The organism is Candidatus Ancaeobacter aquaticus (genome assembly GCA_030765405.1).
Classification (GTDB): Bacteria; Auribacterota; Ancaeobacteria; order Ancaeobacterales; family Ancaeobacteraceae; genus Ancaeobacter; species Ancaeobacter aquaticus.
Genome location: JAVCCP010000081.1, coordinates 1 through 52,907 on the forward strand (window position 1 = coordinate 1; position 52,907 = coordinate 52,907).

A 52,907-nucleotide genomic window follows, 5' to 3' on the forward strand; every position below is an offset into this window, starting at 1 on the left:
ATAATTCGTTGCCTTACTATGCGCTGAGTTCTGTACCGACCTGCTGGTTAGGCTTTAGTCGGGCTGGTTTTCCAGCTTGCTTACATTAGCTTTCTTGGCGCACGGGACACCATACTAAATTATTTGAGGACCTAAGATTAAAAATAATAGATAATTTAGTATGGTGTCCCTGAATTACGTTCGAAATCTTCCTGTAAGGTCTTGACAATAGCCGGATTATAGTATATAATACAAAGTATTATGAAATATTGTCTAATACTTCTTGTAAGTGTCCTTGCGTTTACATTAACAGGTGTGTCGTTAAATTCCTTATCACCTAAAAAACCTGTTCCTGTACGACTCCACCCATTCGTGAAAAATGCGTTAAAAACGAAAGGATACCTCGCTAAGGATTCATTTTTTAAAGGGCTGAAGGAGACTATAGAAGATCGTGACAAGATTTCTCTCAGTGATGATGATGTGTTTAATATCATTATGATTATTAAAAAATTAAATAATACTGCAGGTGTCCATAGTTCTCAAATAAAAGATGTTGTTCTTGAACTGAATCAATATCTCGAAAAATTTGATTCGAATAAATCTATGGTAGGTAAGATACAGTTAGAAGAATTATTACTTCCTGTCATAGATGAAGCCGGAAAAAAACACTATGTGCCGATTGTATTTGTTTATTTAGGTAATAAAAGTGCGCTTGTATTTTACTTGATTCCTGATAAAGAAAGTGAAGCATTGGTTGAAACTGGAACAGCCGATATTGATTTAGATCGCGTCATTCCTGTGGATGATTTCGGGGTAAACAATATAAAAGTGGTGTTATTAACATCAAGAGATAGGCTCATTGCACAGGCTCTCAAGGAGGGAATCATTGAGCAAACAGTTAATAACCCTAGCCGAAAGCTCGTCACTTCACAAACTTTACAAAAGGCATATGACGTATTGTCTTCAAAAGAACCGTATTATTGGAAAAAGGAAATATTTAAACTACTCAATTTACCGATACCTAAATACCTTTCAGAAAAAGACGGCTGGAAAACATTCTTACACGATGTGTTAATAAAGAGTAATAGTCTCATTACGAATAAAAAATACACCCAGTTCGGTTTGGATGCAATGAAGATTAAAATATATACGGTTCGTGTTCCGTCTGAGCATGATGGTTTTGTGTATGAGGATGGGGCAACAAGATTAGTTTATCCACATCTGTCCCTGAAGAAAAGCAAACATGGGTATTCTCAAGGTGAGTTGGAATTGTATCTTCCGGAATTTATCGTGGATAAAAAAAAGGATAAGGGAATATTCTATCAATATAATATGGGCAATGTGCCAACCGAGGTATTGTTAGCGCAGATGATTGATAGAGCATTGGCTGTTGAGATATTTGGTCTTCCGGATTATTGGATGGCAGTTGAGACTATTCGCCTTAATTTTAACGACTTTGTTGCAATAAGTGAAGTAATGCTCTACAAAATATGTTGTGCTAAAGAAGTAAACGATAATAAATTTATCAAAAGATTTAATGATGAATATGCATCAGTAAAGACACCAAACGCTCGCATGAAATATATGATTGAACTTATGAACGATGAAGTTAATTTTTTATGGGATAAGAAGCTCATGTTTCCCACTACAAGTGTTTCAAAAAGATCCTGGGATAAAGTGTTGACCAAAAAAGAATGTATAGAGCTTAGCAGTATACCTTTAATGAAAGATATCAAAAAGTTAATGAGTACGCAGAACAAGGATGAAAATCAAATTACTGATACTGCTTCGCAAATTATGCTTGAGATATTCGATAGAATAGAAAATGAATTTATAGATAAAAAACTGTTAAGTGAGATTCGTATGTACGCACGAAAATCGTTTATTGCTGTAAAAAAGAAAAAATACAGTACTGCAGTATATTTCTGGGGTAAATTAAGAAACAGAGAGTCGTGGCTTAAGTCGGGAAATAATATGGAGGTGGAAATAAGAGATAAAGTTCGCAACAGTAAGAATTTCATGCTGTTAGACCTTCTCGGTAATTTTCTTGACTATCATTACGCGCAATACATCGAAATACATGGTGTTGCCTCATTAGAATCTATTGTAGGAAAAAATTACATGGTTGACGGTCAAATACGATTGATACGAAACGATAAAGAATTTAAGAAAGTATATAGTGATTTAAAGCCGTGGGAGATTATAGTGTTGCAATACATACCAGTGCTTTACGAAGAGATAGCGAATGTTGGGGGGATAATAACCGGTAATGTTGGTGCTATACAGTCTCATGAAGCAACGCTTGCACGTGAGATGGGGATTCCTGCCGCATCAATATACCATGCCCCGAAATTATTGGAACGACTAGACCGTAAGTGGGTAACATTTACCGTTTTTGGCGACACTGCTTCCATTGAACCATTTATAGACGAAAGAAGGATTGAAGCGGCGATGAATGTCCCGCCAAGCGATACTGAAAGAAAAATTGAAATACCGTGCGTTTATGTTAGTTCACTCGTTAACTATGTTAATGGCCTTGAGCAAATAGATTCTTTTGAAGAAGTAGGTAATAAGGCGTACAAACTGGCAGTCTTAAAAAGAAAACTGGATCTGCCAAAAGTGAGTGTTCCTGATGCAGATGCTGTCCTATTTTCAGCTTATCACAGATTTCTTAAGGAAAATCCTGAGCTCAAAAAATATATAGAGGATACTGTAGTAGGGATTGAAACAAAAAACGAAGATGAAATGATGCGGAAACTTCAGAAAATACGCCAAAAAATAATAGACACACCTTTGCCGGAGCAATTACGTGAGGAAATAACCAAAGGGTTGAAAGAAGGGGTGTTTAAGGATAAACAACCGGTTGCTGTCCGTTCGTCCACAAATGCTGAGGATTTACCGAATATGAGCGGTGCAGGATTGTATGAATCGTACCTAAATATTAAGACTCTTGACGAAATAATTGTGCATATAAAAAAGGTATGGGCGTCATTATGGAAACGGGAATCGTTTATGTGGAGAAAAGTTTTTGGCATTAATCATTTTGAGGTATATCCTGCTGTAATAATTCAAAAGATGGTTCCTGCGGATTTGTCGTTTGTTATATATACCGCAAATGTGCGGGGGAAAAAAGGGAAAAAGACTAATCAAGTGGTTATTGAGATGGTTGCCGGTATGGGTGAATCACTTGTTGGTGATGGGAGTCAGTACGTTGGGCATCCCGCACAATTCATATATGACAAAAAAAAGGATGCGTGTGTTTCAATAAAGCTTGGGGATCGAACAATAAAAGCGGTACCGGATAAAAAAGGAGGGCTTAAGACTGTTCACGACGATACATTAAATAAAGATCGGTTAGAAAAGCTTGTCGGTTCTTCTCTCAGTGAGTTTGTCAGTAGGATCGGGAGAATAGCTGTTGAAGATGAACTGATATTTGAAAAACCACAGGATATTGAGGCTGTCTATACTAATAAAGATGGTATTGATCAATTTGTCATAGTGCAATCTCGTGATATTGTCGGTTTTGATTATTATCCGGTACGTGACGATATTCTTATTAAAAAATACGGTGAAATGGTGGATAATATAGGGAAAGAAATGTTGCCCTACTTAGATAAAATGCATTCAACGGAAGAGTTTGCTGTGATCGAGGAAGTATTTCGTTATCCATTCCTTACGATGGAGGAAAGTGAATTTCGCTATCGCGTACCAATATTGAAGTATATATTTCGCTATAAAAATATTGGGCCAAAGATCTTATCGCGCTTGTTATGGTATCCCATGGGTGGTCATAAAGATTATTGTGGCTGGCTGAAAGAGTTTTCTCCTCGTATGCTAGCAAAACTATTTACGTTGATGGTTGTTGATCTAAATAACGAAGAAATTAAAAAGATATTTAAGCTTAATGCTTATATGATTACACGATCTATTGCTAATATGGGTGTAGAAAAGAGTAAAAAAATATTAAAGGACATTCGGGCAGAAAAGCTTGCAATGATTGTAAATGAAATAAATCATTACTATGAAAACTTTGATAGAATTGTAATAAAAGAGAACAAGGTACAAGAAGTAGAGATGAGGGACGTTATTATCGCTATGATCAATGTTATGGGACACAATCAAAAGGCGCGGTTTCTGTCGTCATTAGAACCAGGTTCTAAAAACTGGCTTTTTCAGGGAGATGAAAAGATACTGATAGAGGGTAGTTCTATAGAGCATCCTGAGTTATCAATACTGATTTTAAGTGATAACCCAGAAGAGTGCTGGAATATTCTTGATGTTATCGAGGAAAAGAATATACACATGTGTGTGCCCGTTGATAAAAGGATAGAAGAGAATATTAGCAGTACTTCGGTAAAGAGGGCTGTGAAACGCATAGACCCTTTTATTATAGTCCTTGACGTTAGTGGATGGAAAGCTGATGATCCAGGTTCAGGTAAACCGGTAATCGATTTTCTTTATTGGTTAAAGAGAGCTAAATTACGTTCTCAAGTAATTCTTATTGCTCGTAAGGGAATTCAAATACCTTCTTCTTTTTATGATGATTATGGAGTAACAGAAGTTATTGAAAAGGATGACATATTTTTAGAAAAAGTGCCTGCCGCAATTACGAGTATTATTAATGAAATCAAGCAATCGGAATTTTATGCAAAGGTCTATCCCCGTTCGTTGCAATTAGAAATAGATGATCATGATATGCGTAGAGAAAAGTTTGATGATCGATCATGATATTTCGCAAGTTTATTCTCAAAAGGGTAGTTAAAGACACATGAAATATCAACATAGCATATATGTTGCTTGAGCTGTGATGCTGTTTAAAAATGCCAGAGGTCGGAATCGAACCGACACGTCCTTGCGAACGGAGGATTTTGAGTCCTCTGCGTCTACCAATTTCACCACTCTGGCATATATCTACGTAATGAGTATATGAAATTATCAAAATGTATGGTCTATTGCAAGATAATTGTACTCTAATACCTGTGTAATAATAATTAATTATATTTTCTTCTAAAGTTTTTGAGTGATTGAGGAGGGGATAGTATCTGAGACATAATAATGCCTTGGGTAATAGGATCCTCGCCCTTTAGGATAGTGTCAAGAGTAGATTCAGCTTCCGGGGAAATAGAATCTATGTGTGATAGTGCGGGTGTAGGTTTCTCGTGAATATCTTTTTTTTGATATGTTTCGGTAATCTGTGAGGAATCAATCCATTCTGGTTGTGGTCGGGGAGTCGGAAAACCAAATCGTAACTCATTACGTTCTTTTTGAATCCTTTCGGTATTAATATCATCTACTTCAATGGGTTTAGGTGTAGCGGTGGATCGAACGTTAAGTTTACCCTGAGATTTAAGGTTTTTTATTGTTCTTATAATTGAAGTGACAAAGCTAAATATTGCAAATAATATAAATAAATAGATTAGTGGTTCAAAAGACATATATACCTATAAAAAAATAAAGTTATTATCTACGTATTAATTTTGATGAGGTTTGCCCTTATCTTTTTCTTTATCTTTGTTTGCTATTGTTTCTCTCATTGATGTGTCTGCCATAACGTTTTTTAAATTGTAATAGTCCATTATGCCAAGATTCCCTTCATGGAATGCGTGCGCGATTGATTTAGGGATTTCAGCTTCAGCTTCAATAACTTTTGCACGCATCTCCTGAACGCGAGCTTTCATCTCCTGCTCTGTCGCAACTGCCGCAGCTCTACGTGTTTCAGCGATTGCTTGTGCGACACGTTTATCCGCTTCAGCTTGATCTGTTTGTAATTTAGCTCCTATGTTAGCTCCAATATCAACATCAGCAATATCTATTGAAAGGATTTCAAATGCTGTTCCGGAATCGAGTCCTTTTTCAAGCACCATTTTAGAGATTTTATCAGGGTTCTCTAGAACCTCTTTGTGAGTGACTGCAGATCCGATAGTAGTAACGATCCCTTCCCCAACACGGGCAATGATAGTTTCTTCGGTTGCCCCGCCAACAAGCCGGTCAATATTTGTGCGTACTGTTACCCGTGCTTTTGCTCTCACCTGAATACCATTTTTAGCAATGCCGTCTATTGTATCCCTGCCTTTTGTAGGGTCAGGGCAGTCAATTACTTTGGGGTTCACGCTCATATGTACGGCAGACAAAACGTCTCGTCCAGCAAGATCAATTGCCGCTGCTTGTTTAAAAGCAAGTTTAATATTTGCTTTATCGGCTGAAATTAATGCACGTACTACATTTGTAACACTTCCTCCAGCAAGAAAATGTGCTTCAAGATCATTTGTTGTTATCTCTATACCTGCTTTTGTAGCCATGATTGATCCATCAATAATGATAGTAGGGGGTATGTTTCTCAATTTCATTCCGATAAGATTTGGGATGCTTACATGAGCACCGGATGCGAGTGCCCTAATCCAGAGTTTGATAAAATAAAAGAAAACAAATATAAAAATGATTGATACGGCAAGAATAAGTCCCATGAATACTTGCATGTAAAATCCTCCTTGTGTTAGATTTTCTTTACAATAACCTTGTTATTTTTAATCGAAATAACCATGATTTTTGATCCGCGTTCAATATATTCAGCGTCACTTACAACATCAATACGTTCACCTTGAATTTCAGCTATTCCTGATGGCCTTAAAAAACTAATGGCTAATCCCTCTTGATGTAAGAGAGGGGATAAATCTTTTTGTCGCGGGGAATAATTAGATTCTGATGTTTGCAAGGTAAGCGAACGGCCCAGTTTAGTTTTTGGGAACAATTTGCTCGCAATAAATATTGCAAGACTCGTAATAACGATCGTTCCTCCGAGATAATATGTTCCTACTTCTGTTCCAAGTGACATGTAACACATTATGATAGAGACTATTATACATATTGTTCCGATGATTCCACATATCATACCTGGTAAAAAAATCTCAGCGCACAAAAATATCAAACCAACAATTAGTAAAATAAGAATAATATTCATGTGTATAATTATACCTTTTTTACAATTATTTTGTTACCACTTATTTCAATAATCTTTATAGGTGATCCTTTATCGACATGATCGCCGTCAGTTATAACTTCATAGTTCTTATCATTAAATAGACCTTTGCCCGTCGGTCGTAATGTAGTGTGAGCTTTACCGATGTCTCCACAGCTCAGTGGAAGCGGCGGTTCAGACGAACGGTAACCAGAAATAGAATTTTCGCTGTTGGTTAAAATGATTCCATGCCCGAATACTGTTTTGGGTAAAATGTACCTAAAGATAATAATCGAGAGAAATATCCCGAAAAAAAGTGATGACCCGATGATAGTAACTGCCTGCCATATATGATCATGAGGAATAGGTAGATTTGGTATTGGTCGTTTTATCAGTGCGAGAAAAATGCCTGTTATAATGAGAGTGAATCCTCCTATACCAGCAATGCCAAAGCCAGGTATAATGAATATTTCAAGTATGATGAGGGTAAGCCCGATAGCAAACAAAATAATATCGATCCAGTTTGCCATTCCTACAAGGTAGTGCGCAAAAAAGAAACAGAGAATACATGCGATCCCAAAAATCCCAGGAATACCAAAACCAGGGGATTTGATTTCAACAATGATTCCCATTATTCCAAGAGTAAGAAGTATCGAACTCAGAATGGGGTGAGTGAGCATGCGTACAAGATTTTCCGCCCAGTTTGCTTTCATCGTTATGTGTGTATAGTTTTTCATCTCTAAACGTTTAAGAATGTCAGAAACCGAAGAACTTTTAAAACGTGCAAGTTTCCAAGTAACAGATTCGTTGGCAGTAAGCGTTAGTAATTTACCTTTATCTGAAAGACCTTCTATTACAATATCTTGATCAACAAATGCTTCTGCGATACGAGGTGGGTGTCCATTCATTTCCGCGGTTGATTTAAATTCTGTACGTAAAAAAGACACTACTTTTTCATCAACAGTACCTGGAGACTGGCTAAATCCCATCTTAATTGGTTTTGCAGCACCAATAGTTCCACCAGGCGCAATTATTATTGTTTTGGTGGCTAGTGCAATAAGTGCACCGGCAGATATTGCTCTCTTATTGATAAAGGCGATAGTCTTTAACTGCGAATCAATGATTGAATCACGTATTTTAATAGCCGCATCAACCCGACCGCCTAAAGTATCAATTTTTAAGATAATTGTTTCACAGTTGGCTTTTTTTGCTTCATGTATTGATCTATCAACAAAGCCCGCAAGACCGAGATCAATCGTTCCTTTTATTGGAATTTCATAGAGTGTTTTAGTATCGTCAGACTGAGATGTCTGACAAAGAGCTAGAATCATTAAAAAGGATAGTATAAATAAAGAATACTTTTTCATAAGTTTAATCCAGTATATCTTGGTTCTTTAATAAAGTAAATAGTGAGACTCGAAAATTACAAGCTGAAAGATTAGTAAGTTTCGTTAGTACCTTTAGGTTACATCCTTAATATTTAATCTTTTCTACAGGGCCTAATTGTTATAGTATATAAATAGTTTTTAACCATTATGAGGGTTTATTATGCTATCAATAGATGGAATTATTACAAAGCTTAGTCTGAAACCTCACCGTACAGAAGGTGGGTATTTCGCTGAAATATATCGATCAAGTGAATGTATTGGAGAGGGAGATCTGCCCCAGAGATATTCAGGAAAAAGAACATTTTCAACTGCGATATATTATCTCATAACAAAAGAATCATTTTCTAAGATGCATAGATTGCAATCGGATGAAGTCTTTCATTTCTATATGGGTGATCCGGTAGAGATGTTGCAGATAAAACCTGATGGGGTCGGAGAAATTGTGATTATTGGTAAGGACTTAATGAATAATGAAAAACCTCAAGTTGTTGTAGCGCGTAATATGTGGCAAGGTGCACGCCTTTGTGAAGGCGGAAAGTATGCGTTGTTAGGAACAACAGTTGCCCCTAGTTTTGAATTTATTGATTATGAAGATGGTGACAGAGATACTCTCATTAAGCTATGTCCTGCATATGAAGAAAATATTAAACGTCTTACGCCTTAGTACGAATAACGGAGAAATCGAATGGATGTCTATAATATCATAAGTTTTAGCGGGATATTTGTGCTTATTGGTTTCGCATGGCTTTTGTCAGCACACAAAAAAAATATGAATTGGCGTGTTGTATTTTGGGGGATAATTATTCAGCTTTGTTTTGCGGTATTTATCTTTATGGTCCCAGCCGGAACAAAGATGTTTTTCTTTTTAAATGAGATGGTAATAAAATTACTTAATTCCGCTTCGGCTGGTTCACGGTTTCTTTTTGGCCGTTTGGCTTTACCTCCTGGAACAACAGCTGAAACCGGAGAAACATCCCTTGGATTTTTTCTTGCCTTTCAGGCATTCCCAACAATTATCTTTTTTTCAGCGTTGATGTCAATATTGTACTTCTTTAACATTATGCCGCGGATAATAAGAGGTTTCTCATATATTTTTACGAAGCTTATGAAAGTATCAGGTGCTGAGTCGTTATGTGTTGCAAGTAATATTTTTGTTGGTATTGAGTCAGCGCTTACTGTGCGCCCATATCTTAATGAAATGACAAAATCTGAGCTGTGCACATTATTAACTGCAGGAATGACAACGGTTTCATCAAATGTTATGGCAGTGTATGTGTTTAGTTTACATGATTATTTTCCGTCTATTGCGGGACATCTCATATCCGCATCGCTCCTATCTGCTCCTGCAGCACTCATTATGTCTAAGGTTCTATTACCTGAAACGGGCACACCTGTGACTCTTGGTATGACTGTTGCTCCGCATTATGAGAAGGAGAGTAATGTTTTTGAAGCAATTATTAATGGTGCAGGAGCGGGAGTAAAGCTTATCGTTGGTATTGTTGCATTACTTTTAGCTATTTTGGGATTAGTTGCCATGCTTGATTTGATCCTTGGTTTTGTGGGGACACAAGTAAATGCTGTTTTTGGGACAGCAATAAAGTTAAGTTTAAAGAATATATTAGGGATGGTGTTTTATCCTTTTACCATTATATTAGGTGTTCCTGCACATGATGCGGGTATAATATCCAAGATAATCGGAGAGCGATCAATCCTGACAGAAGTTACTGCCTATCAGGATCTGGCCATGGCAATAAAAGGGAACTTATTGCAAAGTCCTCGTTCGGCGGTAATATGCACCTATGCATTGTGCGGTTTTGCGCATGTTGCCTCAATGGCGATATTTATAGGCGGTGTTGCGGCAATCGCTCCCAGTAAAACAAAAGAGTTGTCACAAGTCGGTTTTCGCGCGCTTGTCGCTGCAACCTTGGCATGTCTAATGACCGCATGTATAGCAGGTACATTTTTCACACAGGGGTCAATTCTTTTAGGAAAGTAAAAAAACTGCTATAAGCTGTAAGTTGTAAGCTTTAAGAAACGAGATACGATTCACGAGATACGAAAAAATGGAGGTGAGGGGACTTGAACCCCATCCCCGTCGGCTCGTAATCTCGCCTCTTCAAAGGGGGTTCCACCCCCTATGACGGTCGCTTTGCTCCCTGTTACCCCCTAAAGCATAAGGAGTGCTAACGCCCCCCTTATAATCCCCCCCGGTCAGGGGTATCAGATACATAAAACGTAGAGAGGGCTTGTTTGTTAAGAGGATTTAAGAAAATGGAGGTGAGGGGACTTGAACCCCTGACCCACAGACTGCCAGTCTGTTGCTCTCCCAACTGAGCTACACCCCCAATATCAGCTATAAAGCTGTAAGTTGTAAGCTTTAAGCAAAACAAAAAAAGATACAAACTACAAGTTACGATTTTTGAATAGTGTAAATATAACATATTATGATCGTGCGTCAAAATAAAAAGAATGGCTAAAAAATGATCGGAAATAAATATTGAAATCAAATTATTTGCAGGTATAATAATATTTCCGGTTAATAAATAACAGTGATGTAGATAAAAAGGAGGGGTACATGAGTAAAATGATTGAAGCAACCAATGAAATTTTTGAACAAGAAGTGATGAAAAATGAAGGAGTAGTGTTAGTTGACTTTTCAGCCGAGTGGTGCGGTCCATGTAAAAAACTTTTGCCGACTCTTGAAGAAATCTCAGATGAAATGGCAGACAAAATTAAAGTTGTGCATGTTGATGTTGATAAGTGCAGTGATGTTGCCGGTAAATTTGGCATTCTCAGTGTTCCAACTTTGATTATCTTTAAAAATGGTGAAAGAGTTGATGAAAGCATAGGTCTTGTAGCGAAAGAAAGCCTTATAGAAAAGATTGATGCTCAGCTGTAATAAGTAATAAATTGAAGGAAAATCATGACTACAAGTAATGATAAATATGATGTCGTTATAGTCGGCGGTGGCCCAGGCGGCCTTTCTGCCGGAATATATGGTGCCCGTGGAAGGTATAAAACACTTCTTCTCGAAAAAGATGTTCCGGGAGGGCAGCTTCTGCTTACCAATGAAGTCGAGAATTATCCTGGCTTTGAAGAGATGGTTGCGGGTCCAGACCTGATGAAAGCGATGGAAAATCAGGCAGTGAAACAAGGTCTTGAAATTAGACGTGAAGAAGTGAAAGAAATTGTGTTTAATGAAGGCGCCAACATTATAAAAACAAATAAAGCTGAGTACTGTTCAAAAACCGTTATTGTTGCGACTGGTTCTATTCCTCGTAAACTAGGTGTTCCCGGAGAAGATGCCCTGAGAGGTAAAGGTGTATCGTATTGTGCTACCTGTGACGGTGCTTTCTTTAGAAATAAAGTTCTTGCTGTAGTAGGAGGCGGAGATTCTGCTGTTGAAGAGGCCCTTTATTTAACTCGTTTTGCAAGTAAAGTATATATTATTCATAGAAGGGATGAATTGAGGGCGGCAAAGACCTCACAGCAAAGAGTATTTAAAAACGAAAAAATCGAAATGGTTTGGGATTCAGTTGTTGAAGAAATTGTTGGAGATAAGCTTGTTTCGAATGCAATTGTAAAAAATGTCAGATCAGGCCAAACAAATTCACTTGATATTAATGGTGTTTTTATTTATGTGGGTACTATTCCTGTAACAGATTTTCTGAAATCGTATGACATTTTCGATAAAGATGGACATATTGTAACCGATATATTTATGGAAACAAAATATAAAGGTGTGTTTGGTGTCGGTGATGTACGAGCAGATTCAGCGAGGCAGGTTGCTTCAGCTGTTGGGGATGGAGTCACGGCACTCCTAAAAGCAGCAAATAGATTGATTGAGTTATAATGAAAATTAAGAAACCGCTGGTATTGATTATACGTGATGGCTGGGGTGTTCGCGAAGCTTCTGAAGGAAATGCTACTCAAAGTGCCGATACACCTGTTCTAGACACATTACTTTCACAATATCCTTCCACAACATTAGATGCATCGGGTGGCCCCGTAGGCTTGCCTGATGGACAGATGGGCAACTCTGAAGTTGGCCATTTAAATATCGGTGCCGGAAGAAGAGTATATCAGGATTTTACCCGTGTTACCAAATCTATCCATGACGGTGATTTTTTTGACAATGAAGTTCTCATAAGTGCTTTTGGGCATGCAAAAAAGAACAATTCTTCGGTGCATCTTGCAGGCCTAATTTCTGATGGTGGTGTTCACAGTCACTTGGAGCATGTGTATGGGTTGCTCAGATTAGCTAACAAAATCGGAGTAAAAAATGTGTACGTACATGCTTTTCTCGACGGAAGAGATACGTCACCGACCGCCGGGATAAAATATATAGCCGAGCTTGAAAAGAAGATGGCGGAGTATACTGTTGGAAAAATTGCAACGATTACCGGGCGTTATTATGCTATGGATAGAGATAACCGTTGGGAACGTGTTGAAAGAGCTTACAGAGCGCTTGTATTTAGTGCGGGAGCGAAGAGTAATAGCGCAACGGAAGCTATTGCCGCCTCGTACGAAAAAGATGTCACTGACGAATTTGTAGAACCAATTATTCTGACCAATACCGAAGGGGCCCCTATTGCTTCCATCAACTCCGATGACTCAGTCATATTCTTTAATTTTAGGTCTGATAGAGCACGCGAAATTACAAGAACTTTCATCGATAGAGATTTTAATGAATTCCAGAGGAAAGAAAATCTTTTTCCTTATTATGTATGTTTAACAGAATATGATGCAGCGTTTAATGTGCCTGTAGCGTTTCCAACACTTTTTTTGAACAATATTTTTAGCGAAGTGATAAGTGCTGCCGGTTTAAAACAGCTTCGTATCGCTGAAACGGAAAAATATGCACATGTCACATTCTTTTTTAATGGCGGTATAGAAGAACCATTTCAGGGAGAAGATAGGTGTCTTATTCCATCTCCTAAAATTGCGACCTACGATTTAGAGCCTCAGATGAGCGCATATATAGTTACTGAAGAGCTTTTAAAGAGGATTGAATCACATACGTATGACGTTATCATTGTAAACTATGCAAATCCAGATATGGTTGGCCATACCGGGAAAATGGATGCAGTAACAAAAGCGCTTGAAGTTGTTGATGAATGTGTTGGAAGGGTAATTGAAGCTGTTAAAGCAAAGGGCGGAAGAGCTATTGTTACAGCTGATCATGGTAATTCTGATATGATGGTCGATCAAGTTACCGGGGAACCATTTACTGCACACACTACAAGTCCGGTGCATTTTATTCTCGTTGACGATGATATGAAAAGTGTCAAACTGCAACAAGGAAGTTTGGCTGATGTGGCTCCGACCATGCTTACACTACTCGATATTTCTATTCCGGAAGACATGACGGGTAAAAATTTGATTTCTTAATTGTTACCACTCTTTCCTATGATATAGCCATAAATTAGTAATAGAAAAAAATTGTAAAAGACGATATAATATTAGTTTAACTTTATTAGTAATCCAACTTTTGCGGATATGAAAAAACAAACATTTCTCGATAAATTTATAGAACGTTTCGACAAAATCGATAGAAACGAGCTTTTAACTGCGATGCGTGATCTTTCGCGGGAGAATACCTTTCTTGGTAACATTTTAAACAGTCTTAATGACGGCATTATAGTCCTGGATAAAGAGAGGTGTATACAATTCATTAATCCGACAGCAAGAGAGTTTGTTGGGGTAAATGAAAAAGATGCTACTGTTGGTAAGGTCATCGATAACTTTATCGTTGATGATGTTTTAAAGGAATTTATTATCCCTCAAGATGTATTGAGTTCACAAACTATTAATAGAGATCTTGAAATATCGTTTCCTCGTAAGCTTATATTGGGGATAAGCATTATCCCTCTTATGGATGAGAGTGAAGGCGTATCGGGAAGCGCAATCATAATACGGGATTTAACTGACAAGAGAAGGCTAGAAGGAAGGATGCTACAGTCTGAGAAATTGGGCGCTTTGTCAGTACTAGCGGCTGGACTTGCTCATGAAGTGGGGAATCCATTGAATTCATTGGATATCCATGTACAGCTTATCCAGCGTGAAGTAAGAAAATTAAGAATAGAAAGTAAAAAGAAGATAGTAGATTTAGTTAAGGTTGTTTCAGATGAAATACTCCGGCTCGATACTATTGTTCGTAATTATATTCATGCTATCCGACCATTAAAGCCGAATTATAAAGAAAACGATATTAATGAAATTATCTCTTCAACAGTTACGTTGCTTTCACCTGAGATGTTTCAATTGAATATAGTTGTAGAGCAGAATTTGTCCAAAAAGATACCCAAAACGATATCGGATAAAGGTCAGTTGAAACAGGCATTTGTAAATATTATAAAGAATGCCGTGCAAGCAATGCGTTCTGGCGGCATATTAAGAATATCTACCTATTTTGAGAGAGAAACTATTAGAATTACGGTTGAAGATAGGGGTTGCGGTATATCTCCAGAATATATATCACGTATTTTTGACCCGCATTTTACCACGAGAAGTGACGGTCTCGGATTAGGACTAATGATGACACACAGAATTATTAAAGAACATGGCGGGGATATAGAGGTAAAAAGTCAGATTGATTTTGGTACCGTAATTACGGTATTATTACCACTTAGAACAATTACGCCTAAAATGTTACCTGAAAAAGAATAGCGGTATAAGGAGAGTATCTCATAGTGAAGCCAAAGATATTGATCGTTGACGATGAATTAAATACACGTATTGGACTGCGTACAGCACTGGAAGGAAATGAGTATGAACTTTTTCTTGCTGATAAAGCTGATAATGCATTAAAGATTCTAGAGGAAAACGATATAGATGTAATGATAACTGATCTTTTCATGCCGGGGAAAAGTGGACTTGAGCTGTTAGAAGAAACAAAAAACATATCTCCGTCTACTCAGTGTATTATGATTACCGCATATGGATCGGTGGAAACCGCTGTTGATGCAATGAAATCAGGCGCATATGATTATCTTACCAAGCCGCTTAACATCGATAGAGTAGAGCTTTTGGTGAAAAGAGCATTATCTTCAAAACAGTTATCTGTAGAGAACATACAATTAAAAGAAATGCTGGACAAGAAATATGGATTACATGATATTATTGGTAGTTCAAAGGAAATGGCACAGGTCTTTGAATTAGTTAATCAGGTCGCAAATTCAAAAGCAACGGTATTAATTACGGGTGAAAGCGGGACAGGAAAAGAACTTATTGCAAAAGCCATTCATATGGCTAGCGATATACATAAAAAACCTTTTATCGCGGTACATTGTGCGGCTCTTGCAGAAGGGATACTTGAAAGTGAGCTTTTCGGACATGAAAAAGGATCTTTCACGGGTGCTATTGATCGTAAGATGGGACGGTTTGAACTCGCTGACGGAGGAACGTTGTTTCTTGATGAAGTAAGTGAAATGCGTCCTTCTACACAGGTAAAGCTATTGCGTGTTATACAGGAAAAAGAGATCGACCGAGTCGGTGGAACAAAAACAATAAAGGTTAATGTAAGAATCATTGCTGCAACAAATAAAGATTTGTTTACGCAGGTTAAAGAGGGAAAGTTTCGTGAAGATCTGTTCTATCGATTAAATGTTGTTCATATCAATATTCCGCCACTCAGGAAAAGAAAAGATGATATCCCTCTTTTAGTTGACCATTTCATAAAACAAAGCAGTCTTGAGAATAAAAAAGTGATTGAAGGTGTTAGTTCAGAAGTAATGAAACTTTTTGTGAAATATTCTTGGCCGGGAAATGTTAGAGAAATACAGAATTGTATTGAGACAATGGTTGTTTTATCCAGAAGTAATGTCCTTGAAGTTAAAGATATTCCGATTAATGTTGTAAATGCGATGGAGCAGGTATCAGTTACGCAATCAAGCGTTCCAATAAATCTTAATGAAGCAGAAAAAGAGCTTATCAAAAAAGCGCTTGTTCAATCACAGGGGAACAAGACTAAAGCTGCTGGACTTTTAGGTTTAAGTCGTAGAACCCTTCACCGAAAAATCAATGAGTTCGATTTAAAATAGAATTTGCGAACTCATATCATATCTATATTTTTCATGTATCATTTTAAGAGATTGTGTCAATCGAACAGTATGAGTTATTATGGCACTCTTTTTCATGGTAATCTTACTAAAAAAGTACAACTATAAGCTTTAAGCTGTAAGTTATAAGATAAATGACATATGCTTTAAGAAAGATAGCTGTAATTTTACCGCTTATAGCTTAAAGCTTACAGCATATAGCTTATATGGAAAGGTGGTGATTAATATGCAATTAGATAAATGTACAATTAAATTACAAGAGGCAATTGTAGCGGCACAAAATTGTGCTCAAAAATATAACAATCAAAATATTGAGCCGGAACATATTCTTTTATCTCTTATAGAACAGTCTGATGGTATTGCAAGACCGATCTTTGACGCTTTCGGTATTAATCCACAGGTGATTATAGGTAAGGCAGAAGCTGAAATTGAGCGTATACCAAAAGTATATGGGGTAAACACCGGACAGATATATTTTTCCAAAAAAACAGCTACTCTTTTTCAAAAAGCAGAAAAGGAAGCAGAGACATTAAAGGATGAATATATCAGTGTTGAGCATGTTTTGTTGGCTTTAACTGAATTAAATAGTGTTCCGTCAGGAGAAATTTTAAAAAGTCTTGGAGTAACACATGATTCATTATTGAAAGTACTTGAGAAAATACGTGGAGCTCAACGTGTGACAGATCAAAATCCTGAGGATAAATATCAAGCATTAACGAAATATGGTCGTGATCTTACCGATCTGGCTCGTAAGGAAAAGCTTGATCCAGTTATAGGAAGAGATCGTGAAATCAGACGTGTAATACAGGTCTTATCTCGAAGAACAAAAAATAATCCTGTTTTAATTGGTGATCCCGGAGTAGGAAAAACAGCGATTGTTGAAGGTATTGCGCAAAGAATCATCTCAGGAGATGTACCTGACAGTTTGAAAAACAAAAGGCTTATAGCCCTTGATATGGGATCTCTTCTCGCTGGCGCTAAATTTAGAGGTGAATTTGAAGATAGATTAAAAGCAGTATTAAAAGAAATTGAAAAAGCTGCAGGGACTGTCATACTTTTTATTGATGAACTGCATACCATAGTAGGCGCGGGGGCGGCGGAAGGTGCCGTTGACGCAGCGAATATTTTAAAGCCGCAGCTTGCTCGTGGTGAGTTGCGATGCATCGGAGCAACGACACTTGATGAATATCGCAAGTATATTGAAAAAGATGCGGCTCTGGAAAGACGGTTTCAGCAAGTGTTTATTGGTGAGCCGACACTTGAGGATACGATAGCAATTTTGCGCGGCCTGAAAGAAAAATATGAAGTGCACCACGGAGTGAAAATTACTGATTCTGCAATTGTTTCTGCGGCGACACTTTCGTCGCGTTATATAACGGAGCGTTTTTTGCCTGATAAGGCAATAGATCTGATAGATGAAGCAGCATCACGATTGAGAATTGAGATTGATAGTATGCCCGTTGAACTTGATGAAGTATGCAGGCGAATAATGCAGCTTGAGATTGAACGTGAAGCACTCAAAAAAGAAAAAGATGATGCGAGTAAAGAAAGAGTCAAATCTGTAACAAAAATGATTGCTGATTTAAAGGATAAAGAAAAATCAATGCGTGCGCATTGGGAAAACGAGAAAACGGTTATTGGCGATATTAGAAATATTAAAGAAGATATTGAAAAAGGTAAAGCTGATGAAGTAAAAGCAGAGCGTGAAGGTGACCTTGCGCGTGTTGCAGAATTACGGTATGGAACAATCGTTGAGCTACAAAATAAATTGTCTGATACTGAAAAGAAATTAAAAAGACTGCAAAAAGATACAAAAATGCTAAAGGAAGAAGTTGATGCAGATGATATAGCAGAGATTATTTCGAGTTGGACAGGGATTCCCGTATCAAATTTGCTTGAAAGCGAAAGAGAAAAGCTTGTACATATGGAAGAACGTATTGAAAAGCGTGTTATCGGACAGGATGAAGCGGTAAACATTATTTCTAATACAATACGTCGTTCACGTGCAGGGCTGCAAGATGTCAAACGACCTCTGGGCTCATTTATTTTTCTTGGGCCAACAGGTGTTGGTAAAACCGAACTTGCTAAATCTTTAGCAGAATTTTTGTTTGACGATGAAAATGCGCTTGTACGAATTGATATGTCAGAATACATGGAAAGACATTCCGTATCACGCCTCATTGGGGCGCCTCCAGGATATGTAGGGTATGATGAGGGCGGGCAACTGACAGAAAAGGTGCGCAGGAGGCCTTATGCGGTGATTCTTTTCGATGAAATAGAAAAAGCGCATCAAGACGTCTTTAATGTGATGCTTCAAATTCTCGATGAAGGAAGACTTACAGATGGACAAGGCAGAACAGTTGATTTTAGAAATTCTGTACTGATCATGACCTCAAATATAGGGAGTGAGTACATAATAGAATATAGTGAAAAGGAATATGAATCGATGCATGAAAAGGTGATGGAATCTATGAAGTTACATTTTCGTCCGGAATTCTTGAATCGTATAGATGAAATGATCATATTTCATAAATTAAGCAGGAAAACCATAAGGAAAATTGTTGAAAAAGAGCTACGTATTTTTAGTGATCGATTGAAAGAGCAGAATATTTCTCTCAAAATTGATGAAAATGCGGAGAATTATCTCGCTCTACATGGCTATGATCCACATTATGGCGCTCGACCACTCAAAAGACTCATTCAAAGATCTATCGTTGATCCATTAGCGATGGGGATACTTGACGGCCATTATATTAAAGGGGATACCGTCTCGGTAAATATATCTCCAAAATCTGATGAGATTCAGATAAAGAAGGGGTAAAATAGCCTCTATAATAACCGATTAAACACGCGGCAAATACGCAGGAAAACGAAACGGGTACGAACAGAAGGAGATAAAGGGAGTCTATACAGATCATTTTCCTATCTCCTTAATACATAGTATATTACATCATTACTTGTTATACAACAACTATTTAGGACTGTCTGGTTGTTCCCCGATGTTTCCCGTTGTTTTGGTGTTGCGTGGGCACACTTTGGGCACACAAAAGGCCTCGATATTTCTACCAAGGCCCTTTATATATCTTTTTATCTTCTGCTTACAGCTTACGCCTTACGGCTTATAGCTCTTCTTCTCATCCACCCGACAATCAATCCAAAAAGCCCTATCCCAAATAGGGCGTATGTTGACGGTTCAGGAACACCTGTGATATTAATATCATCTATCTGGGTCACTCCACCATTAGTATTTATAGCAAAACCAAGGTCTATAAAATTATTAACATCGTTAGCAAATTGGCATGCTACTACGCCTGTGCCTGCATTTGCACCATATGTATCACCATTAAAATCAACATTAGTTATAGTAATAGTATAAGCTGTACTAACACTTACAGTTCTTATTTGATTATTACTGACAAAATCACGTATTTCCAGGGTTCCACCATCATCATAAAAACCAAGTCTTATAGCTTTACCATCACCATCAGACCAAATCGTAAATTCACCGGCAGCTGCATCAGTAGATGGTGCAGTCTCAAGCCTAAGAACAAAAGTAAAAGTTGTAATGTCATTCAGCGCTTGGCTGAATTTCCTATAAATAACACTATCATCACCACTAGCAAACTGTCCGTATTGCTGACCTGTTTCATCCACGCAATCCCAAGAGGCATTCCCGCCCATTCCATTTTGCCAAGCACCATTCCAATTCGAACCTCCGCCGCTTTGAACAATTAAATCACCTGTGTCATAATCCTCAAAATCATCTGTAATAGTCACTCCATAAACAACCGAACTAACGCTAAAAGCAATAAATACGCATAGCACAAAAATGATCTTTTTCATTTAATCTCCTTTTAATTATTAAAGGATTTTAATTTTATGAAACCAGATTACTGCAGATACCTATTTTTGTCAATAAAAACTGGGTGAACAAGTAATTGCAGATATAACACATGAAAATTAATGCAAAAAGGGCCTATTTTGGGCACACATTCATTTTGATAATTTATGTGCAGTTGTAACTTATTGCAATAGAATGGCTTATTAGTAGAGAAAAAACGTGGCAGAGAGAGGGGGGAGGGTAATACACCAGTCGCAAGGCAGAGCCTCACATAATGCCAATCCGGAAGAGGTCAAGAAAAAGGTGAGGAAGATATATCGAGAGAAGTACTGGGATTTATAGATGATGCAACCGGCAGAGTATATGGCAAGTTTTATGAGTATGAAGGGACGATCCCGGCAATGGATCTTGATAGGTATTTATGCATCAAAACACAGCGTACAATTCGTAATGACTATTTATAACAGTAAGCTATATCAGATAACAAGTGTGACAAAAGCTAAGAAAATAACGGTAGAAGAGGTATATTCCACCAATGAGTCACCCATATAAAAAGAGAATGCATGATAAAAGGTACCAAAGAAAAGGGAAAGGACAGTTGCAGCTAGTTAATTAAAAACCGGACATTTTAACTTTGGGTTGACACAACTTTTCACCGACCCTTGACAAAACAACTTTTATAGTGTATATTACAGTAAATACGTGAGTTACACGGAAATGCAACAAGATATGCCTTTTTAAATTCTTGTTTTGAAGGGTGGGTATAATTGTGAACAATTACACGAAGAAAAAACGTCATAATTTTTTGGGTAAGGTTGTTATATGTCTGGTAGCAGCCTCTTTCCTTTGCCAAAACATTGTTTTTGCAACACCCAATCAATTAATTAATTCTACCAGAAATGAGATTACTAAAAGAACACTTCAACCACCATCTAAGATTGATGAAAAAGAAGAGCAGGAATTATTTCTAAATTTAGCAAAAATGACCGAGCTATTAAAAACTATATCTCATCTTCTTCTCTCGGCCTATACTAAAGCCATAGAGACAGATGAAATTAGTGATGAGGATCTTGATAAAGTTGATAAAGCAGTTGCCGACAGCGAATTTGAGATAAAAGTACTCCTTAATAGATCAGTTGCTTTAGAAGATTTTAATACTCGAGAAAAATCAGATTTCATAGCAGTTCCATTAAAAATTAAAGGTAAACATTATGTACTTATTATTAGATTGGACATTTCTAATATTACTGAAAATTGGGAAAAGTTTGAAAAAGAAACTAAAGTAGCTCTTAAAGAAGTAATAGAGCTTGCTATTGATGAAAGAAAATACCTGGTTAGTCTACATAGCGTAGATGAGGGGGAAGATTTATTAGCCCTAGGTAACTTATGGAGGAAAAGCGTAAATGCTGATCCGGTGACAGCTAAGATTTTAGAAGAAGCGAAGAGGGAGTTGGTAAAATCTGGAAAAGGGTGCATTATTAAACGAGATGGATTTAAATCCATCTCAATATTTCTGGTAATGTTGCTGGCTCTTGGGGGGATTGTTTCGTCTGTTGTGGCAATGCCTGACAGTATAGATATTGGTCCGCCTATAGATGCAGAGGTGGCTTCTATCGGAGTCTTGGCGGATGTGCAACAAAGTAAAACACCTGTTATGGTGGAAAATATCTTATTAAATATAGCTATGGAAGGTCCTATTCAAGCCCTAAATAATAAAAATGAGTACGTTCATCATATCACTGTAGCAGGCATAGTTAAAATTGGGACATCTGCAACCGAGCCAATGATTGATGTTTTGAGTAATAGCAATGGAACTAGAAGTCCATTTCAACGCGAATCTGCAGCAGAAATATTAGGTAAGCTCAAAGATAGAAGAGCCGTTAAACCCCTTATTGATATTGCAAAAGATCCTGCTGAAGACGAGTATTTTCGCATAACTGTAGTAGAAGCATTGGGTGAGCTCGGAGATCAAAGAGCAATAAAATCTCTCAGTGATATCGTGAATTCTGACGAAAACCTAAATATGCGCGAATTTGCTATAGAAGCATTAGGTAAAATAGGAGATAAAAGTGTAGTTAAGCTTTTATTTGACGCCTTGGAGAAGGATGAACAAAAAGACACTCTCGAAGCTACAGCAGCCGCACTTGGTGAACTCAAAGCTCAAAATGCTGCAAAGCCTCTTCTCAAATACTTATATGACGAAGATGGCGCTGTCTGGGGCGTTATAGTGAGAGCGTTGGGAGATATAGGAAACAGAAATGAAGAAATTATAGCCGCTATTACCAAAGTCCTGAAAAATGATGAAGAGGAGGAATATGTTCTCAATGATGCGGCAATGGCATTAGTCAAACTAGGAGTAAAAACTGAAAAGGCTAAAACTCTCATCCTGAGAATTGCAAGCAATGTAGAAGAAGAATATGATGATGATATCCGCATCACTTCAATAGCATTATTAGGTAAAATAGTAGACGCAGATGTAACTAAGTCCCTTACTGATATCTTAAATAATCCTAATGAATCCCAAGCTGTCCGCGAGGCTGCTCAGAAGACATTGGGTAATGACATGGAAACACTTGAAAGGGCAATTAGCGCGCGCGGTCTCACTAGTAGAAACCTGGTACTTGCAGGTATGGAAGAGGCAGAACCGAAAGAGGATATTATAGCTAAAATGGAATCTGGATATTTACAAAAAGATTGTGGGGCTAAAGAAATTAAAGGATTTAGACTTCAAAGCAAAAAAGGTCATATAATAGCCGATAGCTCAGTAATAGTAGATCCTAAATTAGTATTAGGAATAGAGCATGTTGATAAATCGGTTAGAGATTTGCTTACCCCGAAGGTGATAAAAGAATTTATTAATGTTAACAAACTTCCCGATGGTATGACTGTAGGTAAGATTATAAGCGAGATAAAAGCTATATTAGCCGGTGCGAATGTAAAGACGGATGAGGGAGATAGGCCGCTTGCAATACGGTATTTAAAAGGTTATACGGTAGGGAAAAAGGTCATTTCTCATGCGGGAGTTAAGTATGGATGTGTATACCTTCCTAGTGATATGGTAAGGAACTCAAATCCAAAAATAGTGGCAAGAATAGAACTGCATGAATTACTGCATCATATTCTTGATGATCCAAATCACGTGATAATAAAAGGGGAGATGAAGAGTGAACGCGACGCGGTTTTATCAGATATTGTTACGTTAAGTAAAGAGGCCCAAGAGATAAGAGAAGAAATAGCGAATATAAAAGCGTTGAGAGATTTTGAAGCAAAGGAAAAGGGTTTCGTAACAATTAATAAGACAATTACGGATATGAGAGAAGCGACAAAGGCCCAGAATCCATCAATGATATGCGTGACAGTAGATCCGGATAATATGATAGGTTGTGAAGATGAGATAAAGGCAATTAGTGCAAAGAAAAGGAATGCAAAGGTTATGCTGGTGGGTAAGAAAGGCTATGTGTGGACAGAAGATCAGCGCAATAAGCTCATGGGAAAATTCACTGATATACTAGTAGGATATATTACAGAGGAAGAATTAACAGAGATGAAGAAGATGCCTGAAATAGGGACATATGGAAAGGCATTGGTAGCATACGCAAATAAAAAGGTTTATAATGGGAATCCTGTATTTAAAGAGGTAGATTTAGCGTTTATAGATTCTGTATATGAGCAGAATCAATTAAAAGAAGTAATAGCGGGCATAAAAAATGTCATACCTGTAATAAAGGCAAAGATAAAGACCATAAAAGGGAAAGAAGATGTAGAAGGTAATCAGGCATATAGAGATATAGGCACGTTAATAGATGTGGCGGAACTAGCGATAATGGCGCACAGGATAGCGGTAGAAAATGGATTAGACTTTAGCTCGATAACATTTGAGCAGTTAGCCAAAGGGCTAGGCGGTGATCTAGCAACTGAATTTCTTTCTGCCTTAGAAACATTGGGCATAAAGCCAACGGATAATGTTGCTGTAGGATTGATTTCTGTTCCGCCGATAGAGACAATGCCGAAGGGATTGCAACAAAATGTTAATTCTTTGAGGGTGATGTTAATAGCTGCATAATTCGTTTCAAGAATGATGACATTATCCTAGAACACCCAATAATTAATTTAATAAAAATGACTGCTCTATTTCGGCGCAGTCATTTTTATTGGTAGGGAAGACATGAAAAACTTAAAATTCAAAAGTAAAAAGTAAAAAATTGAGAAACCGGTAAAATGAATGATTTTTTCATGTCTGATTTAGCAAAAATGTGTCTCTGCGAAAAATCCAAAAAGCGATTTATTATCGTATCTCGTATACTTATAGAATAAAAAAATATAATTTTAAGATTTATGTGAATAACAAATCATATATTAACAATGAATTCATAAATCCATTCAAATTTGTAAAAACATCCAAATTCCTTCTAATCCCGCTAAAATAGTATTCCAAATTAACACTTAATAATGTGTGTAATAAATAGGCATTACATATCCCAATAGATAACTATTCTTGTTAAAGAAAATGGTTTATAGGGCATTCTAGAGGCCAAATATTTAAGTAATCGGGGAAGCAGTCTTTACAGTTTTAAAACAGTATTTTGTCTATTTCAAATAGTAGATATCTCAAATATTTCTAATGAATTTAATTTCCATAATCATATAGATCTATAGTAGGGAGTAAAAGAAGCTCAATACAAGTTATTACCACAACTTATCCACAAGTTATTCATATGCAATCATAAGATACGTAAACACAGTAGGATAGAAATCTAATTGCCGCATTGCGTACTTGACATAAGATGTATTATACGACGTTGAGAATTAGAGAAAGATGTGTATTGTGGGGATAAAATTCTTGCTGCAAAAATTAGTTCTCAGGATTTGAGCTCTACTGATTCATATTTTTCTTGTTATTCATAGACTTGCCTTCTATAATTGCTTTATGAAATCTACTAACAAAGCTTTTACACTCGTAGAATTAATGATAGTCCTATCTATTATTGTTATATTATTTGCCCTGCTATTGCCTGGTCTTAAGAAATCTATGGATAAAGCTAAGCAATTAAAATGTCAGTCTCAGCTTAAGAATCTATACACTGCTGTTGAGATTTATGCGCAAGAATATGATGGTATATACCCCTATATTGATAACAATCAGCCTGATAATGCGTATGTAGGTATTAGGCATGCATTAGGTTTTTTTATTGATACTAATAATGACGATATTTTTAAATGCACAAATGGCTCATCAAAAACAGCACTCGATTCATATTATTATTATAACAGTCTCTTTAATGATGATCATCCCACTAATGCAGATATGGTTGCTCAAGAAACGAATACTCCCCCATCAAAAGTTTATATCTTTAGCTGTCGAAGTGGGTTTAAGGACGGTTCTGCCCTAGAATACTATCCGCATTCCCATGGCGTAAATGTACTGTATACTGATGGTCATGTAACGTGGGAAAGGCAATAAAATAACATTTATTTCTTACGTGCTTTTATGGCAATATGTGTTCTCTTGCCAGCAAATAGTAGTGGAAAGATATTTCTTGTACTAAGTGACAGTATATTTTTCAAGCTAGATATTATTTGAGGTGGAATGTCCCAGTTGAAACTATAAGATTTCTCTATTATAAATCCTGCTTTTTTTAGTAAATAGCAAATTTCATGAATAGAATAAAATCGTATATGCGGTCTCTTTGTGGTGTAGCCATCCGGGATGTATCTCTCTACAAGTTCAGGGTCGAGATTTGATTTCCTGCTAAATAGCAATTTAATTATACCATTAATATTATGTACATTATTAGTTTCCAGAAAACATACGCCGCCTGGCTTTAAACATGACTTAATAGTATTGATTAGCTTGTAAGGAGTATGTAGATGTTCAATAACTTCCATGCAGGTAACGATATCAAAGCGTTCATTGAACGCATTGTCATTTTCCTTATTAAAGCAATAATCAAGCTCGCATGATATAAAATCAATTCCTTCGCTAAGAAAATAATCTTTAAACCCTAAATCGGATTGGATACATTTAATATTTTTGAACTTTCTTGCTTTACTGCGATAATTTTCCTCGTCTTCAGGTAAAATTAATCCGGTTCCTGTAAGGTGCATTTGTTTTTTATTAAAATAGATATCCTTGCATAACCTGAGAAAAGTTCCAGGGTATGCGCCAATATCAAGAAGATGAGTACCATCTTTCACATCATGGGCAATATTCTTATAACATTCATAATATAATTTTGACCCTGAATAAGCCCGATGCGAATATTTGGGGTTAACATCAGGATGTTCATCAGTGATGTCGTACACAGTAGGGGTAAAATTATTTAATTTTTTGAGGTAGGCAATATAAGTAAGCATAATGTATTTTATTCTAGCATATTGATTCTTGATGGCGGCCAGTACGTTAAAAATGCTTTACCTTTGATATTATTCTCAGGGACAAAACCCCAATAGCGGCTATCTCTACTATTGGCGCTGTTATCACCGAGTACATAATAATGATCTTTAGGTATTAAAACTTTTTCTCCAGCTTTGCCAAATCCATTAGAATGAGAACCAACATTGTAGTAGGTGTTTGTTCTAAAAGTATCAGGAGTGACTAATGGGGTTCCGTTTATGTATAGATGGCCATCTATAATTTCAACTGAATCTCCAGGGAGTCCTACGAGACGTTTGATGTAATCCTTATTTTGATCGAGCCCTAGAATTCCTTTTGTTTTAAAAACAATTATGTCTCCCCTTTCGGGTTTTTTGAAATAATAGAGAAATTTGTTAACGAGTATCCTGTCTCCACCGCTTTTTGCCCCATGTAAAGTTGGTTCCATTGAGCCAGTTGGAATTTTATATGCTTGAACAATAAAAGTTCTGACAAACATTGCGATTATAAATGCGTATATAATTGCTTCTGTGTATTCTTTCACAACCGGATGCCTATGGAAGAAACTCTTTACAGATGCAATAACGCCATTTTTATTTGAAAGTCTATTATTCATTATAGTAATATCATTCTTTAAATAGGACTTTAAGGTATTCCTGTGTAGTATCTTTTAGTGCACGTTTTGTTATTTCTTCAAGATCATTGAGATCAAAAGGTTTTTTTAACTCAGCAAAAGCATCATATTTCAGCTCGTCAATCTCTGTTCTTAAATTGCTATGTCCCGTCATAATTATGACGGGAACTATATCATCAATATTTTTAATCTGCCTCAATATGTCAATGCCGTCTATTCCTCCTGGTAAAACAATATCAAGAAATACTAAATCAAAATTTGTGTTATTGAATGCCTTAAGGGCGTCCTTTCCGGTGGATGCTGCATAAACATTATATCCTTTAGAGCTAAAAAGATCTTTAATCATATCCCTGATATTCTTTTCATTGTCTACAACTAAAATGTTAGTTTTATCAGGCAATATCCCAAACTTTAGTTTTAACTCTTCTAGATCTTTATTTATTCTATATTTTTCTTTCAGATGCTTTGTGCCGATTGTCATAATTCCAAGAATAATGAGCAGGACTGAAGATCCAAGAATGAGGAGTAATATTGAATCAAAGATACTTGTACTGTTTCTTAGAACAAGAGCACAAATCCCCGTGCATATTGCAAGCATATATATAACAAGTACCGCGTGGTGTTTTTTTAAACCAATTGCAACGAGTCTATGTGATAAATGATCTTGCGCGCAATGTTTAAGTGCTTCACGAAACGTTTTAGTGACTTTGTGATAATGACGACTTATTACAGTAAATAGTATATCGAAGATAGGTATGCCAAGAATAAACACGGGTATTGTAATAGAAATAAATGGATTTGTGTTCCACTCCCCCATTACACTAAGTGACCCTAAGAGAAACCCGATAAAAAAACTGCCGGCATCACCAAGGAATATTGTTGCTGGCCTGAAATTATATCTTAAAAACCCTAAGCAACTTCCCGCAAGAGCAATGCTTAGCATGCCAAACCACCACTGTTGTGTTTGGATCGCAACAATAGTAAAAAAGAATGATGCAATAAATGCCACACCGGGAGAAAGGCCGTCCATGTTATCTATCGCGTTAAATGCGCTTGTAACACCGACGATCCATAAAATGGTTAAAGTAAGATTGCCTATATAGAAAAAGATATTACCAGCTGGGAATATCTTAAGTATTACACCGAATTGAGCTAATAATATGGTTAGTAATACAAGAATGATGAACTTAATCGTTCCAGACAACCCTTTTCTGAGATCATCGATAATTCCGACAAGGAGTGCTACACAACTGCCATATACTATCGCTTTAAGTGGATTAGAGTAATATCTGGTCAGAACAATAGATAGCACAAAAGGAATGAAGACTGCGATTCCACCCCATAAAGGGACTGAACGTGTATGTATTTTCCCTTTCCCAGGCTTGTCGTAAATGTTGAATACTTGTGCAAGTTTTCTGATTAATGGTGTAACCAAAAGCGCACATATGAGAGAAAATAAGAAAATAAATAAATAAGTTTTAAACCAATACGTCGACATCCTAGGATGATAACAGAAAGGACACTATTTTATCAATTTCTTTTTTCTTTAGCGTGGGATATATAGGAATAGAATAGACAGTTTTCCACGCGCTCATTGTATTTGTAAAATGATTGTCTGGTAAATTAAAATATTTATGAAGGGGTTTAAATATCGGTTTTTTTATGCAAATATTCTCTTTTTTTGCCCGTAAGACAAATTCATTTTGTTTTCTTTCTATACGAATTAAATATCTGAAATAGTTATTAGATTTATCAGTATTCCTCTCTATATATAAAGGGGTGTTTTTTAACTTATTATTATAATATGATGCAATAGTATGTCGCGCGGATATGAAGTTCTTTAGTTGTTTTAACTGTGAAATACCCATTGATGCTGAGACATCAGTCATTTTGTAATTATACCGGGTTTTATAAGTTCGTTTTTCATCATAATCACGCATATCTTTGGCAAATTCGTATAGTTTTTTGTTCTTGGTGAGAATCATCCCTCCCTCCCCTGCGGATGTTATCACTTTTGTTGAATAAAACGAAAACATTGAAACATCACTGAAAGTGCCAAGAGGTCTTTTATTGAGAGATGCACCAATTGATTGAGCACAATCTTCTATTATAGGAATTCTGTATTGTGATAGTTTCTCTATCTTTGCTGCATGACCAAAGAGATGAGGCACTATAATGGCTTTTGTTCTTCTATTTATTTTTCTCTTAACATCTACCGGAGAGAGGTTGAAATCATCTAGATCAATATCTACGAGCTGTGGGGTAGCTCCAACATAGTGTATTGCATTCAAGAGAGCAGTGCACACATAACTAGGTATGATTACTTCATCTCCTGGGTGTATATTGCTTGATAATAGTGCAAGATGTAAGGCACTCGTTCCAGAACTAGTTGCTAATGCATATCTATCAAAGTGTTTTTTTGAGAATAGCCTCTCAAATTCGGTTACTTTTTTTCCTTGTGAGATGTATCCGGATTTAAGTACATCGTTAATAGCGATAATATCATTTTTACTTATGGTTGGTTTATTATGATTAATCATAGTCTTATCACTTTTCTATAGTGTTATTAAGCAAAATATTGCGTGCGTTTTCACCTTCGTTCAACAACAAATCTAAAATTGATAGATCTTTAAAAAAACCATTTTTTTGATATAACTGGTTGTATGTAGGGGCATTCCACTGCTGTATTTCCATTGATATACCGTTTTGAGAGAAAGCCTTTTCATCAAGATACGTATCAAGTGCGTAAGCACCAGTCAAATAATTGTCAGCTCCAAGACTTTTACAGATATTGATAAGCCGCTCGGTTGCTGTTTCACCAATGTTTAGTTCCGAGCTGAGTAAAAGTCTTGTGTCTATCTGTAGTTCCTTTAGAAAATAGTGCAACATAGTGTAATTGATGTCATTGAGCATTACCCATTCTCGGTCATATAGTGATTTAAGAGATCCTTCATATTTGGAAAAATAAGGTGCTTTATTATAATTCATACAGATCGTATTCCAATGTTTTTTTCTCCAATTTGATTTATTATCTATGTGCACTTCATCAAGGTTCTGTTGGAATTTATTGTATATTGGAATAGTGAGAATAAGCTCGCCTGTGCTTGATTTAATCTTATTTCTGTTTTGCCAACCATTCTTATTGAATTGAATGTCATCCAGGACGACAAACGTGTCACTGAGAGCGATCTTGTGGAAATATCTCAGCCACGGAATATAATGTAATTGGTGTATGCCTAGTATCATATTTTAGCCTCTCAACCCCATTATAAGACAAATCTATATGTCATATACGCTTCGGCCGCTTGTACTGATATTTCTCTCCCTCTTACATTTGCAAGATGTTCAACACTTTCTATGCTTCCGTGATGTGGCGAAGCTCTTAGTTGAGATTTATGTAGTGAAAGTGCATGCAACTTATCCTTGAGGTGATTACTGATATCGACATAAAAATTAGGATGAAACTTTTCTCTATCAGTACTCCACGATATTGCAGGATTATCATATGCAATAAATATATTTTGAAATGGTTTATACTCAGGGAGATGAGGCCTGCATGCGGTAAAACATACTCTAAAAACAACTTCATGGTCTTGATTGTATGAAACAGCAGGGACCGCTATCATTGTTGGTTTCACTTTATCAATTGATATTCGAGCATCTTTTTCCACTTTTGCGATTAAATCTCTCCGGGGGATATCATCTAATCGTAAATGCACCTGGTCATCGTCAAACAATATCTCATAATCAGTGACATCGAGATATTTCATAACACTATCTAATTCGCTTGATCGTTTATCTCCGGTTACTTGTTTATCAACTCCATAGTGCGCTACATTCCCTACGGAAAAGACTATAACATATACTTCTGCTCCAAGAGACCTCATCCTAGCAATAGTACCTGCACAGCCATATGTTTCATCATCGGCATGTGGTGCAACAACGAGGAGTCGTTGTTTTGAAAGAAATTCATCTGATACATTCATAGTCACCTCTCCCTAAATTGATTATTGATATATATTTATTTTTTGTAATAATCTATTACTTTTAGAATCAGCTGCTCTAAATTTGTTTTTGATTCATACCCAACAGCTGTATATATACGCGTTAAATCAGGACGGCGATAACGCATATCTTCAAAACCCATTTTATATGCTTCATTATAAGGAATTAATTTTATGTGCGATTTACTTTTCGTTAATTCTTTTATCTTCTTTGCAAGTTCAATAATGCTTTTATCCTCTTCTGTGCCAATATTAAAGACTTTACCGATAGCATCTTTACTTTTTACTAATTTCATTATTCCATTAACAACATCGCCAACATAGGCAAAACAACGTCTTTGCCTTCCATCTCCATAGACTGTAATGGTTTCATTTGACAGTGCTTGAGTGACGAATCGCGGTATAACCATTCCATATCTTCCTGATTGGCGCGGACCGCAGGTATTGAACAATCTAAGAATTATTGTCTTAAGTTTTTTTTCTCTGTGATAAGCAAATGTCATAAACTCATCAAGTGCTTTAGCACAGGCATAACTCCATCTGCTAATGTTTGTTGAACCCTCTATTCTATCGTCATCCTCAGAGAAGAATACTTTTTCATTTTTTCCATACACTTCTGATGTTGAAGCGAGAACAAAAAGTGCATTATTTTTATCAGCGCAATCTAAAGCAATTTCTGTTCCTCTTACATTGGTAATCATTGATTTAAGCGGATTGTCTATAATGTATTTAACACCTACTGCTGCGGCAAGATGGAAGATAATATCTACGTTACGGGAAACTTTTTTCATCAGTTTTTCGTCCATTATGTCCCCGCGTATAAAAGTGCAGTTCTTTTCAGTCTTTATTTTTTTTATGTTTCTGAGAGATCCTGTAGATAAATTATCAATGATTTTGACTTTAAATCCTTTTAATAAAAGTTCTTCTGCTAAATGGGAACCAATAAAGCCGGCCCCTCCTGTTACAAGCGCAGTTTTCATGGATGAATCCTTTCTGTTACTATTTATGTAATTTAGTATGCAGTAGTTCTTCATAAAGAGATGCAATGTTTTTAACCATTGTCTCAATACTAAAACGTTCGCCAACATTAGCGCGTCCGGCATCCCCCATTTTTGTCCTCATTGCATCAGACTTAAGAAGCTCTATTGATCTCTGGGCGATGCTACCTGAATCTCGCGATGTAACTAAAAAGCCATTTACTCCATTAGTCACAATTTCTCTCACGCCACCGACATCTGTTGCTATTATCGGTTTTCCTAAATGCTGTGATTGCAACAATACTTTTCCCATTCCTTCGTTTAAAGAAGGCAGGATAAAAATATCCATAATAGAAATTAGTTCAGCAATATCAGTGCGTAAACCCAAAAACAGGACTTTATTAACTATATCTAAATTGTGTACAACTTGTAAAAGTTCATTTTTTGCTGGGCCGTCCCCTACTAAAATTAAACAACAGTTTGGGACTTTACTACATATTTCCGGCATTGCCTCAATAAGATATTTCTGTCCTTTTATATCGGCTAGCCGGGCAATATTTCCAATGACTAGCGTTTCTTTAGCAATGTTCAATTCCTGTTTCTTTTTATTTATATCAATGCTAAAGGGATCTTTTCTTATATTTATACCGCTATAAATCGTAACAAATTTGTCAGCAGGAGCAATGTTCATCATAACATGTTCTTCTGTTCCCCGATGAGTAAGCGTTATAATTTTATCTGTAAAAAGAGCGGTTATTCTTTCAAAAATAATAAATATATTTGTTATAAACGCACTAAAATAACCATAAAATATATGCCCGTGTGGAGTATGAATGATTATTGGTATTCCAGCAAGTTTTGCTGCAAAACGTCCTAATATGCCAGCTTTCGAACTATGTGTATGAATTATATCATATTTGTTTTTCCTCATCAAATGAAACAATTTGTATAATGCTATGAAATCTTTTATTGGGGCCGGGCTTCTTATAAGTTCATTGATTACGGTAAATTCTATTTCATTGTCATCTGTGATTATATGCTCCAATGATCCTTCATCACCATCTGAGGGTCCACTGACAAGTGATACATCGTAGCGTGTCTTGTCCAGGAGCTTAACAGTATAAAGAGTGTTTTCCTGTGCTCCTCCATGAACAAGGCGTGTTATGATATGAAGCACCTTTATTTTATTATTATTGGGCATATTGTTAACCAGGTCGTTTTTCTTTTTGTTGTTTCTTTAATAAATTTCTTTCATGAATTGTTGGCCACTTATACGTGTGAGCTTTTTCGGGATTCTGTTTTATGAAGGTGCATGATTTATGCTCAATACAATCGAGTGCTTTTACAACTAATTGTGGTCCAATTTGTAGTTTGCGTTTATAAAGAGACAGTTCGTTATCATTATGCTTAATATCAATATATTGTTCTATAATTATATCACCCGTGTCTAATGATGCATCTATTGCATGCACGGTTATCCCGCCTTTATTTTCTCCGTTAAAAATTTCCCAAAAACATGAGTCAGTGCCTCTATATTTAGGGAGTTTTCCCAAATGAAGATTTATGCAGCCGTATCGTGGTAGTTCGATAATATTATTTTTTATAATTCTGGTATTACTCAAAACAATAATATCAGGCATATATTTCTTAATAATATCGGCTGTTTTATCGGAATTATGGTCTTTTACAATATAAAAAGGAATCTTCTTATCATAAATGAGTTCCTGTATTGAATAATATGGTGCTGTTTTATTGCATAAGCATAATATGCGTATATACCTGTGTAGTTTTATCTTTATGTATTCGACTATTTTCTGTAGAACAAAGAGAGACCCATATTTATGAAATGAGTCAATAATCACTGAGTAAACATTCTTTTTCTTTGTAAGCATACTTGTTCTTTTTTCAGCAATAATTGCAATGAGACTATGATTGCTTTTAAGTATTTGGGCTGCTACACGCGCTCCTGAAGGGCGATCCGTTCTCGTAAAAAGAATAACGTTCATAGAGTAATCTTTCTCTTATTTCATTTCAGATAACAGCTTCTTAAATTCATTCGTGTAATCATTCCATGAAAAGTGCTCTTTGACATATTGTAAAGCAAATTGCCCCATTTCGGAGGACAGATCATTATTGCACAATAGATTAGTAATTTTATCTGCGATATCTGCACTGTTTTCAGGGTCAACTAAAAATCCCGTTTTTCCATTAACAATAGCCTCCGGGATTCCACCGGAACGCCCGCCTATCACGGGTTTTCCACAAGCGTTTGCTTCAATAAAAACAATGCCAAACCCCTCTACATGACCGTCACTGTCAACTTCCCTACTTGGCATGATAAAGACATTACTGCAATTATAAAAAAATTGAAGATCTGAATTTGATATTTCATCAGTAAATAAAACATAGGGATCAAGTTTTTTGTTCTTTATAATTTTTTCTAATCTATTTTTCTCAGGGCCTTTGCCTACTATAATATACAATATTTCAGGGATCTTTTGAGCGACCGTAGGCAGAGCATCTAAAACCATATCATGCCCTTTGCGATGCACGAGGCGTGAAACACTTAAGAGTATTTTTCTGTTTTTAAGGGAATATTTATTAAGAAATGCATCCGGTACTTTTAAAGGTTTGAAGAATGATGTATCTACCCCAGGGTAGACAACAATAATCTTATTGTTTTTAGCTCCAAACTCAAGTAATAGCTTTTTGACATATTGGCTGCATGTTACAATTGCGTGGGCATTTCTATAAACATGAGAATATATTTTTCTTACAAGCACATTGTCTTTAAATTTCATAAATTCATATCCTTGTGCGGTAACAATATAATCTAATTTTAAGAACGTCTTAAGTAAAACGGCAATAAAGCCCCCATATCCAACATTTGTTGCTATTATTTTGTTTATTTTATGTTTTATAACAACATAGGGTACAATAAATAAAAGAGGAATGAGTTTAATATATCCATAGTCATATAATGGCGAACGATAGATCTTAAATTTATGCGTTTGATCATATTTAAAATCATTTTTAGCAGAAGGTCCAATAACAATAAACGTATCCTCATGATCAAGTGATAAGTGTTCAGCAAGTTCTTTCGCTAATGTTGTTATCCCATCCTTATGGGGCGGGAAATCCATAGATATTAACAATGTTGCCATAGTATATCCTTTTCTACTCGTAATCCAATGTTCCAAACAGTTTGTTTCCCGTACGTATTATTGTTCTTCCCAGCATAGACTCTGCGCATAAAAAAAACAGATCTAATGCCCCGTTGAGCTTTGCTCTTAGCGTAAATAGTGTATCGCTTGATTCAACGCCGATTCGCCTGAGAGTGTAAGTATTGCTCCTGTTGGTGTTCCAACCATACTGAGCCATAAAACCGGCTTTAAAGCCTGCTTTTTGCAGGAATTTAGGCCATTTATTATTAAAATCAGACTTTGTTCCAAAAGGATACGATATGAATACAGTCTTTCGCTTCAGTTTATTCTCTATTGTTTGCTTTGATTTAAGGATTTCTTCGTTAAAGATGGTATCAGTACACGTGGACAATCGACAATGTGATGATGTGTGTGATCCAATAGATATAATTGTTGGATCCATACTTTTTATTTGGTTCCAGTTCATCAAGTAGTTATTTTCTCGGATATCTTTTATGTCATGGTGGAGTATGTCTTCGGTGCCAATATAGTCTGAAATAATAAATATTGTTGCCGGAACAGAATATTTTTGGAGGACGGGGTATGCACAAGTATAATTATCCATATATCCATCATCAAAGGTTATGCTGACAGAATGATTTATTAAAATAGTATTATCAGATAAGGTTTTGCATCCTTCGTCGATGGATATAATAGTATAGTTATCTTGCAAATATTTTAGATGTTCTTCAAAAATATGTGTTTGTATGTTTGTTTCATGGACTCTTTTATCCCCCACGCTATGGTACCTCAAGATTCTCCACGTATTTTTGTTCCAGAAAAAGTGAGCGAATATTGGAATACAAAATAGATATCCCAATATCGCAAAAATAGTAAGAATACATTTTTTAATAAAAACTTTTGTTTTCATAAAATTATTTTATTGGTATTTTTGAAGCCATAATTCCAACATCAAGAGAGAAAAAATATGATGACCTAGATTTCTTTTTCCGTTTTGATGCGACTCTAGTAATGTATTTATAAAATCGTGATTAAGATATTCACTCAAACGGGCATTTTTATCTAATAAGATCTCTTTAGCATAAACCTTTAGCTCATTTCTAAACCAGTCATGTATCGGAATAGAAAAACCACTTTTCCTTTGTTTTGTTATTCTTTTTGGAAGCTTATCTGAAAACGCTTTTTTTATTATGTACTTTGTTGTTAATCCATTGATTTTATAGTGAGATTGAATAGATGTAGCATACTCCATAACCCTATGATCTAGGAACGGAACTCTTACTTCAAGTGAATTTGCCATACTCATCCTATCAACTTTTTTTAGCGTATCATCCGGCAGGTATAAAGATGCGTCCACATACAACATAGCGCTCAATGGATCAAGGTCCTTAGCCTCATTAAATTTATTCAAAACAGTATCATATGAAGAGTAGCCCGAAAGATCCTTGCAAAATTCTTTATTGTACAGATTGCTTTTTAAAGCATTATCAAAACAAGTAATACGCCTTAGAAATCCGCTACCAAGATCATCAGCCCCAGATAATGCCATCCGCACAAGCTTATCCATGAAAACCGTATTTATGGGGATGCTCTTAATAGATGCACTGAGTCCTCTGCGTATGAATAAAGGCAACATTCTATACCTGTTTAAAAGTAAATTAGCTTTTGTCCAGGAATAGCCTCCAAAAAACTCATCTCCACCGTCTCCTGATAATGCTACCGTAACATGTTGCCTTGTTAATTGTGACACTATATAGGTTGGCACAATTGAAGAATCTGCAAAAGGTTCGTCAAGATATTCAACAAGCTTAGGAAGTAAATCTATCATATCTGGTTTGACTTTGAATTCGTGGTGATCTGTTTTATATAACGTGGCAATTTCTCTGGCATATGAAAGCTCATTATAGGCAGCATTATCAAAACCAATTGAGAATGTTTTTACATTGTCGCCTATAAGTTCGCTCATTATAGCAACAACAGTGCTTGAATCAATCCCTCCACTTAGAAATGCCCCAAGAGGGACATCGCTTATAAGCTCTTCACGAACAGCATCTTTTAGTAATGAGTATACCTTATCAGTTATATATAGTTCATCAGTATTTGTTTGTGTTTGTATCTTATTGTTTTTGTAGCATGAGAGTAAATCCCAATAGCAGGTGATATCGACACGTCTGTTCTGAGATATAAGCATATGTCCCGGCATAAGTGATTTTATGCTTGAAAATATTGTTTGCGGGGATGCTGTGTAATTAAACGAGAAATAGTCGTCTAGCGCACAAGGATTGATTTTTTTATTAACTAATCCAGAGTTTAGTATGCACTTCATTTCAGAACCGAAAACAAGATAACTGTCACTATAAGAATAATAAAGTGGTTTTATCCCGATACGATCTCTTATAAGTATGAGTTTCTTTGATTTTGTATCGTGCAAAGCAATTGCAAACATACCGCGTAAATATTGTGGAAAATCCATCCCGTATTCTTCATACAGGTGGACAATGGTCTCCGAATCGGTTTTTGTTAGAAATATATGCCCTTTTCTTTCTAAATCATTACGCAATTCAAGAAAATTATATATCTCGCCATTAAATACTACGGCTATAGTTTTATCTTCATTAAAGATAGGCTGTTTACCCCCATCAACATCAATAATAGAAAGACGCCGCATTGCTATGCCAATAGAATTGTGAATAAATACTCCATCGCTATCAGGTCCACGATGATATATTGATTCATTCATTTTATGGAGTGTTTCTGAAGGAAAAGTTTGTTGCTGTGAATGAAGGGCAATACCACATATTCCGCACATGTTAATTTACTCCACGGGCCTCTATTTTATTTATAAAATTCTGAGTGTCTTTGTATTCTGGATATTTTTTTGATAAAGATACGCAAATGCTGTTCCAACAGCTAAAAGCGTTATGAGAGATCTCATCCCGCTGTACGCATCTACGACTTCTAACCTTGTGTATTGTTCATATTCTTGAATTTCATAGAATACATTTTACATCATTTTTTGTGAAAAATCAAGGAATAACAGAGATAAATAAGATTAACGTGTTGTATCGGGGTTGCCTTTAATACCGTAGGTTATATATCCATAAATAAATCCGAATAAATATGACAGGCTTGTGCAAAATGCAACAAATCTAAAATGCAGTAAATGGTCAAGCACTCTTAAAGGGTATCGTAGAATTCTGTACAGAAATTTTCTTTTAACAATGAAATCTCCCCTTCCTGAATCCGTTTCATATAGATATTGAGGATAAAAAAGTTGGATATAACTTGAGCCCATGCCGTTACGAAAAAATTTTCTTATTATTTTCCCAAACGTTTTTGGTGGCAAATGGTAAAAGTGCGTATTTGGGACTAAAACAATTTTATAGCCGGCATTTCTTAATCGTACTCGTAAATCTGGATCTAAGCCTCTTATAATTTCTTCTCTTTCAGCACCTACCTCAAAAAAAACTTCTTTAGGCAAAATACAGCAACCATGACAAACAAAATCACTTTCTGTCACGGTCTCTACTATCGGTGATGTATATCTGGGTATTTCAAGCATTACACGTTTTTGTATCCAATTTGCTTTATCCCAAACAGCAAGTGAAGCTCCAGCCATACCAATTGCTTTATCTTCTTCTGCCACATGCACTAGTTTTTCAAGTACGTCACTATCCCCCAGGATAATGTCATCGTCCATGATAACGATATACTTACCCGTTGCCTCTTTTGCCCCATTATTTATGGCTCTTCCCTGCCTATTATCCCCTACCTTTAGAATTACTTCACAATTCTTATAAGTTTGTTCTTTTATTTGTTCTAATAGATTAGGCAACATTCCATCTCTATCGCCGTCAATTGTCGGTATGATGATAGATATTTTAGGGGTGTTAGTCGTCGTCATAAAAATAACCTTTAATGTGCATTTCAGTATAACATCGATATAAAGCGCAATGCAATTATTCCGAGTATTTTTCTAAATATAATTTAGTATAATTATTTACCATAGACTCTACGCTATAGGTATTAACAATTTTTTTGCGTGCTTCTGAACCAATGTCCTCACATACTTTTTTATTCTCTATTAAATAGTTCAGCGTATCTAAAAAACTTTCCTCATCATTATCATCGATGAGGAACCCATTTGATTTATGATCAATTATTTCAGGAATACCACCAACTCTAAAGGCAATCACAGGAATACCTGCTGCCATAGCTTCCAGAATCGCGTTTGGAAATCCTTCAGTATGAGATGTAAATGCAAATATATTAATAATTGCTAATAACTTGGCAACATTATTAGTGGTGTCTATAAATGTCACGTTTTCTGTTATATGTAATAGTTGTACTTGCTGCATACATTTAGCTTTTAATGGACCGTCTCCAGCTAATAAAAAATGAATATCATCTCTTTTTGACAATATAGTTTTTGCGATGTCGATAAATGTTTGCTGGCCCTTAAAATAGCCAAAATTAGCTATCATACCAATGATTATTTTATCACTTTGTATTCCGTAGGTGTTTTTAAGTTTATGGGGGGCACCAGGTGTTGCTTTATTGTTTGTTTCGAGACCATTATATATAACATGAACTTTTTTTGTAGATGCATGCTCGTTTTCTAAAGTGTAGTTTCTTACCGCGATAGAATTTGCTACGATTACATCAGAAAATCTATTTGCTATGATTTGAATGATCTTATGATGCAGTTTTTTCCATACGGGGATTTGCCTGCGTGAAGAAATGATAGTTTTTACCTTCCCAATTCGTGCTGCGATATTTGCATAAAGGTCAAATCCAAATAAAAATGTATGGATGATATGAATATCATATTTTTTGATTATTTTTGTTAGGGAATACAATGCAATAGGATTATAAATAGAATGGATTCTTAAGTTGATTATTGGGATATCTAGATCTTTAATCCATTGAGATAGGCATCCCTCCTCTTTAATGCAGCATACAACGGGGTTAAATTTTGTTTTGTCTAAGTATTTTAGCAATAGAAAGAGTTGCTTTTCCGTGCCTCCGAGGCGAAGAGCAGGCAGTATATAGAGTATGTTGATCTTTTTACTCATGTAATGATCTTAATATTGATGTTAGTTTTGTGGCGTTAACATTCACTGAATATTTGTTATTCACTGTCTGTGAACCATTTTCTATAAATTGTTTTCTTATTGATACATCAGATAATAGTGCTGTAAGCTTTAAAGTCCATTCTTCGTTAGTATTCGCAAGATAACCATTAATCCCATCTTCTAGAATATCAGAGTTAATACCAACAGGCGAACCAATTACAGGAATTCCATAAGCCATATACAATAGTAATTTTAAGCCACACTTTCCTTCTGTCCATCTATCCTGTTTAAGCGGCATGACGCCTATATCAAATGATGAAAGTAAAATATGTTCATTATCATAACTCCACTTTTCAAATTCCACGGGATAACCTTTAAACAAATTCAAATCAACATAGTCTAAATCGGTACTTACAATTTTTAATTGAAATCTATAGCCATTTAATGCAAGCCTATTTAAAGGCTCAGAAAGTATGTTTAAGTACTGGTTAGTACTTCGCGTTCCAGACCACCCTATTGTAAATGTCTTACTCAATGGGCAAGCAGGTTTGATAGGAGATTTACATCTTTCCGTATCTACTGATGTTGGAATATAAAATACATTGCTATTTAAGGTCTTAGCATATCTTTCTAAATAGTGATTTCCCGCAATAACGGCTTTAGATCGTCTGATAATATTTTTGATCTGGTCTTTATCCTGAAGAATGGAGAAGAATTTAAAGAAACCAGATGGTGGCATTATGTGTACAGCATCATCATAGTCATAGATAACATTCTTATTGAAATAAAACAGTAAGCTATCTAAACCACGCAATGAAGAGCTACATATAGCTTTTTGAATAAATACTGCATCGTATTTATAAGAACTAACTATATCTTTTAACCGATTAATTGCTTCAATAATAGTATATAGTCTATTCAAAGACCTACGTTTTGATAAATACAAATAACTAAATAGATTTTTTGGAACAGCAGGCGATACGGTATAGGAAATGCCTGCGTTTTTAATATAACGTAAATACTGCCATACTCTGAAACGAGTACTAGGTTGAGGCTCTGGATATAAAGTAAGAATAAGAATTTTCATTTATAATTATCAATACTGTTTCGTACGTTAGAATATACACTTTCAAATTATAGCTTAATCATGCAATATTAATGCGGTCAATTATTTATAGTATTGAATAAGCAATTACAATGTTAAATACACTTGATTAGCATTGGTTATATATATTTAATAATTTCTGCACAGAATTATCCCACGAATATTTAATAGCCGTAGCGTAACCATTTTTAATTAAATGTGAGCGAAGCTTTTTATCATTCATGAGAGAATGCATCCCATCCGCGATGTGATTTACATCCAACGGATCAATTAATACTGCTGAATCACTGCATATTTCTTTGAGTGAAGTATTGTTCGAGGTTATAACGGGACATCCACATGCCATTGATTCCACGGGAGGCATCCCAAAACCTTCATACAGTGATGGAAAAACAAATAACTCTGCATAATTATATAATGTTCTTAAATCATTATCGTCCACATAACCGGTAAATATTATATCTGATTCTATGTTTTCGGCTTGAATTATTTTTATAAGCTCTAGCTTATATTCATGGTTGTATTTTCCAACACTTCCCACAATTATCAATTTGTGAGGAATCTTATAATTCTTTTTAAGTAAAATAAATGCTGCTATCATATTTTTTAAGTTCTTTCTAAAATCTATTCCTCCGACATTTAGGATATATGGAGTTCGGATATTATACTTATCAAAAATAAGAGATTGATCTTCTACTGATATCTCACTTTTGTAAAAAATATTATTATCGACCCCACTGTATGCCACTCTAATTCTATTTTTTTTAATACCCAACGTATCTATTATATCGTTCTTGGAATAGTTTGATACTGTTATAATGCAACTTGCATTTCTTTTGATAAGTTCAATATGTTTTTGGTACGTAAAATACTCCTCATCACTAGAAAAAAACTTTTCTGGATATTTGTATGGTGTAATATCATGTAAAGTTACCAGTGTTTTACAATACGATGAATTCCAAATATCAGCGGTTGGAAAATGAAAAATATCTAAGTCTTTGAAGAATAATTTTCCATACCATTCCATATGGCTCTTTCTAATAAAATGAAATCTCTTGTGCAATTTCTCTCGGATAAAATTGCTTCCTAATTCGTATTGCGAGACATCATTATTTGTAAAAAGTCTATATTGATTAACTTTGTCTATTTTCGAAAGGTGTTTAATTATCTCTTCAGTATGCCGATCCATACCTCTACCGGGATTAAGTCTTCTTGCATCGATCCCTATTTTCATGCATATACCCTTTATTTTATTGAATAAGCTACTGATTAGGTAATAATCTTACGAATTCTGGTTGCTTATTTGGCTCATCTTCATCCGCTTTCATTTTTCTATATACAAAGCATATAAGTCCCATGTGAAACCAAAATGGCTCCATAGTTCGAATAAGAATAAATACCGATAATGTTATTCCATTCACCATATATGCTACGGTTCCGGCAAATAGACCAATAGATAGATGCTTGATAAAATTATCATCCGTATTTCGAATTACTTTTATGATTGTGTAAAGTGCTACAAATAAAAGGAGGATAAATATTACAAAGCCAACTATTCCAATGGATGTTAGTTCCATAAAATATTGGTTATCTACACCTCCAAGGTCAAATGAGCCTGGCCCATTGCCTAAAATAGGGTGCATTTTCCATTTACGTATTGCTTTTTCCCACATTCCAAGCCTATCATCCCATGATGTCATGCCTACCGTTTCTTGTGTCAAAAGAGTGTTAATAGAAAAGATTCTATCAAGGATCTTTTGTGGTAAAAGCACCTTAAAAAATATGGCGAAGCTTGCAAGAGGAATCAATAATATCCTATACCCTTTAAATAATGTTAATGTCAAAACCCCTGCAGCCAGAGCTATATATCCACCCCTCGAAAATGTGAGAAAAAATGGGACTATGATCATAACTGCAAGTAAATAGAAAGGAATACTCCTAACCTTAAATTTGTAATGCACTATCATTGATAATGTTAGGCACAAATTCATTACAAAATATGATGCGATTGTATTTGCCTCACCTAAATCAAAAGGGCCATGAAAACGCTCTGGCATTTGACCTACAAAAATCATTCCAAAGCCCCATAAACAAGTAAGTCCACATACTAATAATGACAGCATAAAAAAGAATTTTACGTCTTTGATTTTCTCAATATTATTTAATACGAGAAAAAAGATAAACGCATATTCAATTTTTTTAAGTGTAAATAATAAAGTAGTTGTTACTGATACAGTTCCGTGGGCAACACCATTAATCGATGATAATATATTTATGAGTAGAAATAACAGCATTATCATGTTTACTGGACTTCTTTTCCATGTTACTTCTTCAGATAAAAATGCCATTTTTGCAAGCCAACCAAAGATAATAGTGATGATAATAAGGTCATCTAAACGAAATGTCATTGCTCGTCCGGCAATATCCTCCTTAGAGAGTAGTAGTTCAGGCGAAAAAATTACAAGGAATATGAGAACAAACATACCCCAGCGCACATCATAGAGGGTAAGAAAAAATAGAATAAAAAGTCCAAGTGCTCCAAAAATTACTGTAGGTGAATAAATATTTATTATGCGTCCGAAGTAAAATAAAAAAGCTACTAATACAATGAAAATAATTGGTTTAAGTATGTTAGGTGATTTGGCCATAAATTAAAGTCCGTTCTTACCTCTAAAATAAAAATAGGGACAGCTAATTCCGTCCCTGTGTGATTGAATAATATATAAACATAAATTAATCTATTATAGAGTTATTTTTTCATAGCTCCTTTTTTATCTGAGCTATAATAGTAATAATAATACCCTTCTCTCGTAACATCAACAGCATTAAAGACAATACCGACAACGTATGCATCGATTTTTCTTAGCAGACTTAACGTTCTCATGGCAGCATCACGGGGTGTTTTATCAGCTAATATTACCAACAGAATTCCGTCTACCATCGTAGATAATATAGAAGCATCTGTTACAGTTAGAACTGATGCTGAATCTAAAAATATAATATCAAAGAAATTAGATTGTTCTTTAAGCAGGTCTTTCATTTTTTCAGTCCCAATCAATTCAGACGGATTTTTTGGGATATGTCCAGCAGGTAAAACAGTAAGGTTATCAATGCCGGTTCTCACTAATGCTTTATCCCAACTGTAATTACCGCGCAAAACATCCGATAATCCAGGATCTTTATTGATATTCAGCATACTGTGTACAGCGGGTCTTCTCATATCTGTATCCACTAAAAGGACATTATTCCCAATTTCTGCCAATGTAATCGCAAGATTTACCGCAGTTAAGGTTTTTCCTTCTTCTGGACGACAGCTTGTGACAAGAATGGTCTTTAAGTTCTTATCTTTGTTAATATAATTTAAATTTGTGCGTAAAGTCCTATAGGCTTCTGTGATTGGAGATCGTGGATCACTGTGAGCAATAATCTTCGATGATATTTGAATCTGTTGCTGTTTTAAATGTTCATTAATTTCTTCTTTCATAAATTAGCACCTATCTATTCTTGTTTTGATGGAGAATATGATTCGCGTGCAGGTATTTTAGGTATAACACCTAAGACTTGCACATTTAAATATCTTTCAACTTCACTAATACTTTTCAGCGAAGTGTCTAAATGTTCTAATAAGAATGCCATGCCAATACCAATAAATAAACCTAATAATGCACCTAAAATACCTTTTTGAGCTTCGGAGACTTCAATTGCATGTTTAGGAAGTATGGCAAGATCAATAATTCTAACGTTACCACTTTCCATGGATTCAGCTATTTTTATTTCTTCTAATTTCTCGAGTAGTGTGAGATATGTTTCCTCACTGATCTTTAGCTGGCGGGTTAATTTTAAATATTCTGCCTTTTTACTGGCAAGATCGTTGAGCTGTTCAGTGAAATCTTCCATTTGCTTCTTTAGCGCGTCTTCTCTGACTTTTAATGCCTTAATAACAATTTCAAGATTAATATGTTCATTAAGCAAGTTTTGATAATTTGCCCAGGGATCAAGACTGGGCAAACCCTCTTTGGATACTATTGAAAATTCTGCACGTAAATCTTTTACTGTTGCATCGATTTCTTTTTTTAATTCTATAAGTGCAGGATGCTTGTCCGTATAATCTCTCAACAATAACGATCTTTGCAACTCTAAAGATATAAGTTTTTCACGTAATCCTTCCATTATAGTTGATTGAACATTTGCTAAAGAAGGAACAGCTGTTATATTTAAATCTGAAAGCTGTTGTTTTAATGCTTGTAATTTTGACTCCGTAATTTCTCGTTCTGATTTTGTATCAATATAAGTATTTTCAATAATTGAAAGCCGTTGAATCTCTTTCTCAATAGTTGTATATTGTTCTTTTGTTTTAAATGATGTTAGTTTATCTTCAGATTCTTGTAATTTCTTTGCGTATGAATCTACTTGTCTCTCTATAAATTGTCTTGCAGTTTGTGTTTCTTGACTGCTTGCTTTCATACTTTGTGATACAAAAGCTTTCGCGACAGAATTGGCAATATCTCTTGCTTTTATTGGAGTGCCTGCACGTACTTTTATAACGAGCAAATTCGTGTTACCTACCCTGCTTACTGAAATACTTTTTCTGATATGATCAACAACATTCCCAGAATTAAGCCACTCTGCTTCCCCGCCTCTTTCTTTAACAGCTGACATCATATTAAGCTTAAGAAATTTCACCGCATTGTCCGCAACAGTACGACTGGTAATTAATTCAGCCTGTGTTTCCAGCTGAGTGCTTTTCAAGGGAGATGAAAGACCCTCTAAAAGTGGCGTTGATTGAGCAGGATTTTCAATCAATACCGTAGTAAATGCCTCATAAACAGGAGGAGGTGTTGGCGCAAATATAAGAGAGGAAATGGTAACCGTAAAAACACATAAGAGTATAATCCACTTTCTCTTATACAGTATTAGTAAATAATCACGTAATGTAATCTCTTTTAAATCAACCATGGTATATTCCCTTATTCACATTATGTTATTTTAACATTTGATTTACTTCGGACTTATCTAATAATTTTGCCTTTTCTTGCTTTTGTTTGCTATGCATGGGGACCTTTTCATTATCGTTTACATCTGCTTCGTGTTTAAGAATGAATTGTCCGCTGTCTGCTTTGAAATTGTATGGACTATGATCAATTTTGAACTTAAGTATTTTTTCTCTCTCTTTCATTGAAGCTTGCGTAATAGTTCTTTTAATTTCATCATCCAAAATCCGAGGAGTGATAAAAATTATGAGTTCATTTTTTTCTATATCTTCAGATTCTTGTCTAAAGAATGTACCAATAAAAGGTATATCTCCTAGTATGGGTATTTTATTGGTACGATTAATCTTCTTCTCATTGATTAAACCTCCAATTACTAATGTTTTGTTGTTCATAATATTTACTTTTGTAGTAGCTTTACGGGCAACTCTGATGGGTACATTTTCGTTAAACCCTTGTATGAAAGATACTTCAGGGGCTACTTCTAAGTTTATTTTTCCGTTATCTCTAATATGCGGTGTTACCGGCAGAAGTATTCCATAATCAAGAAACTTTGTTGTAAACACAAAACTGTTAGATCCGAGAACAAGACCGCTTCCAGATAATTCTCTATAGGGATAGGATGTTATGATCTGTATATTTGCTCTTTGGTTGTTTTCTACAACAATTTTAGGATTAGCAACAATTCTTCCCTTATTTTGACGAACCATTGCATTAATATACGAAGAATATTTGTGCTTTGATATTACTTTTCCGAAAAAGAAATTACCGCCATCTCCAAGCTGCGGCATTAAAATGTCACTAATCTGAGTAATATTTCTACCTATATTTCCAGTTTGGCCAGCGGCTACTGCCATCGGAAGAGAAACGGGAGTATTATATTTACCCATAAAATCATCACGGCTTATATGCTGCATCATTAGATCGAATTGGAGATCATTGTCATTGGTGATAGTGAGTTCAATGATCTCTGCCTCAATCAAAACTTCTTGTGTTCTTTTATCTAATGACTCCAGCTCATTTACGAGATTGGTGATTTCTACTATTTTTGCGGCAGTATCTGAAATAATAAGTGAATTTGAACCTATATCTGATGCAAGTGTTCCGTTGTCAGAAAGTGCGCCGGAAAGTGCATCTATGAGACTTTCGGCATTAGAGTTCTTGAGTGGAATTATTTTTGTTAGTATCTCTGGCTCTTCATCATACCCCATTGATGATGTTTGTGTCATTTGTGATGCATACCCGGCTTTAACCTCAAGTTCCGGGTTTTTTATATATGTACGAAGTGCTGTTAACAGATCCTTTTTGAAGGTGTTGTATGTAACCCCTTCAGCCTTCACTTCCCCCACAAGAGGTAGTGTAACATTTCCATCTTTTGATACAGTCACCACTCTATCGAGATCTGAATGCCTCTTGACTGTAATTATAAGACTATCCCCGCTCCGAATAACATCATCTGCGCTCGCAATCAATGTATCAGTAACACTGATCAATGAAAAAGATATAATAAAAACACATAAAATTAAACGATGCATCTGACTCCTTATTGACATAATTCCCCCATTATTTATTTTCAATTTTATATTTCTCGCCTTCAATGATTAATAATCTCTTGCGTGCCTTTTCCATCCACTCCAACGTAGATGATTTATTTAGGGCAGCTTTCATATAAAACTCTTTGGCTTTAGTCATATCTTCTAGACGTTCATATGCATATGCTATTTCATATAATTCATGTCCGTCAGAAATATTATTGTTATTTCTCAGCATTTCCTCATAGATCTTTATAACATCAGTATATTTATCAGTTTTTTTATAACAATTTGCAATATTTTCTAAAGAAGCGTTCACTATTTCTTTTTCCGGATTAACTTTCATTGCTTTTCTGAACTCTTGAATTGCCTCATCATATTTATTTTCTTTTGCTAAAATATTGCCGAGCCAATGATATGAATAACCTGCTCGCTGACTGTCAGGAAACATAGATATTACCTTATTATATTTCTCCTTAGCGCTTTTATTATCACCGAGTATCTCATAACACGCTGCAAGAAAATAATAAGCGTCTTCAACAAGAGGGTTTTGAGGGTATTTTTTAATAAATTTACGATAGTAGATTGACGCGTTTTTGTAGTCGCGAAGAGAGTGGTATTTTGAAGCATTATTATATATATACTCAGAGCTGGATGTTTTTTTATAGTACATAAATGAGAATAGAACTACCGCGCATAAAACTAGAATAACGATAGTCTTTTTTGTTAAACTTTTTCTATGAATTTCAGCAACTTGCTTTTTCTTTTCATGCTTAATCTTTTCTTCAAATATCTCTCTATCTTCTTTTTTTAAATCAACAAGGTAGTTATCATCCATATCTTCCGGTTTCTTTGCAATACCTATATGTCTTTTTAATTTTCTCGCACGATCGCTTTTTTCAATTTGCATAGCACGATTTGGCGGGCCGTACATGATTACGATGAAATCTGTTCCATTATCAAAGAATTTTGGATCTGGAAGATTCAGTTCTTTTAGAGAGTTTTTTATGCGGGTAACACCGGTGCCGAGTTTTTCAACATATTTACCCATATAATATAGCGCTTCCATCAGGTTTCGATTACGTAAAAATTGTATGTTTTCAATATTCGTAACTGTTAAAGATGAAGTTAATCCCCCCGGAGAATAGAATTCAAGTCTATCATCAAACATGTATACCCGGCACGTTGATCCTGTCATACTATAGTCTCTGTGAATAAGTCCATTGACAATAATTTCACGAACAGCATCGAGAGGATATTCTGGAATATCAGTTCTTTTTAGCCCTTTAACTGTGCCATATAATTTCATGTTTCTGACAAAAAATAACTCTGCCGCGTTAATAATTTCTGGAATTGTCCCTCGTATTTCCTTCTGTTCAATTATGTGCCCTGCTTTATTTGTTCCAGAAAATTTGACCATCTTGAGACTGCTTGCCCATAAATATTTCTGAGGATTTTTGCCAAATAATAGCAGTCCGGCAATGGTCGGATGTATTTTATTTCCTACCTTTTTGATAAGATTCATTTCTAAAAGTATTGACTCTGCGGTCCCATCGCTTGATTTAATATCTCGATTATTAAGGACTTTACTTGCGAAATCCTCAATAAGGTCTTTATCTAAGTCATCATATGTCGATTCTAATACTGGGGTTTCATCGTAATCTTGTGTATATTTCTTATCTGCTGTATCATCCATAATTTTTAACCCTCACCGAATTTTTTAAAATGTTTTCTTTCCTGCTCAACATCTTTCCTCATCCAGCCTTCAATATTTTTCATAAGATGGTAAAAATCAGAAAGTGTTACCTTATCATCATCGCGACTGACAGACGATGTTGCATGGCCTCTAATCTTATTGACATACACATTATACTGAGAGTCTGTCATAGAGGCTTTGTTATAAAAATATCCTGCAATAAGACCCAACATAAGACAACCAATGACGATTAAGGCATATTTATTAAGTAAAATATGTTTAATATAATAGTCGATAGTTTCCCTTTTTCGAGCAATCTTTGAAATATAATCTTTTTCAATCCGTTTTTTGTCTAATTCTATTTCCTGCGCATTCTGCTCAACCTGTTCTTTAAGGGCATACCATTTTTTTTGTATGAGCTGCTTTTGAGATACATCACTTTTCCCATAATAATTTTGCATTGTTTCCATATAAGGTAATTTGCCGAATTTAGCTCTATGGAGAACGTATTTTATTAGCGATAAGAGGTAATCAATATCAAAAGGCTTTGTTATATAGTCAAAGACACCGTAGTTCTCTGCTTCTATAACTGCATCTTTTCTTTTCCCGTATGCGGAGAGGATAATAATACTGACGGTATGATCTTTTTTGCGGATTCGTTTGATAGTCTCAATGCCATTAATGCCGGGCATCATCACATCAACCATTATGAGGTCAAATTTGTCCTTTGAAGCTATCTCCACGCCTTTTTCCCCACCAGATGCTGTCATTACATCGTAACCTTCTGATGAAAGGATATCCTCAATCAACGCTGAAATAGATTCTTCATCATCTATAACAAGAATCTTTATTAGCGTGTTATTAGTTTCTTTCTTTGTGTGATTCGATGGCATTATTTATTACCTGTTCAATAATATTAATGTCAAAAGGCTTGCCTATTTCCCCATAAGCTCCAAGTTTTATTTCGTTGAGATCTGTTTCCGGTGACCCATATGCAGTTATAATAATGACAATTGCAGTTGGATTGATGTCCTTCATTTGCTTAAGAACATCAATCCCATTGGCCTTTCCCAACTTTAAATCAAGGAGGACAATATGCGGTTTGAGTTCTTTAAATTCGTCAATAGCCTCCAGAGCAGTTTCTGCTGTTTTGATGGTGTATCCCTTTAAACTAAGCATATCAAACAACAGTGTGCGAATATTTTCTTCGTCATCAACAACAAGAATTTTTATATTTTCATTATTCATAATAGCCTCAATTACAGGGTAATTTTATTGTAAATGTCGTTCCTACACCAATTTTACTGTGAACGCATAACTCACCGCCAAAGTTCTCTATAATATTTTTACTTACAGCCAGTCCTAATCCTGTACCGCTTCCTACTTCCCATTTTGTGTAAAATGGCTCAAAAATGTTTTCAATATCTTTCTTATCTACACCCACACCTGTATCTTTAAACTCGATATCCAAAAAATCATTTTGATGAGTTGTTATAGTTAAATCCCCTCCGCTTGACATTGCTTTCACCGCATTCAAAATTATATTGATAACGACCTGCATAAACTGATCGCCGTCAATTTGTATCTTCGGGATATCAGTATCATATCTTTTATACAGTGAGATGTTTCCCTTTTTTAGGTCAGCTGTCAATAAATTTAATGAATTATCTATTACATGATTAATATCAGACAGCTGAGTTTTTGTTTTATTAATTTTTGCAAAATTAAGCAAATTATTAAGAATTCTTGAAATCCTTTCTACTTCACTTTTTACAACAGTTAATATTTTTGTGGTATTTTCATCAGTAGCACTACGCATAAGTTGTTGCACTCTGCCATAAATCGATGTGAGAGGATTATTTATTTCATGAGATAAATTTGCTGCCAGTTTACCTATCGCGGCAAATTTTTCTGATCGAATCAGTTGCTCATGTGTTTTTTTGACTTCGGTTTTCGCGTGCATTAAGTGTTCAATAAGCTGCGCATTATCTATAACGGAGGCTATTTGAAAGGCAAGTGGCTCTAATATCTTTCTATCTTCTTCGTTGAAGGGTTTTTCATTGATCTTATTATTTATATTCAATACGCCTATCACCGTATCTTTGATCTTGAGGGGAACACATAAAAGTGAAGAGGTTAAATATCTCTCTTTGTTTCGTTCTTTAAATCTTCCATCATCAGCGATATTGGAAATCAAAAGCGATTTTCCCTCGGCTAACACCCATCCGGAAACACCTTCTCCAACTTTAATACTTGTTGAATCAATAATATTCTGCTGCAAGCCAGCGGCTTCTTTTATTTCAAGTTCTCCCGTAGCATCATTTATAAGCATCAGTGAACATATTTTTACTTTCATTGTGTAGGTAATTAGTAACACGATCATTTTAAATAATGTTTCAAGATTAAAAACTGAGCCGGTAATTTTACTTGCTTCATAAAGCAGGGATACTTTTAGATCTTTTTCTTTTATCAGTTCCAGAGATTGCGCATGGAGTATCTCATGCAGTTTATGGATTTCTGATGATGATCTGTTTTTTTCTGAAGCTCTGAGCACAATACAAGATATATATTCACAAGAGGTATAGTTTTCAATACATTCAAATGCACCTTGGGTTATATATTGAGTTATCTCCTTTTCAGAAGGTTTTTTGGTAACGATAATATACTCAAAAGATGTTGCATGATTCTTTTTCCATTGCAATAAATCGTTGATTTTATAATCGATAGAAGTAAGGTTTATAATGAGAACTGTTATGGCATTGTTTCTGATAGCATTAAACAGATTCTTGTTGTTATCTTCATGTAAAACTGAAAAAGTCTTTGGAAGTGTAGATGTTAAGTCTTTATAAATTCTATCGGTAGTGTCAAAAACCAATATATTTTCATTTGTAACAGAACGCGTATCAATATTTTTCATTTTTACCTGTTAAACTAGTTTATGTGTCGTTTAAATTATTAGTCTGATATTGTACAAACATTAGTGATGAAAATCAAGCAATATGTATAACAGACAACGATTCCGCAACAATACGCATAAGGTATGATTTTAAGCTTAATTAGAGGTTTTTAAACAAAGGGTCATATTCGCGAAAGGATTTCGCTTAAAAAATTGGATTACAAAAGACGATTATATCTA

41 protein-coding genes and 2 tRNA genes are annotated in these 52,907 nt (G+C 35.5%); 12 read left to right on the top strand and 31 right to left on the bottom strand.

What is annotated here, in order from left to right:
* The first annotated feature begins 240 nt into the window (after window positions 1–240).
* A complete protein-coding gene (locus P9M13_10890; protein ID MDP8263791.1) occupies window positions 241–4,707 on the top strand; it encodes a PEP/pyruvate-binding domain-containing protein in 4,467 nt (1,488 codons plus the stop codon).
* A gap of 93 nt (window positions 4,708–4,800) precedes the next feature.
* On the opposite strand, the gene P9M13_10895 is transcribed toward P9M13_10890, so the two are convergent.
* The 5 genes from P9M13_10895 to P9M13_10915 form a co-directional block, all read right to left on the bottom strand.
* Window positions 4,801–4,884, bottom strand: a tRNA-Leu gene (locus P9M13_10895).
* A gap of 86 nt (window positions 4,885–4,970) precedes the next feature.
* The gene (locus P9M13_10900; protein ID MDP8263792.1) at window positions 4,971–5,414 is read right to left on the bottom strand and encodes a hypothetical protein; all 444 of its coding nucleotides are present in this window, start codon (window positions 5,412–5,414) and stop codon (window positions 4,971–4,973) included.
* Window positions 5,415–5,450: 36 nt separating this feature from the next.
* Window positions 5,451–6,455, bottom strand: a complete 1,005-nt coding sequence (gene floA / locus P9M13_10905) for a flotillin-like protein FloA (protein MDP8263793.1) — start codon at window positions 6,453–6,455, stop codon at window positions 5,451–5,453.
* A gap of 17 nt (window positions 6,456–6,472) precedes the next feature.
* A complete protein-coding gene (locus P9M13_10910; GenBank protein ID MDP8263794.1) occupies window positions 6,473–6,937 on the bottom strand; it encodes an NfeD family protein in 465 nt (154 codons plus the stop codon).
* Between the two features lie 8 nt (window positions 6,938–6,945).
* Entirely contained in the window at window positions 6,946–8,301 is a 1,356-nt protein-coding gene (locus tag P9M13_10915) for an NfeD family protein (GenBank protein ID MDP8263795.1), read from the bottom strand.
* Window positions 8,302–8,482: 181 nt separating this feature from the next.
* Here P9M13_10915 and P9M13_10920 point away from each other — a divergent pair, with 181 nt between their 5' ends.
* Both P9M13_10920 and P9M13_10925 read left to right on the top strand, forming a co-directional pair.
* On the top strand, window positions 8,483–8,986 hold the full coding sequence (locus P9M13_10920; protein MDP8263796.1) for a cupin domain-containing protein: 504 nt from the start codon (window positions 8,483–8,485) through the stop codon (window positions 8,984–8,986).
* A 21-nt stretch (window positions 8,987–9,007) separates the two neighbouring features.
* Window positions 9,008–10,318, top strand: a complete 1,311-nt coding sequence (locus P9M13_10925; protein MDP8263797.1) for a nucleoside transporter C-terminal domain-containing protein — start codon at window positions 9,008–9,010, stop codon at window positions 10,316–10,318.
* A 276-nt stretch (window positions 10,319–10,594) separates the two neighbouring features.
* Here P9M13_10925 and P9M13_10930 read toward each other — a convergent pair.
* Window positions 10,595–10,667 (bottom strand) — tRNA-Ala (locus P9M13_10930).
* 230 nt (window positions 10,668–10,897) lie between these two features.
* Here P9M13_10930 and trxA point away from each other — a divergent pair.
* The 6 genes from trxA (at window position 10,898) to clpB (ending at window position 19,203) form a co-directional block, all read left to right on the top strand.
* Complete coding sequence (gene trxA, locus P9M13_10935) at window positions 10,898–11,221, top strand: thioredoxin (GenBank protein MDP8263798.1); 324 nt, start codon at window positions 10,898–10,900, stop codon at window positions 11,219–11,221.
* A gap of 24 nt (window positions 11,222–11,245) precedes the next feature.
* Window positions 11,246–12,175 carry a thioredoxin-disulfide reductase gene (trxB, locus tag P9M13_10940; GenBank protein ID MDP8263799.1) on the top strand — a complete coding sequence of 310 codons (930 nt, stop codon included), beginning with the start codon at window positions 11,246–11,248 and terminating at the stop codon, window positions 12,173–12,175.
* Window positions 12,175–13,713, top strand: a complete 1,539-nt coding sequence (gpmI, locus tag P9M13_10945; protein MDP8263800.1) for a 2,3-bisphosphoglycerate-independent phosphoglycerate mutase — start codon at window positions 12,175–12,177, stop codon at window positions 13,711–13,713. Before trxB ends, gpmI begins: the two co-directional genes overlap by 1 nt.
* A 108-nt stretch (window positions 13,714–13,821) precedes the next feature.
* Window positions 13,822–14,991: an ATP-binding protein gene (locus tag P9M13_10950; GenBank protein MDP8263801.1), complete on the top strand. Its 1,170-nt coding sequence runs from the start codon at window positions 13,822–13,824 to the stop codon at window positions 14,989–14,991.
* 23 nt (window positions 14,992–15,014) lie between these two features.
* Window positions 15,015–16,364, top strand: coding sequence for a sigma-54 dependent transcriptional regulator (locus tag P9M13_10955; GenBank protein ID MDP8263802.1), 1,350 nt, complete (start codon window positions 15,015–15,017; stop codon window positions 16,362–16,364).
* A 244-nt stretch (window positions 16,365–16,608) separates the two neighbouring features.
* Window positions 16,609–19,203, top strand: coding sequence for an ATP-dependent chaperone ClpB (clpB, locus tag P9M13_10960; GenBank protein ID MDP8263803.1), 2,595 nt, complete (start codon window positions 16,609–16,611; stop codon window positions 19,201–19,203).
* A gap of 284 nt (window positions 19,204–19,487) precedes the next feature.
* Here clpB and P9M13_10965 read toward each other — a convergent pair whose 3' ends face one another.
* Window positions 19,488–20,225 carry a PEP-CTERM sorting domain-containing protein gene (locus P9M13_10965; GenBank protein MDP8263804.1) on the bottom strand — a complete coding sequence of 246 codons (738 nt, stop codon included), beginning with the start codon at window positions 20,223–20,225 and terminating at the stop codon, window positions 19,488–19,490.
* A 340-nt stretch (window positions 20,226–20,565) separates the two neighbouring features.
* On the opposite strand from P9M13_10965, the gene P9M13_10970 reads away from it, so the two are divergent.
* The 3 genes from P9M13_10970 (at window position 20,566) to P9M13_10980 (ending at window position 25,684) form a co-directional block, all read left to right on the top strand.
* A complete protein-coding gene (locus P9M13_10970) occupies window positions 20,566–20,775 on the top strand; it encodes a hypothetical protein (GenBank protein MDP8263805.1) in 210 nt (69 codons plus the stop codon).
* A gap of 217 nt (window positions 20,776–20,992) precedes the next feature.
* Window positions 20,993–24,286 (top strand): HEAT repeat domain-containing protein, encoded by a 3,294-nt coding sequence (locus tag P9M13_10975; protein ID MDP8263806.1) that lies wholly within the window; start codon window positions 20,993–20,995, stop codon window positions 24,284–24,286.
* A gap of 864 nt (window positions 24,287–25,150) precedes the next feature.
* Complete coding sequence (locus P9M13_10980; GenBank protein ID MDP8263807.1) at window positions 25,151–25,684, top strand: prepilin-type N-terminal cleavage/methylation domain-containing protein; 534 nt, start codon at window positions 25,151–25,153, stop codon at window positions 25,682–25,684.
* Window positions 25,685–25,692: 8 nt separating this feature from the next.
* On the opposite strand, the gene P9M13_10985 is transcribed toward P9M13_10980, so the two are convergent.
* From P9M13_10985 to P9M13_11100, 24 genes are all read right to left on the bottom strand, one after another.
* Window positions 25,693–26,577: a class I SAM-dependent methyltransferase gene (locus P9M13_10985; GenBank protein MDP8263808.1), complete on the bottom strand. Its 885-nt coding sequence runs from the start codon at window positions 26,575–26,577 to the stop codon at window positions 25,693–25,695.
* An 8-nt stretch (window positions 26,578–26,585) separates the two neighbouring features.
* The gene (lepB, locus tag P9M13_10990) at window positions 26,586–27,212 is read right to left on the bottom strand and encodes a signal peptidase I (GenBank protein MDP8263809.1); all 627 of its coding nucleotides are present in this window, start codon (window positions 27,210–27,212) and stop codon (window positions 26,586–26,588) included.
* A 10-nt stretch (window positions 27,213–27,222) separates the two neighbouring features.
* Window positions 27,223–28,665, bottom strand: a complete 1,443-nt coding sequence (locus tag P9M13_10995; protein MDP8263810.1) for a response regulator — start codon at window positions 28,663–28,665, stop codon at window positions 27,223–27,225.
* A gap of 64 nt (window positions 28,666–28,729) precedes the next feature.
* Window positions 28,730–29,770 carry a DegT/DnrJ/EryC1/StrS family aminotransferase gene (locus tag P9M13_11000; GenBank protein ID MDP8263811.1) on the bottom strand — a complete coding sequence of 347 codons (1,041 nt, stop codon included), beginning with the start codon at window positions 29,768–29,770 and terminating at the stop codon, window positions 28,730–28,732.
* A 7-nt stretch (window positions 29,771–29,777) separates the two neighbouring features.
* Window positions 29,778–30,476 (bottom strand): WbqC family protein, encoded by a 699-nt coding sequence (locus P9M13_11005; protein MDP8263812.1) that lies wholly within the window; start codon window positions 30,474–30,476, stop codon window positions 29,778–29,780.
* Between the two features lie 20 nt (window positions 30,477–30,496).
* Window positions 30,497–31,216 carry a PIG-L deacetylase family protein gene (locus tag P9M13_11010; protein ID MDP8263813.1) on the bottom strand — a complete coding sequence of 240 codons (720 nt, stop codon included), beginning with the start codon at window positions 31,214–31,216 and terminating at the stop codon, window positions 30,497–30,499.
* A 35-nt stretch (window positions 31,217–31,251) separates the two neighbouring features.
* A complete protein-coding gene (locus tag P9M13_11015; protein MDP8263814.1) occupies window positions 31,252–32,214 on the bottom strand; it encodes an SDR family NAD(P)-dependent oxidoreductase in 963 nt (320 codons plus the stop codon).
* Window positions 32,215–32,233: 19 nt separating this feature from the next.
* Complete coding sequence (locus P9M13_11020) at window positions 32,234–33,412, bottom strand: glycosyltransferase family 4 protein (GenBank protein ID MDP8263815.1); 1,179 nt, start codon at window positions 33,410–33,412, stop codon at window positions 32,234–32,236.
* 4 nt (window positions 33,413–33,416) lie between these two features.
* Window positions 33,417–34,217: a formyl transferase gene (locus P9M13_11025; protein MDP8263816.1), complete on the bottom strand. Its 801-nt coding sequence runs from the start codon at window positions 34,215–34,217 to the stop codon at window positions 33,417–33,419.
* 15 nt (window positions 34,218–34,232) lie between these two features.
* The gene (locus P9M13_11030) at window positions 34,233–35,375 is read right to left on the bottom strand and encodes a glycosyltransferase family 4 protein (GenBank protein ID MDP8263817.1); all 1,143 of its coding nucleotides are present in this window, start codon (window positions 35,373–35,375) and stop codon (window positions 34,233–34,235) included.
* Window positions 35,376–35,388: 13 nt separating this feature from the next.
* A complete protein-coding gene (locus tag P9M13_11035) occupies window positions 35,389–36,285 on the bottom strand; it encodes a polysaccharide deacetylase family protein (protein MDP8263818.1) in 897 nt (298 codons plus the stop codon).
* Window positions 36,286–36,294: 9 nt separating this feature from the next.
* Entirely contained in the window at window positions 36,295–38,184 is a 1,890-nt protein-coding gene (gene asnB / locus P9M13_11040; GenBank protein MDP8263819.1) for an asparagine synthase (glutamine-hydrolyzing), read from the bottom strand.
* 243 nt (window positions 38,185–38,427) lie between these two features.
* The gene (locus P9M13_11045) at window positions 38,428–39,279 is read right to left on the bottom strand and encodes a glycosyltransferase (GenBank protein ID MDP8263820.1); all 852 of its coding nucleotides are present in this window, start codon (window positions 39,277–39,279) and stop codon (window positions 38,428–38,430) included.
* A 55-nt stretch (window positions 39,280–39,334) separates the two neighbouring features.
* The gene (locus P9M13_11050) at window positions 39,335–40,450 is read right to left on the bottom strand and encodes a glycosyltransferase (GenBank protein MDP8263821.1); all 1,116 of its coding nucleotides are present in this window, start codon (window positions 40,448–40,450) and stop codon (window positions 39,335–39,337) included.
* Window positions 40,443–41,537 carry a glycosyltransferase family 4 protein gene (locus P9M13_11055; GenBank protein MDP8263822.1) on the bottom strand — a complete coding sequence of 365 codons (1,095 nt, stop codon included), beginning with the start codon at window positions 41,535–41,537 and terminating at the stop codon, window positions 40,443–40,445. The genes P9M13_11050 and P9M13_11055 overlap by 8 nt, the downstream gene beginning before the upstream one ends.
* 127 nt (window positions 41,538–41,664) lie before the next feature.
* The gene (locus P9M13_11060) at window positions 41,665–42,789 is read right to left on the bottom strand and encodes a glycosyltransferase family 1 protein (GenBank protein MDP8263823.1); all 1,125 of its coding nucleotides are present in this window, start codon (window positions 42,787–42,789) and stop codon (window positions 41,665–41,667) included.
* Window positions 42,790–42,817: 28 nt separating this feature from the next.
* The gene (locus P9M13_11065) at window positions 42,818–44,203 is read right to left on the bottom strand and encodes a hypothetical protein (protein MDP8263824.1); all 1,386 of its coding nucleotides are present in this window, start codon (window positions 44,201–44,203) and stop codon (window positions 42,818–42,820) included.
* A 101-nt stretch (window positions 44,204–44,304) separates the two neighbouring features.
* Window positions 44,305–45,039, bottom strand: a complete 735-nt coding sequence (locus P9M13_11070) for a CpsD/CapB family tyrosine-protein kinase (protein ID MDP8263825.1) — start codon at window positions 45,037–45,039, stop codon at window positions 44,305–44,307.
* Window positions 45,040–45,053: 14 nt separating this feature from the next.
* A complete protein-coding gene (locus P9M13_11075; protein ID MDP8263826.1) occupies window positions 45,054–46,511 on the bottom strand; it encodes a GNVR domain-containing protein in 1,458 nt (485 codons plus the stop codon).
* Between the two features lie 25 nt (window positions 46,512–46,536).
* Window positions 46,537–48,078 (bottom strand): polysaccharide biosynthesis/export family protein, encoded by a 1,542-nt coding sequence (locus P9M13_11080; GenBank protein ID MDP8263827.1) that lies wholly within the window; start codon window positions 48,076–48,078, stop codon window positions 46,537–46,539.
* Between the two features lie 28 nt (window positions 48,079–48,106).
* Window positions 48,107–49,771, bottom strand: a complete 1,665-nt coding sequence (locus P9M13_11085; protein MDP8263828.1) for an ATP-binding protein — start codon at window positions 49,769–49,771, stop codon at window positions 48,107–48,109.
* A 5-nt stretch (window positions 49,772–49,776) separates the two neighbouring features.
* Window positions 49,777–50,664, bottom strand: a complete 888-nt coding sequence (locus P9M13_11090) for a response regulator (GenBank protein MDP8263829.1) — start codon at window positions 50,662–50,664, stop codon at window positions 49,777–49,779.
* Entirely contained in the window at window positions 50,633–51,019 is a 387-nt protein-coding gene (locus tag P9M13_11095) for a response regulator (protein ID MDP8263830.1), read from the bottom strand. The genes P9M13_11090 and P9M13_11095 overlap by 32 nt, the downstream gene beginning before the upstream one ends.
* Before the next feature lie 7 nt (window positions 51,020–51,026).
* The gene (locus P9M13_11100; GenBank protein MDP8263831.1) at window positions 51,027–52,688 is read right to left on the bottom strand and encodes an ATP-binding protein; all 1,662 of its coding nucleotides are present in this window, start codon (window positions 52,686–52,688) and stop codon (window positions 51,027–51,029) included.
* Between the last annotated feature and the right edge of the window lie 219 nt (window positions 52,689–52,907).

Coding starts and splice junctions, on each gene's coding strand:
- P9M13_10890 (MDP8263791.1), top strand. CDS start 241: ATGAAATATTGTCTAATACTTCTTGTAAGTGTCCTTGCGTTTACATTA.
- P9M13_10900 (MDP8263792.1), bottom strand. CDS start 5,414: ATGTCTTTTGAACCACTAATCTATTTATTTATATTATTTGCAATATTT.
- floA (MDP8263793.1), bottom strand. CDS start 6,455: ATGCAAGTATTCATGGGACTTATTCTTGCCGTATCAATCATTTTTATA.
- P9M13_10910 (MDP8263794.1), bottom strand. CDS start 6,937: ATGAATATTATTCTTATTTTACTAATTGTTGGTTTGATATTTTTGTGC.
- P9M13_10915 (MDP8263795.1), bottom strand. CDS start 8,301: ATGAAAAAGTATTCTTTATTTATACTATCCTTTTTAATGATTCTAGCT.
- P9M13_10920 (MDP8263796.1), top strand. CDS start 8,483: ATGCTATCAATAGATGGAATTATTACAAAGCTTAGTCTGAAACCTCAC.
- P9M13_10925 (MDP8263797.1), top strand. CDS start 9,008: ATGGATGTCTATAATATCATAAGTTTTAGCGGGATATTTGTGCTTATT.
- trxA (MDP8263798.1), top strand. CDS start 10,898: ATGAGTAAAATGATTGAAGCAACCAATGAAATTTTTGAACAAGAAGTG.
- trxB (MDP8263799.1), top strand. CDS start 11,246: ATGACTACAAGTAATGATAAATATGATGTCGTTATAGTCGGCGGTGGC.
- gpmI (MDP8263800.1), top strand. CDS start 12,175: ATGAAAATTAAGAAACCGCTGGTATTGATTATACGTGATGGCTGGGGT.
- P9M13_10950 (MDP8263801.1), top strand. CDS start 13,822: ATGAAAAAACAAACATTTCTCGATAAATTTATAGAACGTTTCGACAAA.
- clpB (MDP8263803.1), top strand. CDS start 16,609: ATGCAATTAGATAAATGTACAATTAAATTACAAGAGGCAATTGTAGCG.
- P9M13_10965 (MDP8263804.1), bottom strand. CDS start 20,225: ATGAAAAAGATCATTTTTGTGCTATGCGTATTTATTGCTTTTAGCGTT.
- P9M13_10970 (MDP8263805.1), top strand. CDS start 20,566: ATGATGCAACCGGCAGAGTATATGGCAAGTTTTATGAGTATGAAGGGA.
- P9M13_10980 (MDP8263807.1), top strand. CDS start 25,151: ATGAAATCTACTAACAAAGCTTTTACACTCGTAGAATTAATGATAGTC.
- P9M13_10985 (MDP8263808.1), bottom strand. CDS start 26,577: ATGCTTACTTATATTGCCTACCTCAAAAAATTAAATAATTTTACCCCT.
- lepB (MDP8263809.1), bottom strand. CDS start 27,212: ATGAATAATAGACTTTCAAATAAAAATGGCGTTATTGCATCTGTAAAG.
- P9M13_11000 (MDP8263811.1), bottom strand. CDS start 29,770: ATGATTAATCATAATAAACCAACCATAAGTAAAAATGATATTATCGCT.
- P9M13_11005 (MDP8263812.1), bottom strand. CDS start 30,476: ATGATACTAGGCATACACCAATTACATTATATTCCGTGGCTGAGATAT.
- P9M13_11010 (MDP8263813.1), bottom strand. CDS start 31,216: ATGAATGTATCAGATGAATTTCTTTCAAAACAACGACTCCTCGTTGTT.
- P9M13_11015 (MDP8263814.1), bottom strand. CDS start 32,214: ATGAAAACTGCGCTTGTAACAGGAGGGGCCGGCTTTATTGGTTCCCAT.
- P9M13_11020 (MDP8263815.1), bottom strand. CDS start 33,412: ATGCCCAATAATAATAAAATAAAGGTGCTTCATATCATAACACGCCTT.
- P9M13_11025 (MDP8263816.1), bottom strand. CDS start 34,217: ATGAACGTTATTCTTTTTACGAGAACGGATCGCCCTTCAGGAGCGCGT.
- P9M13_11030 (MDP8263817.1), bottom strand. CDS start 35,375: ATGGCAACATTGTTAATATCTATGGATTTCCCGCCCCATAAGGATGGG.
- P9M13_11035 (MDP8263818.1), bottom strand. CDS start 36,285: ATGAAAACAAAAGTTTTTATTAAAAAATGTATTCTTACTATTTTTGCG.
- asnB (MDP8263819.1), bottom strand. CDS start 38,184: ATGTGCGGAATATGTGGTATTGCCCTTCATTCACAGCAACAAACTTTT.
- P9M13_11045 (MDP8263820.1), bottom strand. CDS start 39,279: ATGACGACGACTAACACCCCTAAAATATCTATCATCATACCGACAATT.
- P9M13_11050 (MDP8263821.1), bottom strand. CDS start 40,450: ATGAGTAAAAAGATCAACATACTCTATATACTGCCTGCTCTTCGCCTC.
- P9M13_11055 (MDP8263822.1), bottom strand. CDS start 41,537: ATGAAAATTCTTATTCTTACTTTATATCCAGAGCCTCAACCTAGTACT.
- P9M13_11060 (MDP8263823.1), bottom strand. CDS start 42,789: ATGAAAATAGGGATCGATGCAAGAAGACTTAATCCCGGTAGAGGTATG.
- P9M13_11065 (MDP8263824.1), bottom strand. CDS start 44,203: ATGGCCAAATCACCTAACATACTTAAACCAATTATTTTCATTGTATTA.
- P9M13_11070 (MDP8263825.1), bottom strand. CDS start 45,039: ATGAAAGAAGAAATTAATGAACATTTAAAACAGCAACAGATTCAAATA.
- P9M13_11075 (MDP8263826.1), bottom strand. CDS start 46,511: ATGGTTGATTTAAAAGAGATTACATTACGTGATTATTTACTAATACTG.
- P9M13_11080 (MDP8263827.1), bottom strand. CDS start 48,078: ATGCATCGTTTAATTTTATGTGTTTTTATTATATCTTTTTCATTGATC.
- P9M13_11085 (MDP8263828.1), bottom strand. CDS start 49,771: ATGGATGATACAGCAGATAAGAAATATACACAAGATTACGATGAAACC.
- P9M13_11090 (MDP8263829.1), bottom strand. CDS start 50,664: ATGCCATCGAATCACACAAAGAAAGAAACTAATAACACGCTAATAAAG.
- P9M13_11095 (MDP8263830.1), bottom strand. CDS start 51,019: ATGAATAATGAAAATATAAAAATTCTTGTTGTTGATGACGAAGAAAAT.
- P9M13_11100 (MDP8263831.1), bottom strand. CDS start 52,688: ATGAAAAATATTGATACGCGTTCTGTTACAAATGAAAATATATTGGTT.